At 65.1% G+C, this 44,023-nt stretch carries 43 protein-coding genes and 1 rRNA gene; 27 read left to right on the plus strand and 17 right to left on the minus strand.

Annotation, left to right across the window (positions count from 1 at the left end; genetic code table 11):
- Positions 1 to 109, plus strand: a 5S ribosomal RNA gene (gene rrf, locus PQU95_RS17760); the annotation flags it as partial.
- A 187-nt stretch (positions 110 to 296) separates the two neighbouring features.
- On the opposite strand, the gene PQU95_RS17765 is transcribed toward rrf, so the two are convergent.
- The gene (locus PQU95_RS17765) at positions 297 to 899 is read right to left on the minus strand and encodes a DJ-1/PfpI family protein (RefSeq protein ID WP_272753240.1); all 603 of its coding nucleotides are present in this window, start codon (positions 897 to 899) and stop codon (positions 297 to 299) included.
- Between the two features lie 90 nt (positions 900 to 989).
- Between PQU95_RS17765 and PQU95_RS17770 the strand changes: the two genes are divergently transcribed.
- Positions 990 to 2,324 carry an aminotransferase-like domain-containing protein gene (locus tag PQU95_RS17770; RefSeq protein WP_272753241.1) on the plus strand — a complete coding sequence of 445 codons (1,335 nt, stop codon included), beginning with the start codon at positions 990 to 992 and terminating at the stop codon, positions 2,322 to 2,324.
- Positions 2,325 to 2,537: 213 nt separating this feature from the next.
- Here PQU95_RS17770 and PQU95_RS17775 read toward each other — a convergent pair whose 3' ends face one another.
- Positions 2,538 to 3,707, minus strand: a complete 1,170-nt coding sequence (locus tag PQU95_RS17775) for a cyanate transporter (RefSeq protein WP_272753242.1) — start codon at positions 3,705 to 3,707, stop codon at positions 2,538 to 2,540.
- Between the two features lie 64 nt (positions 3,708 to 3,771).
- On the minus strand, positions 3,772 to 4,278 hold the full coding sequence (locus PQU95_RS17780; RefSeq protein ID WP_272753243.1) for a MarR family winged helix-turn-helix transcriptional regulator: 507 nt from the start codon (positions 4,276 to 4,278) through the stop codon (positions 3,772 to 3,774).
- Between the two features lie 165 nt (positions 4,279 to 4,443).
- Between PQU95_RS17780 and PQU95_RS17785 the strand changes: the two genes are divergently transcribed.
- From PQU95_RS17785 to PQU95_RS17820, 8 genes are all read left to right on the plus strand, one after another.
- Positions 4,444 to 5,139, plus strand: a complete 696-nt coding sequence (locus PQU95_RS17785) for an ABC transporter ATP-binding protein (RefSeq protein ID WP_272753244.1) — start codon at positions 4,444 to 4,446, stop codon at positions 5,137 to 5,139.
- Entirely contained in the window at positions 5,136 to 6,512 is a 1,377-nt protein-coding gene (locus PQU95_RS17790; protein WP_272753245.1) for an ABC transporter permease, read from the plus strand. Before PQU95_RS17785 ends, PQU95_RS17790 begins: the two co-directional genes overlap by 4 nt.
- Positions 6,505 to 7,266, plus strand: coding sequence for an outer membrane lipoprotein-sorting protein (locus tag PQU95_RS17795; protein WP_272753246.1), 762 nt, complete (start codon positions 6,505 to 6,507; stop codon positions 7,264 to 7,266). Before PQU95_RS17790 ends, PQU95_RS17795 begins: the two co-directional genes overlap by 8 nt.
- A gap of 3 nt (positions 7,267 to 7,269) precedes the next feature.
- On the plus strand, positions 7,270 to 8,463 hold the full coding sequence (locus PQU95_RS17800) for a hypothetical protein (RefSeq protein ID WP_272753247.1): 1,194 nt from the start codon (positions 7,270 to 7,272) through the stop codon (positions 8,461 to 8,463).
- A gap of 10 nt (positions 8,464 to 8,473) precedes the next feature.
- Positions 8,474 to 9,529: a sensor histidine kinase gene (locus PQU95_RS17805; RefSeq protein WP_272753248.1), complete on the plus strand. Its 1,056-nt coding sequence runs from the start codon at positions 8,474 to 8,476 to the stop codon at positions 9,527 to 9,529.
- Positions 9,526 to 10,257, plus strand: coding sequence for a LytR/AlgR family response regulator transcription factor (locus PQU95_RS17810; protein WP_272753249.1), 732 nt, complete (start codon positions 9,526 to 9,528; stop codon positions 10,255 to 10,257). Before PQU95_RS17805 ends, PQU95_RS17810 begins: the two co-directional genes overlap by 4 nt.
- Before the next feature lie 102 nt (positions 10,258 to 10,359).
- The gene (locus PQU95_RS17815; RefSeq protein ID WP_272753250.1) at positions 10,360 to 11,157 is read left to right on the plus strand and encodes a glycoside hydrolase family 19 protein; all 798 of its coding nucleotides are present in this window, start codon (positions 10,360 to 10,362) and stop codon (positions 11,155 to 11,157) included.
- A 193-nt stretch (positions 11,158 to 11,350) separates the two neighbouring features.
- A complete protein-coding gene (locus PQU95_RS17820) occupies positions 11,351 to 12,115 on the plus strand; it encodes a MipA/OmpV family protein (RefSeq protein ID WP_272753251.1) in 765 nt (254 codons plus the stop codon).
- A gap of 77 nt (positions 12,116 to 12,192) precedes the next feature.
- On the opposite strand, the gene PQU95_RS17825 is transcribed toward PQU95_RS17820, so the two are convergent.
- On the minus strand, positions 12,193 to 12,939 hold the full coding sequence (locus PQU95_RS17825; RefSeq protein WP_272753252.1) for a pseudouridine synthase: 747 nt from the start codon (positions 12,937 to 12,939) through the stop codon (positions 12,193 to 12,195).
- Between the two features lie 223 nt (positions 12,940 to 13,162).
- On the opposite strand from PQU95_RS17825, the gene PQU95_RS17830 reads away from it, so the two are divergent.
- Positions 13,163 to 14,980, plus strand: coding sequence for a gamma-glutamyltransferase family protein (locus PQU95_RS17830; protein ID WP_272753253.1), 1,818 nt, complete (start codon positions 13,163 to 13,165; stop codon positions 14,978 to 14,980).
- 80 nt (positions 14,981 to 15,060) lie between these two features.
- Here PQU95_RS17830 and PQU95_RS17835 read toward each other — a convergent pair whose 3' ends face one another.
- The 3 genes from PQU95_RS17835 to PQU95_RS17845 form a co-directional block, all read right to left on the minus strand.
- Positions 15,061 to 16,644, minus strand: coding sequence for an ABC transporter substrate-binding protein (locus PQU95_RS17835; RefSeq protein WP_272753254.1), 1,584 nt, complete (start codon positions 16,642 to 16,644; stop codon positions 15,061 to 15,063).
- A 178-nt stretch (positions 16,645 to 16,822) separates the two neighbouring features.
- Positions 16,823 to 17,923 carry a GNAT family N-acetyltransferase gene (locus tag PQU95_RS17840; RefSeq protein WP_272753255.1) on the minus strand — a complete coding sequence of 367 codons (1,101 nt, stop codon included), beginning with the start codon at positions 17,921 to 17,923 and terminating at the stop codon, positions 16,823 to 16,825.
- On the minus strand, positions 17,920 to 19,137 hold the full coding sequence (locus PQU95_RS17845) for a BtaA family protein (protein ID WP_272753256.1): 1,218 nt from the start codon (positions 19,135 to 19,137) through the stop codon (positions 17,920 to 17,922). The genes PQU95_RS17840 and PQU95_RS17845 overlap by 4 nt, the downstream gene beginning before the upstream one ends.
- A 148-nt stretch (positions 19,138 to 19,285) precedes the next feature.
- Between PQU95_RS17845 and zigA the strand changes: the two genes are divergently transcribed.
- The 7 genes from zigA to PQU95_RS17880 all read left to right on the plus strand — a co-directional run bounded on the left by zigA (position 19,286) and on the right by PQU95_RS17880 (position 25,838).
- A complete protein-coding gene (zigA, locus tag PQU95_RS17850) occupies positions 19,286 to 20,521 on the plus strand; it encodes a zinc metallochaperone GTPase ZigA (RefSeq protein WP_272753257.1) in 1,236 nt (411 codons plus the stop codon).
- Positions 20,518 to 21,858, plus strand: a complete 1,341-nt coding sequence (locus tag PQU95_RS17855) for a dihydroorotase (RefSeq protein WP_272753258.1) — start codon at positions 20,518 to 20,520, stop codon at positions 21,856 to 21,858. Before zigA ends, PQU95_RS17855 begins: the two co-directional genes overlap by 4 nt.
- Positions 21,855 to 22,490 carry a DUF1826 domain-containing protein gene (locus PQU95_RS17860; RefSeq protein WP_272753259.1) on the plus strand — a complete coding sequence of 212 codons (636 nt, stop codon included), beginning with the start codon at positions 21,855 to 21,857 and terminating at the stop codon, positions 22,488 to 22,490. Before PQU95_RS17855 ends, PQU95_RS17860 begins: the two co-directional genes overlap by 4 nt.
- A 162-nt stretch (positions 22,491 to 22,652) precedes the next feature.
- A complete protein-coding gene (locus tag PQU95_RS17865; RefSeq protein WP_026107973.1) occupies positions 22,653 to 22,922 on the plus strand; it encodes a FeoA family protein in 270 nt (89 codons plus the stop codon).
- Positions 22,923 to 22,929: 7 nt separating this feature from the next.
- Complete coding sequence (gene feoB, locus PQU95_RS17870; RefSeq protein WP_272753260.1) at positions 22,930 to 24,774, plus strand: ferrous iron transporter B; 1,845 nt, start codon at positions 22,930 to 22,932, stop codon at positions 24,772 to 24,774.
- 13 nt (positions 24,775 to 24,787) lie between these two features.
- On the plus strand, positions 24,788 to 24,955 hold the full coding sequence (locus tag PQU95_RS17875; protein WP_227303236.1) for a FeoB-associated Cys-rich membrane protein: 168 nt from the start codon (positions 24,788 to 24,790) through the stop codon (positions 24,953 to 24,955).
- Between the two features lie 145 nt (positions 24,956 to 25,100).
- On the plus strand, positions 25,101 to 25,838 hold the full coding sequence (locus PQU95_RS17880; protein ID WP_272753261.1) for a substrate-binding periplasmic protein: 738 nt from the start codon (positions 25,101 to 25,103) through the stop codon (positions 25,836 to 25,838).
- Here the strand turns inward: PQU95_RS17880 and PQU95_RS17885 are convergent.
- Positions 25,826 to 26,728: a LysR family transcriptional regulator gene (locus tag PQU95_RS17885; RefSeq protein WP_272753262.1), complete on the minus strand. Its 903-nt coding sequence runs from the start codon at positions 26,726 to 26,728 to the stop codon at positions 25,826 to 25,828. The two genes, PQU95_RS17880 and PQU95_RS17885, sit on opposite strands and share 13 nt — an antisense overlap.
- Before the next feature lie 130 nt (positions 26,729 to 26,858).
- Here PQU95_RS17885 and PQU95_RS17890 point away from each other — a divergent pair, with 130 nt between their 5' ends.
- Both PQU95_RS17890 and PQU95_RS17895 read left to right on the plus strand, forming a co-directional pair.
- Positions 26,859 to 27,722 (plus strand): MBL fold metallo-hydrolase, encoded by an 864-nt coding sequence (locus PQU95_RS17890; protein WP_272753263.1) that lies wholly within the window; start codon positions 26,859 to 26,861, stop codon positions 27,720 to 27,722.
- Positions 27,716 to 28,411: a DsbA family protein gene (locus PQU95_RS17895; RefSeq protein WP_272753264.1), complete on the plus strand. Its 696-nt coding sequence runs from the start codon at positions 27,716 to 27,718 to the stop codon at positions 28,409 to 28,411. Before PQU95_RS17890 ends, PQU95_RS17895 begins: the two co-directional genes overlap by 7 nt.
- A gap of 535 nt (positions 28,412 to 28,946) precedes the next feature.
- Here PQU95_RS17895 and PQU95_RS17900 read toward each other — a convergent pair.
- From PQU95_RS17900 to PQU95_RS17915, 4 genes are all read right to left on the minus strand, one after another.
- Positions 28,947 to 29,372: an organic hydroperoxide resistance protein gene (locus tag PQU95_RS17900; protein WP_373321420.1), complete on the minus strand. Its 426-nt coding sequence runs from the start codon at positions 29,370 to 29,372 to the stop codon at positions 28,947 to 28,949.
- Between the two features lie 115 nt (positions 29,373 to 29,487).
- A complete protein-coding gene (locus PQU95_RS17905; RefSeq protein WP_272753265.1) occupies positions 29,488 to 29,943 on the minus strand; it encodes a MarR family winged helix-turn-helix transcriptional regulator in 456 nt (151 codons plus the stop codon).
- 107 nt (positions 29,944 to 30,050) lie between these two features.
- Positions 30,051 to 30,806 (minus strand): CsgG/HfaB family protein, encoded by a 756-nt coding sequence (locus tag PQU95_RS17910; RefSeq protein ID WP_272753266.1) that lies wholly within the window; start codon positions 30,804 to 30,806, stop codon positions 30,051 to 30,053.
- A gap of 244 nt (positions 30,807 to 31,050) precedes the next feature.
- The gene (locus tag PQU95_RS17915) at positions 31,051 to 31,677 is read right to left on the minus strand and encodes a cysteine hydrolase family protein (protein WP_272753267.1); all 627 of its coding nucleotides are present in this window, start codon (positions 31,675 to 31,677) and stop codon (positions 31,051 to 31,053) included.
- A 120-nt stretch (positions 31,678 to 31,797) separates the two neighbouring features.
- Here PQU95_RS17915 and PQU95_RS17920 point away from each other — a divergent pair, with 120 nt between their 5' ends.
- Positions 31,798 to 32,739, plus strand: a complete 942-nt coding sequence (locus tag PQU95_RS17920) for a GlxA family transcriptional regulator (RefSeq protein ID WP_272753268.1) — start codon at positions 31,798 to 31,800, stop codon at positions 32,737 to 32,739.
- A 58-nt stretch (positions 32,740 to 32,797) separates the two neighbouring features.
- Here the strand turns inward: PQU95_RS17920 and PQU95_RS17925 are convergent, their stop codons facing one another.
- Positions 32,798 to 33,379, minus strand: coding sequence for an MliC family protein (locus PQU95_RS17925; RefSeq protein WP_272753269.1), 582 nt, complete (start codon positions 33,377 to 33,379; stop codon positions 32,798 to 32,800).
- A gap of 177 nt (positions 33,380 to 33,556) precedes the next feature.
- Here PQU95_RS17925 and PQU95_RS17930 point away from each other — a divergent pair, with 177 nt between their 5' ends.
- Positions 33,557 to 33,886 carry a hypothetical protein gene (locus PQU95_RS17930; protein ID WP_272753270.1) on the plus strand — a complete coding sequence of 110 codons (330 nt, stop codon included), beginning with the start codon at positions 33,557 to 33,559 and terminating at the stop codon, positions 33,884 to 33,886.
- Here the strand turns inward: PQU95_RS17930 and PQU95_RS17935 are convergent.
- The 3 genes from PQU95_RS17935 to PQU95_RS17945 form a co-directional block, all read right to left on the minus strand.
- The gene (locus tag PQU95_RS17935) at positions 33,874 to 34,635 is read right to left on the minus strand and encodes a substrate-binding periplasmic protein (RefSeq protein WP_272753271.1); all 762 of its coding nucleotides are present in this window, start codon (positions 34,633 to 34,635) and stop codon (positions 33,874 to 33,876) included. The two genes, PQU95_RS17930 and PQU95_RS17935, sit on opposite strands and share 13 nt — an antisense overlap.
- Positions 34,636 to 34,711: 76 nt before the next feature.
- Positions 34,712 to 36,115, minus strand: a complete 1,404-nt coding sequence (locus PQU95_RS17940) for a DHA2 family efflux MFS transporter permease subunit (protein ID WP_272753272.1) — start codon at positions 36,113 to 36,115, stop codon at positions 34,712 to 34,714.
- Between the two features lie 117 nt (positions 36,116 to 36,232).
- Positions 36,233 to 36,988 carry an SDR family NAD(P)-dependent oxidoreductase gene (locus PQU95_RS17945; RefSeq protein ID WP_272753273.1) on the minus strand — a complete coding sequence of 252 codons (756 nt, stop codon included), beginning with the start codon at positions 36,986 to 36,988 and terminating at the stop codon, positions 36,233 to 36,235.
- A 127-nt stretch (positions 36,989 to 37,115) separates the two neighbouring features.
- Between PQU95_RS17945 and PQU95_RS17950 the strand changes: the two genes are divergently transcribed.
- Complete coding sequence (locus tag PQU95_RS17950) at positions 37,116 to 38,036, plus strand: LysR family transcriptional regulator (protein ID WP_272753274.1); 921 nt, start codon at positions 37,116 to 37,118, stop codon at positions 38,034 to 38,036.
- A gap of 63 nt (positions 38,037 to 38,099) precedes the next feature.
- Here PQU95_RS17950 and lysA read toward each other — a convergent pair whose 3' ends face one another.
- A complete protein-coding gene (gene lysA, locus PQU95_RS17955; protein ID WP_272753275.1) occupies positions 38,100 to 39,338 on the minus strand; it encodes a diaminopimelate decarboxylase in 1,239 nt (412 codons plus the stop codon).
- Between the two features lie 119 nt (positions 39,339 to 39,457).
- Here lysA and PQU95_RS17960 point away from each other — a divergent pair, with 119 nt between their 5' ends.
- From PQU95_RS17960 to PQU95_RS17975, 4 genes are all read left to right on the plus strand, one after another.
- Positions 39,458 to 40,369 (plus strand): LysR family transcriptional regulator, encoded by a 912-nt coding sequence (locus PQU95_RS17960; RefSeq protein WP_272753276.1) that lies wholly within the window; start codon positions 39,458 to 39,460, stop codon positions 40,367 to 40,369.
- A gap of 212 nt (positions 40,370 to 40,581) precedes the next feature.
- Positions 40,582 to 41,724, plus strand: a complete 1,143-nt coding sequence (locus tag PQU95_RS17965; protein WP_272753277.1) for a glycerate kinase — start codon at positions 40,582 to 40,584, stop codon at positions 41,722 to 41,724.
- 93 nt (positions 41,725 to 41,817) lie between these two features.
- On the plus strand, positions 41,818 to 43,047 hold the full coding sequence (locus PQU95_RS17970; protein WP_272753278.1) for a hypothetical protein: 1,230 nt from the start codon (positions 41,818 to 41,820) through the stop codon (positions 43,045 to 43,047).
- Between the two features lie 187 nt (positions 43,048 to 43,234).
- Complete coding sequence (locus tag PQU95_RS17975; RefSeq protein ID WP_272753279.1) at positions 43,235 to 43,528, plus strand: hypothetical protein; 294 nt, start codon at positions 43,235 to 43,237, stop codon at positions 43,526 to 43,528.
- Positions 43,529 to 44,023 lie beyond the last annotated feature (495 nt).

Genomic DNA, 44,023 nt, shown 5'->3' on the forward strand with positions numbered 1-44,023 from the left:
GTGGCCATAGCGAGGTGGTCCCACGCCTTCCCATTCCGAACAGGACCGTGAAACGCCTCAGCGCCGATGATAGTGCAGATACCTGTGTGAAAGTAGGACACCGCCAGACGCCCGATACACAAGCCCAGCTCAGACGAGCTGGGCTTTGTGCTTTGGTGCGGCGAAAATACCGCGCACCACCCCGCAGCCAACGTTGGCCGCAGCCCGCCGACCCCGGCATAAAGCCCGCTATCGCGGGCTTTATGCATTAGCTGTATTATCTTGCCATAAATCTACTCCTGTTTTGGCTGAGGCGGCTATCCGGCAAGAAAGGGGCTGATGCATTGCATGGCGTGCTCGACGTAGCTGTCTTTTTCACCAACAGGGGCCAAGTAGTGCAAGGCGCTTTCCGCAGAAGAAATCCCAACTAGTTTGCAGATAACCCAAGCCGCCAGATAGGGCGAGGCGAGACATCCGCCTGCTGTAGCGATGTTGCCTTTGGCAAAAAATGGCTGATCGAGGATTTGCACACCTGTCTCTTGCACCCATGGTTTGCTGGTGAGGTCTGTACACGCTGGAATGGTTTGCAGCAGGCCAAGTTTGGCGAGAATCAGTGTGCCGGAGCATTGCGCCGCCAATAGTTGCTGGCTTGGGTCTAGCTGCAGCTGGGCCATCAGTTCGGCATCTGCTACCACTTGGCGTGTTTGTACGCCGCTGCCGATGATGACTGCATCAGCTTGGTTTGCTGCGTGTAATGGTATGTGCGACGTTAGTGTCAGTCCGTTCATGGAGCTGACCTGCGGTCTGGGGCTAGCGATGGAGACTTGCCAGCCAGGCTGTTTGATGCGCTTCAGTACGCCGTAGGCGATAAGCGAATCCAGCTCGTTGAAGCCGTCGAACGTAAGGATGGCGATATGCATGTGGCTGTTCCATTTGGGTGATTGGCTTGCGAATGGTCAGCGTAAAGTGAAAAATCAGTACATTCAAAAAATTGTACTGGATACATTGCCATGGGCTTGCCGCGCTATAAGCAGTTGGTGGAAGGGCTGGCTGCGGATATTCGTAGCGGACGCTATCCGCCTGGTACCCGTCTGCCGACGCATCGCGCTTTGGCAGCAAAGGAAGGGCTGGCGCTGGCGACCGCTACGCGTGTTTACGCCGAGCTGGCTGCCATGGGGCTGGTATCTGGCGAATCCGGGCGGGGGACGTTTGTGCGGAACACCGTCCTGCCGGCGGGCTTGGGTATAGACCAGCCGCTGTTAGGTCAGGACATGATCGACCTCAATTTCAACAACCCGAATCTGTCAGGGCAGGGGCACATGCTGCGTGATGCACTGCGTGAGCTGGCCTTGGCCGGTGAGTTGGAGAGCTTGCTGTGCTACCAGCCGCATGGTGGGCGGCTGCGTGAACGCGCGATGGTGGCAGGCTATCTGGCAGATCACGGTTTGCAGGTAGGGGCGGAGCACGTCCTGCTCGTGAATGGTGCACAGCACGGTTTAGCGGTAGCGATGATGGCCACATTGCAGCCGGGTGATGTCGTGGCAGTGGATGCGCTGACGTATCCGGGTTTCAAGGTGCTGGCCGATACCCTGCATCTGACACTGCTAGCGGTGCCACAGATCGCAGGGGGGACTGATCTGGATGCGCTGGCGCAGCTATGCCGCCAACGCAAGGTTCGTGCGCTATTCACTATGCCTACTTTGCATAACCCGCTGGGTTGGGTGATGTCTGCCGCGCAGCGCCAGCAGCTGGTGGCGCTTGCACGTCAGCACGGGTTGCTATTGATCGAGGATGCGGCGTATGCCTTTTTGGTGGATGGTGCGCCACCGCCGTTGGCGGCACTTGCGCCGGAGCTGACTGTTTATGTGTCCGGGTTTTCCAAAAGTGTAGCTACTGGTCTGCGCGTAGGTTATGTAGTGGCACCCCCTGCCTGGCGCGCGGCCATGGAGCGCGTGATTCGCGCTACGGCATGGAATACCCCAGGGGTAATGAGTGCGCTGGTTTGCGGCTGGCTTGCTGATGGTACTGTGGCACGGCTACAGGCGCAGAAGCGGCAGGATGCGGCCCGGCGCCAGGCCGTGGCAGCTGCGGCACTGGCGGGTATTCCTTACGTCAGCCATCCTGCTTCCTACTTTTTATGGCTACCTTTGCCACCGGCAGTACGTGCCGAGCCCCTGGTGGCTGAGCTGCGCCAGCACGGGGTGGCCATGTCTCCTGCCGCACCGTTTGCCTGCACCGTGCATGTGCCGCAAGCAGTGCGTCTGGCGCTGGGTTCTCCTGGGCTGCCTACCTTGCAGCAAGCTTTGCAGCTGGTGCGGCAAGTGCTGGACAAACTGGGTGATTAGGGCCTGTTAACGCTATTTTGCAGCGGCGGCGGTGCGGCAGGCCGATCCCGGCCAGCACGGTTTGACAAAGCAGCACCGCGAAGGGCAGGCCCGATAAGCTTCCCACTACGGCGTTATCGAGCTTGCGCGGGGAAGCACCCGGTTCACCACGCTGTGCCGGGCATGGGAAAACTTACCGGGCCTGCGCCCAGCAAGAAATAGTGTTAGCAGGTTTTAGTGACTCAGTGCGCTTTGGTAGCGTGCCGGGTGAAAGCGCAGCGTCATGATGAGCAGCACCAGCACCGTGCCCGCCAGCATTTGCCACGATAGCGCGTAGCTGGCGGTGAGGTCGCGCAGCCAGCCGGCGGCAAACGGGGCGATGGCGGCCAGCAGGTAACCTACGCCTTGCACGAAGGCAGTCAGGTCGCCAGCGGTTTGGGCATCGTCTGCGTGTTGCAGTGTCAGGATCATGGTGAGCGGGAACAGGCCGCCGATGCCGGCACCCAGCAATGCCACAAAAAGCAGGCTGTGCTGGCCCGGTAACCAGGCCAGGCCTGCCAGGCCGGCAAGGTTGGCCGCCAGGGTAAACAGCAGCCATGGGCGCAGGTCGTGGTAGCGGGCGGCAATGATGGGCAGCAACAAGCCGGTGGCAACTTCGAAGGCGGTCATGTAGCTGAGCATCAGGCCGGATTGCTGTGCGCTATAGCCCAGAAAGACAAAGAATGGTGCCAGCCAGGCCAGCGTGCAGACGTACACGCCGGTGCCAATGCCAAAGTACAGCGCCAGTGACCATGCTCGTGCTTTGCCGAACATGCGGCCGATATGCGATGCGCTGCTGGTGGCGTGGCTGACTTCGGCCGGGGCTTTGCTGTGCCACAGCAAGGCTGCCAGCACGGCAGGGATGGCCCATACCGCCAGTGCCGGGCTCCAGCCGAGTTGGCCTGCCAGCCAGGGCGTGCTGCCGGCGGCGAGGGTGGCGCCGCCCATGATGGAGGTAACGTACAAGCCCATCATCAGCGACACGTGGCTACCGCCGTGCTGTTTGATCAGCGCCGGTACCAGTGCCTGCACGATGGCAATGCCCAGGCCGGCAATGCCGGCAGAGAGCATCAGCGCGCTGGTGGTTTCGCTCAGGCGCAGCAGGCAGGCGGCGGCAATCAGCAACACGCCGGCCAGAATGCCGCCTTTGCTGCCCAGCCAGCGTTTGAATAGCGGCAGGGCGAAGGCGCACAAGCCGATCATGGCCACGGGCAGGGTGGTCAGCAGGGCAGCGCCGCCAAAGCTCAGGCCGGTGGCGGCGCGTATCGGCTCCAGCAGCGGGCCGGTGCCGGCCAGAATCGGGCGCAAATTGAGCCCGCACAGGATGATCAGCAGGGTTAACAGGGTACGTGTGTGTGATGGCATGGTATTCCCCATCGGCAGCACACGGCGTCAGGCCGCGCGCAGCCTGACGGTGTTAGGGGTGGTGTCAGGTGTTTTCCAGCGCGGTCAGCCAGCGTTGCAGCAGTGTGGCCAAGGCTTGCTGGTCGCTGGCAGGCAGATGGGCTAGCAGGTCGAGCTGGGCATCGGTATGCGGGGTCAGCGCGGCGTCCACTTTGGCCAGGCCCGCCGGCGACAGGCGTATCATCACGCCGCGGCGGTCGGCATCATCCGGCAGGCGCTCTACCAGGCCGGCGTTTTCCAGCTTGTCGATGCGCTTGCTGATGCCGCCGCTGGTCAGTAGCAGCGATTGCGATAGTTGTGACGGGCTCAGGGTATAAGGCTCGCCCTGGCGGCGCAGGGTCAGCAGTACATCAAACTCGCCGTACTTCAGCTGATGCTGCGCCAGTACGCCATCGCGTACTTGTTCGAAATAGCCCATCAGGCGCGCAATGCGCCCCAGCACCGCCAGCGGGGTGGTGTCGAGCGAGGGTTGGGTCACTTGCCATTCGGCAATGATGCGGTCGATCTGGTCCATGGGGCGTAGTGTAGACAAAACTTCCCCGGAAGTCACTTCCTTGGAAGTTAAAATTGGCGTGGCTGTCTGGCCATTCATCCTGCCCGGTTACCGTTTGTCGAGGTATTCCACCGCTGGTCGCACGGCTGCACGGGTGGCCACAGCACGGTTTAGTCTGCTGGCATTGATCGAGAGGAGTGAATCATGTCAGCCATCGAAGTGATTGATCTTAGCCGCCATTACCGCCTGGGTAGTGTGGATGTGCCGGCGCTGCGTGGCGTTAGCCTGAGTATTGCGGCCAACGCCTTTACCGTACTCAGCGGTCCGTCGGGCAGCGGCAAGTCCACCTTGCTCAATCTGTTGGGCGGGCTGGACCGCCCCGACAGCGGCCACGTCGTCGTGGCCGGCCAGCGCCTGGATACGCTGGACGACAACCGCCTCAGCGATTTTCGCGCCCGCCACATCGGCTTTGTGTTCCAGCACTTCAACCTGCTGCCGGTGTTGACCGCGCGCGAGAACGTGGAATACCCGCTGCTGCTGGCCGGCGTGGCCGCCAGCGAGCGCCGCCGCCGCGCCGCCGAGCTGCTGGACGCGGTAGGCCTGGCCGACCGTGCGGCCAACCTGCCGGGCCAGCTCTCTGGCGGCCAGCGCCAGCGGGTGGCCATTGCCCGCGCGCTGGCCTTGCGCCCGGCGCTGGTGCTGGCCGACGAGCCCACCGCCAACCTGGACAGCCACACCGGCGCCGCCATCATCGCGCTGATGCGCGACATGCAGCGCCAGTACCAGACCTGCTTTGTGTTCTCGTCGCACGACGCCCAGCTGCTGGCCGCTGCCGACCACGCCGTGCTGCTGCGCGACGGCCAGCTACAGGCGCCCGCCGCCGTGAAGGAGGCCGCATGAACACGCTACAGTTGGCCGCACGCAACCTGGTGCGCAACCGCCGCCGCACGCTCACCACCTTGCTGGCGATGATCGTCGGCGTGGTGGCGGTGCTGATCTTTGGCGGCTACGACCGCAACATCCGCCTGGGCCTGGAAACCGACTTTGTGCGCGGTAGCGGGCATTTGCAGATCCAGCATCGCGATTACTTCCTGTTCGGCAGCGGCAACCCGGCTGCCTACGGCATTCGTGACTACACCCGCCTGATGCAAACCCTGCAGGCCGACCCGCAACTGGCGCCGCTGCTGCAAGTGGTGACCCCGGTGCTGGACCTGGGCGGCATTGCCGGCAACTTTGCCGCCGGCGTGTCGCGCACCGTGTACGGCCGTGGTGTGGACGTGGTCGGGCAAAACCAGCTTAAGCAGTGGAACGACTACCGCATGGTGGGCCTGCCGCAGCGCAGCGTGGCGCTCACCGGCACCGCACCCAACGCCGCGGTAGTGGGTACCGGCGTGGCACGTGTGCTACAGCTGTGTACTCCTTTGCAGGTAAAAGATTGCCCGCAGCCGCTGGCCGCGAATGAGCAGGGCCGCGCCATGCCGGCCGACTTGGCAGCCTTGCCGGTGGCGGCGCCGGCGGCCAACCTTGGCCGTGTGCAGATCGAGCTGCTGGCGGCGCGTGCCAGTGGCGCGCCCAATGTGGCCAGCCTGCAGGTGGTGAAAGCCGAGCAGCAGGGCGTGAAGGCGCTGGACGACATCAGCGTGCAGCTGCACCTGACGCAGGCGCAGCAACTGGTGTACGGCCAGGACACGCCGCAGGTCAGCGCCATCGTGCTGCAGCTGCGCCATAGCAGCGATATGCCGGCGGCGCGTGCCCGCCTGGCGCAGCTGCTGCAAGGCGGCAGCCAGCCGCTGGTGGTGCAGGACTTTGCCACCCTCAACCCGCAGTACGGCCAGATCACCGGCATGTTTGCCGCCATCCTCGGCTTTGTGGCGGTGCTGATCGGCGCCATCGTGCTGTTTACCGTGGGCAACACCATGAGCATGGCGGTGGTGGAGCGCACGGTGGAAATCGGCACCCTGCGCGCGCTGGGCCTGCGTCAGGCCGGCATCCGCCGCCTGTTTGTCAGCGAGGGCTTGCTGCTGGGCTTGGGCGGCGCGCTGCTGGGCAGCTTGCTGGCGCTGGGCCTGGCCTGGCTGATCAACCACAGCGGCCTCACCTGGCTGCCGCCGGGCAATAGCGAGCGCATTCCGCTGCTGGTCCGCGTGGCCGGCGAGTACGGCATGCTGCTGGCCACTGCCGTGGGGCTGATCGTGTTGTCGGTGCTGTCGGCCTGGTGGCCGGCCCGCCGCGCCGCCCGTCTGGATATCGTGGAGGCCCTGCGTCATGCGTAAGCTCCTGTTTACCCTGCTGTTGGCCGCAGGGCTTGCCCAGGCCGCGCCGGACGCGCAGCAACTGCTGGCCGCCAGCGACGCCATCCGCAACCCCGGGCAGTCGTTTTCGCTGGATAACACGCTGATCGAGTACCGCAACGGCCGCGAACAGGGCCAGACCCAGCTGCAGATCTACGCCCGCCCGGCCAGCGACAGCGGCCAGTACCGCAACCTGATCCGCTTTCTGGCGCCGCTACGCGATGCGGGCAAGCTGATGCTGAAAAACGGCAACGAGCTGTGGTTTTACGACCCGGCCAGCAAGGCCAGCGTGCGTATCTCGCCGCAACAGCGCCTGCTGGGGCAGGCCGCCAACGGCGACGTGATGACGGTCAACCTGGCGCGCGACTACCGTGCCCGGCTGGACGGCGAGGAGGCAATCCAGGACGGCGAGCGCCAGAGCCGTGCCAGCTACCGGCTGGCGCTGCAGGCCAGCCATGACGACGTGACCTATCCGCGCATCACGCTGTGGGTGGACGCGGCCAACAGTCGGCCGATCAAGGGCCAGTTCTACAGTGATAGTGGCCGCCTGCTGAAAACCGCCTTTTACCGCCGCTACCAGCTGCAACTGGGCGTGCAGCGCCCGTCGGAGACGGTGATCATCGACGGTCTCGACCCCGGCTGGATTACCGTGATGCGCACTGGCAACCTGCTGGCGCGCGACATCCCGGAAACCTGGCTGCAGCGCGACTATCTACCGCGCTTCCGGGCGGAGTAGACCATGCCACGCTTGCGCTTTTGCCTGCTGTTGGCCGCCATGCCGTTGCCCGTGCTAGCGGATAGTGCAGCCGAACTGGACGCGCTGGCGCTGGCCGACGCCGCCGTCAGCCAGCCGCAAAGCGATAGCCCGCTGCACGGCCAGTTGCAGCTGTCGCACTGGCAGGGCAGCCCCTGGCAGGGCTTTGCCAGCGTGCGGCTGGACAGTGTGCTGCAGCCCGGCTGGCGTGCGGTGCTGGCCGACCGGCTGGACTTCCGGCCGCAGGCCGGCGGGCCGGCGCAGGTGAACTCGCTGCAGGAGGCCTATCTTAGCTGGCAGCCGTCGCCCGAGCAGGCGCTGGACGTTGGCCGCATCAACCCGCGTGGTGGCGTGGCGCTGGGCTTCAACCCGCTGGACGTGTGGCGCGACAGCGGCCTGCGCGCTGCCGCCAGTGCCGACCCGGCCAGCGCCCGCGACAACCGGCTGGGGGTGGTGATGCTGCGCGCCCAGCAGCTGTACGACGGCGGCAGCGTCGGCGTGCTGCTGGCGCCGGCACTGGCTAGTGCGGCCAACCCGGCGCCGTGGTCGCCGGACTGGGGCAGCAGCAACCGCCGCGAGCGCTGGCAGCTGCAAGCCAGCGTGGCCGGCAGCGGCAGCTTGCGCACGCAGTGGCTGCTGGCCGGTGGTGCGGGTGAGGCGCTGCAGCCCGGTGTGGCGGCCAGCCTGCTGCTGGGCGACGCCACCACCGTGTACGGCGAGGCCAGCGCCAGCCGGCGGCACGATCTGGCCGGTGGCGGCGCGCGCCGCTGGCGGGCGCTGGGCGTGCTGGGGCTGGGCTACACCGCTGCCACGCGGCTGACGCTGCACGCCGAATGGCACTACAACGGCCAGGCCTTGGCCGCGGCCGACTGGGCGGCGTTGCGGGGGCAAGCCTATGGCCGTTACCGCCAGGCAGCACAGCAGGCGGCGCTGGCACCTACGCGGCAACAGTGGTTTCTGCATGCAGAATGGCAGGATTTTCTGCGCCCGGGGCTGGTCGCCACCGCCATGCTGCGGCATGATCGCATCGATGACAGCCGGTTTTTTAGCAGCGGCCTGCGCTGGCAGGGCGACCGGCTGGCGCTGGGCGTCAACGCCGAGCGCGGCCTGGGCCGGCTGGGTAGCCATTACGGCGGCCAGCCCTTGCGCTGGCAGCTTTTCAGCAACTTCTATTATTGAGAACCGGGTGATGAGCCGACCCCATGTGCGCGTGGATTTGCGCCGCGAGCTGCCTTTCCTGTTGATGGTTAACGCGGTCATTGCCACGCTGGTGACCTTGCTGGCAGAGGGCGAGCATTTTGGCTTCAACCTGCTGGTATCCAACTGCATCGGCTTCCTGATGTGGGGCAGCACCTCGCTGCTGTGCTATGCGCTGAAAGTGGAGCGGGTGGCGTTCTGGCATGTGCTGGCCTGCATGCCGCTGGCGGTAGTGCTGGGTTTTACGCTGGCCGGCAGCCTGTGGCCAGGCGTGGTGCCAGAGCGTATCGCCGGTAGCGCCGACCTGGCGCTGCAGCTGCGCAAGTTCGCCATGATGGCGCTGGTGACCATCTCGGCAGCCAGCCTGTTTTATTACCGCTACAACCACCAGCGCAACCTCACACTGCTGGCCGACGCCGGCCGTCGCCAGGCCGAGCTGCAGCAGGCCGAAACCGCTGCCCGGCTGGCGCTGTTGCAGGCGCAGATCGAGCCTCATTTTCTGTTCAACACGCTGGCCACGCTGCGCAGCCTGATCGGTAGCGACCCGGCGCGGGCGACGCAGGCGCTGGACCTGCTCAACGACTACCTGCGCGCCAGCCTCAGCCGCACCCGTCGCCGCGAGGTGACGCTGGCCGACGAGCTGGCGCTGGTCACGCCGCTGCTGGCGCTGGCGCAGCTACGCATGGGCGAGGCACGCTTGCAGTACCGCATTGACGTGGCCGAGCGCTGGCTGGGGCTGCCGCTGCCGCCGCTGCTGCTGCAGCCGCTGGTAGAAAATGCGCTGCAGCACGGGCTGGAGCCGGCGGTGGCCGGCGGCAGCCTGCTGATTGAAGCCATCGCGCAACCCGGCTGCCTGTGCCTGCGCGTCAGCGACAGCGGGCTGGGGCTGGCGGACGGCCATGGTGGCGGCAGCGGGGTAGGGCTGGCCAATGTGCGCCAGCGCCTGCAAGCCCTGTACGGCGAGCACGCCACCTTGTCACTGTATGCGCGGCAGCCGCACGGCGTGGTGGCCGAGCTGAGCCTGCCGCTGGAGGAACACCAAGCATGACCCGCATCCTGATTGCCGACGACGAAGCTTTGCAGGCCGCCAGCCTGGCGCAGCGTTTGCAGGCGCTGTGGCCCGACATCACGCTGTTGCCGCCGGTGCACAACGGCATTGACGCCGTGGCGGCGCTGGCGCGCGAGCAGCCCGACATTGCTTTTCTGGATATCCGCATGCCGGGGCTCACCGGCCTGCAGGTGGCTGCGGCGGCAGCGCGCAGCCGTGTGGTGTTCGTTACCGCTTACGACGAGTACGCGCTGGCGGCGTTTGACGCCAGTGCCGTCGATTACCTGCTCAAGCCGGTGAGCGACGCACGGCTGGCACAGTGCGTGACCCGGCTGCAGCGCGACACCCGCCCGGCGCCCGACCTGGCCGCGGTACTGGCGCAGTTGGCCGCACCGGTCACCCGCACCTGGCTGCAATGGCTGCACGCCGGCCTGGGTGATACCACACGGCTGATTGCGGTGGACGAGGTGCTGTATTTCCAGGCCAGCGACAAGTACACCGAGATCGTTACCGCGCACGAGCGGCACCTGATCCGCCTGCCGCTGAAAGAGCTGCTGGCGCAGCTGGACCCGCAGCGCTTTGCGCAGATCCACCGCAGCTATATCGTGAGCCTGCCCCAGGTTGGCCGCATCGAACGCGACCTGCTGGGCCGCCAGCAAGTGATGCTGAAAGACGGCCGCAGCCTGCCCTTGTCGCGCAGCCACGCGGCGCAGTTTCGCCAGATGTGAGGCCGGCCGAGGTGCCGGCGCCAAACAAGGTTTTAAAGAAATGACGGCAGCTTGCCAAGCTGGATGCACATGCACCGTGCATGTCTTGGATAAGGAGCTGTCATGAAGCATTGTTCATATCTTGCCGTGCTGGGCCTGGTATCCGCCATGGCGCAAGCCGCGCAGCACACACCAGTATGCCAGCTGGCCAGCCAGCAGGCCGTGTCCTGGGATGCACTGCAGCCAGCGCTGCAAGCACGCCATTGTTATCCCGGCAAGGTGGAGGCGTGCCAGGCGCGCATGGCTAACCTCAAACAGCTGCAGGGCTATATGGCGGCGGATGCCAAGGTGGACAGCGTGGCACTGGCCGCTTTCATGTTTGCCACCGTGGTGGTGGAAACCGGTATCCGCCAGTTTTCCCCTGCGGCGGTGGAGCGCGGTGAGGGGGCAGGCAAGGCCTACGGGCGGCCAGACCCGCGCACCGGACAGCGCTATTACGGCCGCGGCTGGGTGCAGCTGACGCACGCCCACCAATACCGCAAGGCCGGCGAGTTGTTGGGTTTGCCGCTACTGGAACAGCCTGATCTGGCGCTGGCGCCGGACAACAGCTACCGCATCCTGCTGGCTGCGCTCACCGAAGGTATTCCGGAGGTCTACCGCCAGAACGCCAACGGTGCCAGCAATGGCCAGGGCCCACGGGTAAAGGCGGGTGATTTCATCTCTGCCACACAGGCGGATTACGCGCAGGCGCGGGCGGTGATCAATGCCAACTGTGTTGGCAAGTGCAGCGCCAGCAGCCGCAAGGCTTTTCCCGGCAAAGGCTATCTGCCAACACAGGCTTTTATCGATGTGGCGGGAAAGACCGAGGCAGAGGCCCTGTTTTTCGAGGCGGCGCTTTGCAAGGCCGCCGGTGCTGGCTAAGGCAGGCAGCACCATGCACCATGCACCAGCCCGGCACGGGAAGCCTGCCGGGCTGTTTTTCTGCTTGCTGCTGGCGAAGGCAGGGAACCGTTGGTCGCGCTGGACGGTCTTTGGTCGCATAATGTTTTTGTGTAAACCGATTCATATAGGATTGATAGCGGTTTTCTTGACTATCAACCAGCAAGGAGCAGACATGAAACAGGGGATGGCAGGCGTGGGCCTGCTGCTGGCCGCCATGGCGGTACAGGCCGGTGACTGGCAGGCCGGTATCGGCGCCGGTGTCGGCAGCACTATTTATCGTGGTGACAATGGCCGGGCCATGGCCATACCGCTGCTGGGCTACCAGGGCGACCAGTTTTATGTGCACGGCCCGGAGCTGGGCTGGAAGCAGCCGCTGGGCAGCAATCTGACTGCCACTGCCAAGGCGCAGTGGGAGTTTGACGAGTTCGACCCAAAGGATAACGACATTGCCGCGCTACGCCAGCTGGACAAGCGCAAGCAAGGGGTGCTGGTGGGCGGCGAGCTGGGCTGGGCGCTGGACCCGCGCACCACGCTGTCGCTGCAAGCCATGCACGACGCCGGTAGCCGCCACCAGGCCACGCTGACCACGGTGGCGGTAGAGAACGTGCTGCCGTTCAGCACGCAGCAGGACGCCTTCGTGGTGTCGGCCGGGGCCAGCTACCTGCCCAAGGCTTACCAGCAATACTACACCGGCATCAGTGCCAGCGAGGCGGCCCGCAGCGGCTTGCCGGCCTACCAGGCCGACTCGGCCACCCGCTACCAGCTGGGCGCTAGCTGGCGCCACGCCTTCAACCGCAATCTGGCGGTGCTGACCCGCGTGTCGGTGAGCCACCTGCCTGCGTCGCTGAAGTGGGACGAGGCAGCGCGCACCGGCAGCCCGCTGGTAGAACGCAATGTGACCGTTGCCGGCATGCTGGGCGTGAACTACCGCTTCTGAGCCGGAAAAGGAGAAAGCCCCTGTCTGTGAAAGCAGGCAGGGGCTTTTTGCGTGTGGCGTTTCCTGTTGACGGCTGCTCAGAGCTCGCCCAGCCAGTGGGCGGGCAGTGCACCGGCCCAGCCAAGCTCGCCCAGCAGGCGGGCAAAATCGCCGCTGAGCGGTGCGGTCAGCGTCAGCGGTTGGCCGCTGTGCGGGTGGGTGATCTGCAGTTCGGCGGCGTGCAGCAGCATGCGGCCAACCTGGTATTGCGTCTGGAAGAAGCGGTTGTGCACGCCCTTGCCGTGGGTGGCGTCGCCGATGATGGGGTGGGCAATGTGCTTGAGGTGGCGGCGCAGCTGGTGTCGGCGGCCAGTTTCCGGCTGCAGCTGTACCAGCGCGTAACGGCTTTGCGGGTAGCGGTCCACGGCAAACGGCAGCGTGCAGCGCGCCAGCGTGCGGTAGCGGGTAAACGCCGGCTGCGCGTTGAGCTGGGCATTGTCGTGCACGTATTCGCGCTCGTCCGGCTGGCGGGTAATCGGGTGGTCGATGTCGCCGCTGTCGGCCGGGTGGCCACGCACCACCGCCAGATAGGTTTTGGCCGGGGCGCGGCTGGCAAAGGCGTCGTTCAGCAGGCGCGCGGTGGCGCTATCCAGCGCAAACAGCAGCACGCCGCTGGTGCCACGGTCCAGCCGGTGTACCGGAAACACCTGCTGGCCGATCTGGTCGCGCAGCAGCTGTACCGCAAAGCGTGTTTCGCGGCGGTCGATCTCGCTGCGGTGCACCAGCAAGCCGCTGGGTTTGTCGATGGCAATCAGGTGCGCGTCGCGGTACAGGATGGTCAGCATGAAGGTTGGCCGCAAAAGGGAAGGCGCGCAGTGTAGCAGTGCAGGGTCGCGCTGGCGATGCTACATAGAGGGTGACAGAAAATGCCAAGGTGCCGCCCATTACGGGGCAGGTGTGGCAAATGTCGGCTAGCACCTTGGGCATCCCGCGTGCTGGCCTTTAGCATGACTACACGATGACAACAGGCACCACCGCCTCGTGGCGCCATCACGACGAGGATTACCCATGCTACCGCTGCGTACCATCACCCTGTCCTTGCTGCTGGCTGCCTGCGCCAGTGCACCAAGCCATTTTAACTACAGCCCGCTGCCGCAGCAGCCGGAAGCCGCCAGCGGCTACCAGGAAAAAACCGGCTGGGCCACGCGCCAGTACGCGGTGGCTGCGGCCAACCCCTTGGCTACCGACGCCGGCCGCCAGGTGCTGGCTGCCGGTGGTAGTGCCATCGACGCCGCGGTGGCGGTGCAGATGGTGCTGGGGCTGGTAGAGCCGCAAAGCAGCGGCATCGGCGGCGGTGCTTTCCTGCTGTACTTCGACGGCAAGGCGGTGAGCGCCTACGACGGCCGTGAAACCGCGCCGGCGGCGGTGGACGACAAGCTGTTCATCGGCGCCGACGGCAAGCCGATGGCGTTCAACGACGCCGTGGTCGGCGGCCGCTCTGTGGGCGTACCCGGTGCGGTGGCGATGCTGGAAATGGCGCACCGCGAGCAGGGCAAGCTGCCGTGGGGCGAGCTGTTCGCGCCGGCTATCCGCCTGGCGGAGCAAGGCTTTGCCGTCAGCCCGCGGCTGTACACGCTGTTGAAATCCGACCCGTTCCTGAAGCAGGACCCGGTGGCCGCCGCGTACTTTTACCAGCCGGATGGCCAGCCGTGGCCGGTGGGGCACATCCTGAAAAACCAGCCCTACGCCGAGGTGCTGAAAGCCATTGCCCGCCAGGGTAACCGTGCCTTGCAGCAAGGCAGCATCGCACAAGCCATCGTGGCCAAGGTGCAGGGCCATGCGGCCAACCCCGGCAAGCTGACGCTGGCCGACCTGGCGGCCTACCAGCCCCAAAAGCGCGACGCGCTGTGCAGCGACTACCGCGCCGCCAGCCGCGACTACCGCCTGTGCGGCTTTCCGCCGCCCAGCAGCGGCATGATCGCGGTGGGGCAGATTCTGGGTATCCTGGCCAACACCCCGGCGGCCAGCCTGCCGCTGGATCAGGGCGCGGACGGCAAGCCGTTGCCGTCGCCGCAATGGCTGCACCTGTACACCGAAGCCTCGCGCCTGGCCTTTGCCGACCGCGCCAAGTACGTGGGTGACCCCGATTTCGTGCAGCCACCGGGCGGCAGCTGGCACAGCATGCTGGCCCCGGCCTACCTGACCAGCCGCGCCAAACTGATTACCGACAACAGCATGAAAACCGCGCAGCCTGGCCAGCCCGGCGTGCTGACCACCGCGCTGGGCGTGGCGGCGGCGCAGCCGGAGTACGGCACCAGCCATATCAGCATCATCGACCGAAACGGCCACGCTCTGAGCATGACCACCACCATCGAGGCGCAGTTTGGCGCGCGCCAGATGGTGAACCCTAGCGGCAAGGGTACGGGTGGCTTTTTGCTGAACAATGAGTTAACCGACTTCAACTTTGCCCCCAACGACAGCAGTGGCCTGCCCACCGCCAACCGCGTGGAGCCGGGCAAGCGCCCGCGCAGCTCGATGAGCCCGACGCTGGTGTTCGACAAGGCCAGCGGCCAGGTGCTGATCAGCGGCGGCAGCCCCGGCGGCGCGCTGATCATCCACTACACCGCCAAAACGCTGTACGGCATGCTCAACTGGGGCATGAACGCGCAACAGGCGATCAATCTGCCCAATTTCGGCGCCACCGGCGCGCCCACCATGCTGGAAGAAAAGCGCTTTCCGGCCAGTACCGTGGACTGGCTGAAAGCCCATCAGCACGAGGTGCGTGAAACCGACATGACCAGCGGCCTGCAGGCTATTGGCCGTACGGCTGACGGCTTTTTCGGTGGCGCCGACCCGCGCCGCGAGGGCGTGGTGATGGGCGAGTAAGCCTTTACCCGCGTGCTAAAACAAAAGCGGCCAAGCTGTTACCAGCTTGGCCGCTTCGCTTTGCTGCGCGTGTGTGAGGCTTATTTCACCACGGTCTTGCCAAAATCCACGCGGCCGAACGGGCTGACGTTGTAGCCGCTGACGTTGGCGCTGGTGAGCGCTGCAGCGGTGGGATGGGCCAGCGGCACCCACAGTGCCTGCTCCTTGATGATCTGCTGGGCGCGGGCATAGTTGGCCGCACGCAGTTTCGGGCTGGCGTCGCGACGGGCGTCGGTAATCAGCTTGTCCAGCGTGGGGTCGCAGAAGCGGGCGAAGTTGGTGCCGCTCTGTACCGCCGCGCAGCTGAATTGCGGGGTGAGGAAGTTGTCGGCGTCGCCGTTGTCGCCGGCCCAGCCCATGAACAGCACGTCGTGCTCGCCGGCCTTGGCGCGCTTGATCAGTTCGCCCCATTCGATGACCTTGATCTCGGCCTTGACGCCGATCTTGGCCAGGTCGGCCTGCAGTACTTCGGCGCCGGCTTTCGGGTTGGGGTTCAGCGTGCTGCCGGTGGGGCGAATCCAGATGGTGGTGTCAAAACCGTTGGGCAGGCCGGCGTCGGCCAGTAGCTTCTTGGCGCGGGCCAGGTCGAGGTTGTAGTCCTTGATGGCCTTGTTGTAGCCAAAGGTGGACGGCGGGAACGGGTTGACGGCTGCGGTGGCGCTGCCGGCAAACACCACTTTCAGGTAGTTGGCCTTGTCGAAGGCCAGGTTCACCGCCTGGCGCACGCGTTTGTCGTCAAACGGCTTGTGCTGGCTGTTCAGCGCGATGAAGGCGGTGGAGAACATCGGCACGGTCAGTACCTTGATGCGGGCGTCGCCAGCGGCATCGCTGATGTCCTGCGGCTTGGGGCTCAGCGCGATATTGCATTCGCCGGCTTTTACCTTTTGCGCGCGTACCGCGCTATCCGGCGTGATGGCGTAGATCAGGCGCTCGGCAGCGGGCTTGCCGCCAAAGTAGGCCGGGTTGGCCGCGTAGCGCACCGCGCTGTCTTTGGCCGAGCTCTGGAATACGAACGGGCCGGTGCCTACCGGCTGCGCGTTCAGCTGCTCGAAGTTGCCGGCCTTGGCCAGCTGGTCGGCGTACTCGGCCGAGTAGATGCTGGCAAAGCCCATGGTCAACAGCGGGACCAGCGTGGCGTCGGGCTGGTTCAGGTCAAAGCGCACGGTGCGGGCATCGACTTTCACTACCGCCTTGATCAGCTTGTCCAGCTGGAACGACTTGGCGTGCGGGTAGCCGTTGGGCGCGCTTTTGTACCACGGGTGGGCAGGGTCGGTCATGCGCTGGAAGCTGAACACCACGTCGTCGGCATTCAGCGGCCGGCTGGGGCTGAACCAGGCGGTTTTGTGGAAGGCTACCTTGTCACGCAGGGTAAAGGTCACCGACAGGCCATCCGGCGCCACTTTCCAGGCGCTGGCCAGGCTGGGCACTACCTTGCCCTGGTGGGCGTCGTAATCGACCAGGCGGTTGAACAGCACATCGGCGCTGGCGTTGGTGGTGGTCAGCGAGTTGTAGCGCACCACGTCAAAGCCTTCCGGGCTGGCTTCGGTGCAGACGGTCAGCGGTTTGGCCAGCGCGGGTAGCGACAGGGCCAGCAGGGCGGCAAGGGCGGTAAGGCGTGCGGTCATGGCGTGTCCTTCAGGTCTGCGGCGGTGCAACAGTGCCCGCCGGGCAATAATGGGCCACAGCATACCGCCAGCATGTGCCATCGTGCCAAGCATTATTTGCGATAAGCATTTTCCGTATTGATGCAAGCTGTCGCAGGTGGGCCACGCGCGGGGCGGCGGCCAACCCTGGGTCGAATGGCTAGCCGTAGCGTTGCAGCAATGGTGTGGCGGTGCGCTGCAGCAGGCTGGCCAGCGTGGAGAGCGCCAGGCGGTGGCGGCCGTGCAGGTGGTGGGCAAACACAGCGGTGTATTCCAGATGGGGCACGCCGCCACGGTGGCGTTTGAATTCACCGGCACCGCTGCTGTAGTGCAGCGCCAATTGGCGTTCGCGCGCCTTGGCCAGTAGCAGGGCCATCAGCTGGCGATACAGGCCCAGCTCGGCCGGCAGGCTGGTGTCGTAGCCCAGCAGCGGGGTAGTAAGCCAGCCGTAGCGCTGGTACAGGCCGATGCAGCCGACGATCTGGCCATCCAGCGCCAGCGCGTGCAGCGCCAGAAAGCGCTGCTGCAGGCACAGGCGGAAAAACGCCGGGGTGAAGTCCGGGTTCAGCGCCGAGTGCTTGTCGATAAACAGCTGGCGGAAGCAGCGTTGCAGCGCCGGGATGTCGGCTTCGCCAAGCTGATCCGGGCCCAGCAGGGTGAGCGGGCTGGCCTGCAGCAGTTTCTGGTCGCGTTTGACATTGGGGCTGCGCCATACCGCAGGGTCGGCTGGCTGGCACAGGTAGACCTGGCGGGCGGGCAGCAGCAGCCAGCCCTGCGCTTGCAGCATGGCGGGCAGGCCGGGGTTGGCCGCATCGCATACATTGCGCAGCAGCAGCGGGGCGTCCGGCTGGCGCGCCAGCAGGGTGTCGGTGAGCAGGGTCAGCTCGTCTTCGCTCCATTGCGGGTGCAGGTTGGTGGACAGCAGCCAGTTATTGATGTGCCAGGCGCTGTCCAGCCGGGCGGCGCTGATGAGCCCGGCCAGTGGCCCGCTGGCCGCGGCGGCCAGCAGGCGGGTGGTGCGCCCGTGGCGGGCGGCTTCGGCCTGCGGGTAGTGCAGCCAGGCAGCGCGCGGGCTGGCAACGTAGCTGTCGCCACTGGCCTGGCGGGTGAGCCGGGTGACCGGTATCGCGGGCGTGCCGGCGTCGCTGCAACAAACCTGGGTAGGGGCGTTGGCCACCCAGTGCTGGCCACCCAGCTGGCGTGCCTGGCTTAGCCAGTGGGCGTGGCCATCCAGCAGTAGCGGGTTTTCCAGGCGGCTCATGTGCGCTTGGTGTACACGTGCACGCCACCGTAGATGGCGGCGCGGTCGCGCAGGTGCAGCTGGCGGTTATACGCCGGGTCGGTTTCCCAGCAGGCCAGCAGCTGCGGTGCCAGGCGGCGCTCCAGTGGCGAGCTGCTGCCGCCGGTGCGGAACACTACGCGGGCGCCGGGGGCGGCGGTGCGGGTAACCTGGCGCCACAGGGCATTGAGCTGGGTGTCGTCCATCCAGTCTTGCGCGTCCAGGAAAACATAGGCGTCCAGGCTTTGCGGGGCGCGCTCGTCCAGAAAGTCGGTCAGCGCGTGGTGGTGCAGCTGCAGCTTGCCCAGCTGCTGGCGGATGGTGTGGTAATGCGCTTGCTGCAGGTAGAGCGGCAGGCTGCGCTGGTTGTCGGTGTCGTAGCGGCGGGCAAACGCTTGCTGGGCGTAGGGGTTTTCGGCGAGCGGGAAGTCACAGGCCAAGCGGCGCATGCGGCTTTCAAACAGCGCAGGCAGGTTGCCGCCGGCATCGGCACGCAGCTCGGCAAACTGTGCAGGCGGGATGCCCATGCTGTACAGCAGGCTTTCGCGGTGGCACAGAAAACGCAGCAGCGGGTGGCGGAAAACCGGTGCCAGGTGGCGTTCGAACAGCGCTTCTTGTTCTTCCAGGCTGGTGGCTTTGGCCAACTGGCCCAGGTTGCCGCCCATCAGCCTGGCCAGTACGTGACCCAGGCCGATGAAGCGCCCCAGCAGGCCGTGGCGGTAGGCGTGACGGGTAAACAGCGCATAGCGCGGCGTGCCCCAGATATTGTTGTGTTCCCAGTACTGGCGGGCGCTTACCGGCAGCGCGGCGGCAATGTAGCGGCGGTAGCGCTGGGCGTTCTGGCGCTGGCTGGCATCGCCCAGAAAGTCCAGCAGGGTGCTGTAATCCGGCAGCTCGGCAAAGGCGGCTTTCTTTAGTGCCAGCATGGCCAGGTGGGTGTCGTTCAGGTCTACCGCGTGTACCTCGGCCGGCTGGCGGCTCAGGTAGGCCAGGGCGTTGCAGCCGCCGGACGAGATAGTGAGCAGGCGCATGCCAGGGCGCAGCTGCAGCGCTTCGATGTCTACTTCCGGGTCCTCCCAGATTTGCGCGTACACCAGGCGGCTGAACCAGCTGGCAAACAGTCGGTCGCCAATGGCTTTTAGGCCGGTGGTGGTGGAGTTGCTCACTGCCTGGCTAACTAGCTTGTGCGTGCTCATACGGCCTCCCGATGATGTTTCATCGAATAGTGCGGGTCTGGCATGGCAACTTGATGACAGACTGGTTGCGTAGCGATGACGCAGGGGGCTTGACAGGCGTGTTACAACATAACATGTTTACTGTTACGTTATAACGCTGGAGAAAGCCATGTCTGCCAAACAAGATCCCCGCCTGCCCGTTACCGTGTTGTCCGGTTTTCTGGGCGCCGGCAAAACCACCTTGCTGAACCATATCCTGAATAACCGCGAGGGCCGCCGCGTGGCGGTGATCGTGAACGATATGTCCGAGGTGAATATCGACGCCCAGCTGGTACGCGAAGGGGGTGCCGCGCTAAGCCGCGCCGAAGAGAAGCTGGTGGAGATGAGCAATGGCTGCATCTGCTGCACGCTGCGCGAAGACTTGCTGGTAGAAATACGGCAGTTGGCCGCAGCCGGGCGCTTTGATTACCTGCTGATCGAGTCCACCGGCATCGCCGAGCCGCTGCCGGTGGCGGAAACCTTCACCTTCCGCGACGACGACGGCCACAGCCTGTCCGATATCGCGCGGCTGGACACCATGGTCACCGTGGTGGATGGCTTCAATTTCCTGCGCGACTACGGCTCGCAAGACTTTCTGCACCAGCGCGGCGAGGCGGCCGGCGACGAAGACGAGCGCACGGTGGTGGATCTGCTGGTCGAGCAGGTGGAGTTCTGCGACGTGATTGTGCTGAACAAGACCGACCTGATGTCGGCCGACGACATCCTGCGGCTGGAAGCCATCCTGGCCACGCTCAACCCGCGCGCGCGCATTGTCAAAAGCCACTTTGGCCGCGTGCCGCTGGCTAGCGTGCTGGACACCGGCCTGTTCGATTTCGATGCCGCCGCCGACGCACCGGGCTGGCTGCAGGAACTGCGCGGCGAGCACGTACCGGAAACCGAAGAGTACGGCATTACCAGCTTTGTCTACCGCGCGCGCCAGCCTTTCCACCCGCAGCGCTTTTACCAGTGGGTACAGCAGGAATGGCCGGGCGTGGTGCGTTCCAAGGGCTATTTCTGGCTGGCTACCCGGCCGATGCTGGTGGGCAGCTGGTCGCAGGCTGGTGCCATGTCGTGCCACGGCCTGGGTGGCTTGTGGTGGGACGCGGTTGACCGCGCAGACTGGCCGCAGGACGACGAAAGCCGCGCCATCATCACCAGCCGCTGGGCCGAGCCCTGGGGCGACCGCCAGCAAGAGCTGGTGATCATCGGCATGGGCATGGACCAAGCCGCGTTGACAGCGGCGTTTGATGCCTGCCTGCTCACCGAGGCCGAGTTGGCTGCCGGCCCGGCCGCCTGGGCCAGCTTGCCGGACCCGTTCCCGCAGTGGGGCGAGCTGGCCGAAGAGGGCGAGGTGTTGCCGGCATGAAGGGCGATATCCTGATCCGTAATGCGCGGCTGGTGAACGAAGGCCGCATCAGCGAGGGTGACCTGCTGGTGCGCGGCGGGCGCATCGCGCGTATTGCGGCCAGCATCGACGCCGCAGCCCGGCACGAGATCGACGCGGCAGGCGGCTGGCTGCTGCCAGGCATGATCGACGACCAGGTGCATTTTCGCGAGCCAGGGCTCACGCACAAAGGCTGCATCGCCACCGAGTCGCGCGCGGCGCTGGCGGGCGGCATTACCAGCTTCATGGACATGCCGAACACCACGCCCAGCACCACCACGCTGGACGCGCTGGCGCACAAGGAATGGTTGGCCGCACAGCACAGCGCGGCCAACTACGGCTTTCATTTTGGTGCCGCCAGCGACAACCTGGACCTGGTGGCCGCGCTGCCTCCTGGTCGCGTGGCGGGGGTCAAGGTGTTCATGGGTGCCAGTACCGGCAATATGCTGCTGGACGAGCCGGTGTTGCTGGAACGCCTGTTCGCCAGCGTGCCCACCGTATTGCTGGCGCATTGCGAACACACCCCCACGGTTGAGGCCGACAGTGCGCGCCTGCGGGCGCAATACGGCGACGCGGCCACCGCGGCGCTACACCCGCAGGTGCGCAGCGCCGAGGCCTGCTGGCGCAGCAGCAGCCTGGCGGTAAGCCTGGCGCGGCAGTTTGATACCCGCTTGCACGTGCTGCACCTTACCACCGCCCGCGAGCTGGCGCTGTTCGACGCCGGGCCACTGGCCGGCAAGCGCATCACCGCCGAAGCCTGTGTGCACCACCTGCTGTTTGACGACGCCGATTACGCCACGCTGGGCAACCGCCTGAAGTGCAACCCGTCGGTAAAAACCGCCGCCGACCGTGCCGCCTTGCTGCAGGGCTTGCAGGATGGCCGTCTGGACGTGATCGGCACCGACCACGCGCCGCACACCACCGAAGAAAAGGCCCGCCCGTACTGGCAGGCGCCCAGCGGGCTGCCGCTGGTGCAGCACGCGCTGCCCGCGCTGATGGGGCTGGTGGACGACGGCGTGCTGACGCTGCCGCAGCTGGTACAGAAAACCAGCCACAACGTGGCCGACTTGTTTGCCATCCGCGAGCGCGGCTATCTGTCCGAGGGCTATTGGGCCGACCTGGCCTTGCTGGCGCCGGGTGCCGGGCCGGTGCTGCCGGTGATGTCGCGTTGCGGCTGGTCGCCGTTCGAGCAGCGCCCCTTGCGCTATCACGTGCGCGCCACCGTGGTATCCGGCCAGCTGGGCTGGTACCAGGGGCGTTTGCTGCCCGGTGTGCAGGGCAGGGCCTTGCAGTATCAGCGTAGCGGGGGCGGCCGATGAGCGATGTGGTGGTGTGTGACGATCTGGCCGGCCTGCCGGCCATCTTGCAGCCGCAGGTACAGCTGCTGTATTGGCAGCGTGGCTTGTCACCGGCCATTGGCAGCTATCTGGCCGGGTTGGCCGCAGCCGGCCAGCTAGGCCTGGGCATGCGCGGCCAACTGCCGCCGGGCGGGCAGCCGCACCTGGCCAGCTGGCCGCCCGCTGCGGGGCGTGATGCGGCAGCCGGCGATCTGGCGCTGCTGGCCGACCTGTTTGGCACGCTGCTGGGCTGCCCGCAGGTGGGTTGGCGTATCGAGGTGCTGCAGCAGGCGATGTGTCCGCGCTTTCATGTCGACCGCACCGGCATGCGCCTGGTGTGCACCTGGCAGGGCGCCGGCACCGAGTGGCTGGCCGAGGCCGACGCCGACCGCCACTATCTGGGCACCGCCAGCGGCGGGCTGCCCGATGCCGACAGCGGCCTGATGCGCGGTGGCAGGGTTGGCCGCAGCGCGGCAGGGGACGTGTTGTTGCTAAAGGGCAGCCTGTGGCAGGGCAACGCGGGGCGCGGGGCGATTCACCGCTCGCCAGCGGTGGCCTGTGGCTTGCCGCGCGTGATGCTGGCACTGGATGCCTTGTGGGGTGAGGTGAATTGATAACGGGGGTGATTGCATTTGCCTATGGCATATCGCTACAGATGGTTACCTAATGCTTGATCTGGATCAGCCCTGGTGGGTGTACATGGGCAAAGCTTATTGCTACGATAAAAAGAATTAATCTCATTTGATGTTCTTCGCATCGATAGCAAGGAGCGCGTTTTGTCCCACACTGCCACCCCGCTGCACCTGCTGCCCAAGGGCGCCCGTGCCACCATTGTCGATATTGCCAGCCATAGCCATTTCGGCGAGCTGGACGCGCAGGTGACGCTGCGCCTGAAAGAGCTGGGTTTCCTGCCCGGCGCCGTGCTGCAGGTCATCGGTTTTGGCCTGTTCGGCGCCGACCCCGTGGCCGTGCGCATTAACGGCACCAAGTTCGGCCTGCGCCGCAGCGAAGCGGCCAAGATCATTACCACTGTTCACCCTGCCTGATCCCGTCATGTCCCAATCCCTTTTGCGTTTTGCCCTGGTGGGTAACCCCAACTGCGGCAAGACCGCGCTATTCAATAGCCTGACCGGTGCCCGTGCCAAAGTAGCCAACTACGCCGGTGTTACCGTGGAAAAACGCCTGGGTAGCCTGTCTGGCCTGGGCCGCCCTGCCGAGCTGATCGACCTGCCTGGCACCTACAGCCTGTACGTGGCCTCACCCGACGAACAGGTGGCGCGCCGCGTCATCCTGGGCGAAATGGCGGGTGAGGCCGCGCCGGACGTGCTGGTGGCGGTGGTGGATGCCACCAATATCAAGCTCGGCCTGCGTCTGGTGCTGGAGCTGCAGGCACTGGGCCTGCCGATGATTCTGGCGCTCAATCTGGCTGATGCGGCGCGCAGCCGTGGCATTACCATCGACACCGCCATGCTGTCGCAACAGTTGGGCATGCCGGTGGTGGAAACCGTGGCCGTGCGCAAAAACGGTGTGGCGGACCTGCAATCAGCCATGGCCGAATGTGCGGCCAACGCTGCTAGCCGCAGCGGCCAGCTGGCGCTGCCGGAACGTGCCGAAGCGGTAGAGGCGCTGTACGCCCGTATCGACCAACTGTTGGCCACCAGTGTATCGGCACCGTCGCAGGCCCCGGCCTGGCAAGACCGGCTGGACGCGCTGGTGATGCACCCGGTACTGGGCCTGGCGCTGCTGGCTACCATCCTGCTGCTGATGTTCCAGGCGGTGTTTGCCTGGGCGGCGCCGGTGATGGACGGCATCGATGCGGTCATGGCTTGGCTGGGGGAGAGCGCCGGCGCACTGCTGCCAGACGGCATCCTGCATGACTTTGTAGTGGATGGCCTGATTGCCGGTGTCGGCGGCGTGCTGGTGTTCCTGCCGCAGATCATCATTCTGTTTGCCTTTATCCTGGCGCTGGAAGACTCCGGCTACCTGCCGCGCGCGGCCTTCCTGCTGGACCGCCTGATGCGCGGCGTGGGGTTGTCCGGGCGCTCGTTCATCCCCATGCTGTCCAGCTTTGCCTGCGCCGTGCCTGGCATCATGTCCACGCGCAGCATTGCCGACCCGAAAGAGCGGCTGGTCACCATCCTGACCGCGCCGCTGATGACCTGCTCGGCGCGGCTGCCGGTGTACGCAGTGGTGATCGGCGCTTTTGTGCCGCAGCAAAGCGTGTGGGGCGTGTTCAACTTGCAGGGCCTGACACTGTTTGCCTTGTACATTGCCGGTATCGCCAGCGCCGCGCTGGTGGCCTGGGTGATGCGCCGCCGCGAGGCGGCCAGCCAGGGTTTCCCGCTGTTGCTGGAGCTGCCAAATTACCGCTGGCCGAACGCCTACCACTTTGTACTGGGGCTGAAGGAGCGGGCGTCGATTTTCCTGCGCCGCGTGGGCACCATCATCCTGGCGCTGTCCATCGTGCTGTGGTTCCTGGCCACCTTCCCGCATGCACCGGCCGATGCCACGCTGCCGGCTATCGAGTACAGCTTTGCCGGCATGCTGGGCAAGCTGATGCAGCCTTTGTTTGCGCCGCTGGGTTTTAACTGGCAGATGTGCATTGCGCTGATTCCGGCCATGGCAGCGCGCGAGGTAGCGGTGAGCGCGCTGGCTACCGTCTATGCGGTTGGCGGCGAAGCAGCGCTGGGCGGCGCATTGTTGCGCGACTGGAGCCTGCCGGTAGCACTGGCTTACCTGGCGTGGTTTGTGTACGCGCCGCAGTGCTTGTCCACCATTGCTGTGGTACGCCGCGAGACCAACTCGCTACGGGCTACGGTCATTTTTACCGGCTACCTGTTTGCGCTGGCTTACTTTGCCGCGCTACTGGTGCGCCAGATGGCGGCCCTGTGGGCTTGATGAGGAGAACAAGATGAGTGAAGGCATGCAAGGGGCCATCGTCGGCCTGATCGTTGCGGCAGCGGCGCTGTACCTGCTGCGCAAATACCTGCCGCGTAGCCGCAAGCCGGTGCCAGGCGCCGAGCCCAAGTCGGGCGGCTGCGGTAGCTGCGGCAGCTGCAAAGGCGGTAGCTGCCACTAGCCTGGCGGTCTGCCTGCTTGTCCCACCCCCTGCTCGCGATGGCCAGCAGGGGGTGTTTTTTCACCGGTTTGCCAATAGGTGGCGTACTTGTGCGGGCTGCCAGCCTGTCCTAGGCTAAAACCTATCGAAATTAATAGATAAAATAATGAAGACCACCCTGTTGGCCGCCTGTGTCACGGTTTTGATACTGCCTGCTACGGCCATGGCGGCCAGCATCAAAGCGTATACCGAGGCTTTGCCACCGCTGAATTACGAGGAAAACGGCAAGGTAGGCGGCTTTGCCAGCGAGTTGCTACGCCAGATGGCGGGCGAGGCCGGCCATAGCGTGCAGCTGGAGGTGATGCCGTGGATGCGGGCCTACCGTACGGTGAAGAAGCAGCCGGGCAGTGCGCTGTACAGCATCGTGCGTAACCCCGAGCGCGAGGCGCTGTTCAAGTGGGTGGGGCCGATCGCGCCGCGCCGCATGATGGTGTACGCGTTGGCGAGCCGCCCCGATGTCAAGGTGCGCCGCCAGCAAGACCTGCTGCGCTACCGGCTGGGGGTGCTGGCCGAATCCAGCGCGGCTAGCCAGCTGGTGCAGCTGGGCTTGCCTGAAACCCGGCTGGAGTATGGCCAGAGTGACGAGGTTAACCTCAAGAAACTGTTGCTTGGCCGCGCAGACAGCGTGGTGATGCTGGACTGGGCCATGCGCTGGCAGCAGAAACTGCAGCAGGTGGATGCGGCGCGCATCCGCCCGGTGTGGACGCTGGACCAGCGCTACCAGTACTGGTTCGCCTTTAATAAAGACACCGACCCCGCCATGCTGCGCAGCCTGCAGCACGCGCTGGACCAGCTACGCGCCGACGGCCGCCTGGCTGCGCTCAAGCGCCGTTACGGCGCCTGATCCCACGGTGCGCCGGCAAAGCGCGCCAGCAGAAAGTCCAGCAGCGCCCGCACCGCCGGTGACAAATGCCGGCGCGACGCGTACAGCGCGTAGATGGTCATCTGCGGCACTGCCCATTCCCCCAGTACTTGCTGTAGTTGGCCGCTGGCCAGTAGCGGCGCGGCCAGATAAGTGGGTTGCAGCGCAATGCCGCCGCCGGCCAGCGCCGCGTGCAGCAATACGGTGGCTTCGTTGGCGGTAAAGCGGGTAGGCACGCTCACGCTTTGCCATTCGCCACTGCGGCCAAAGCGCCAGGTGCTGCGGCCAAAGTTGGCGTAGCCCAGGCAGCGGTGGCGGGCGAGGTCGGCCGGCTGTTGCGGCCAACCTTGCGCCGCCAGGTAAGCCGGGCTGGCCACCAGTACCGATTCGCAGCTGGCCAGCGGGCGGGCAATCAGCGCCGGGTCTGGCTCGCTGCTGATGCGGATGGCCAGGTCGATGCGCGCCTCCACCAGGTTTAGCGCTGCGTCGCCCACGTTCAGATCGATCTTCAGCTGCGGGTGCAGGGCCAGAAAGTCGCTGATGGCCGCCGCCAGATGCGCATGACCAAACGACATGCTGCTGGTGAGCCGTAGTTGGCCGCGCAGCGTGCCGTCCGGCGGCGCCACCTCGTCTTCGGTTTCTTCGGCCAGCGCCAGCATCTGCAGGCAGCGGCGCAGCGCCTGCTCGCCGGCGTCGGTCAGCGTGACACGGCGGGTGGTGCGCTGTAGCAGGCGGGCGCCCAGCCATTGCTCCATCTCGGCCACGTAGCGCGTCACCATGGCGCGCGACATGCCCAGCCGCTCGGCACTGGCGGTAAAGCTGCCGCTGGCGGCCACGTCGGCAAACACCTGCATGGCGGTAAGTCTGTCCATGATCTGCTCGATTTGTGCAACAAATATGCGCAGATTAACGCGTTTATCTGCGCGCCTGGTGAAATTATAGTGACGTCCATACCAGATGCACCACGCGGCAGTGTTTGCCGCCTCACTGAAAGGACTGACCATGATTCGCCAAACCCTGCTCGCTGCCTCTTTTGCCCTGGCCTTCGGCGCCGCCCACGCTGCCGAGCCGCTGAACCTGAAGGTGTACAACGCTGACGGTAACAGCTTCCACGCCAACGCCGTGGTAGTGAGCGGCAAGAGCGAAGCGGTGGTGATCGACACCGGCTTTACCCGCGCCGACGCCTACCGCATTGCGGCCAACGTGCTGGACAGCGGCAAAACGCTGAAAACCATCTTCATCAGCAACGCCGACCCGGACTACTACTTTGGCGCCGAAGTGCTGAAGCAGATCTTCCCGCAGGCCGAGGTGGTAACCACCGCTGCCGTGCGCGAGAAAATCAGCGCCAAGCTGGCTGGCAAAGTAGCGTTCTGGGGCCCGAAAATGGGCGCCAACGCCCCGCTAAAACCCATCCTGCCGGCAGCGCTGACCGCTGACAAACTGACCGTAGACGGCGAAAGCATCGACATCCGCGGCACCAGCGGCGTACTGGCGCATCGCCCCTACGTGTGGATTCCGTCCATCCGCGCCATCGCCGGTAACGTAGCCGTATTCGGCAAGCTGCACGTTTGGACTGCCGACACCCAGCAAGCGGGCGAACGCCAGGCCTGGCTTGCCCAGCTGGACGAAATGAAAGCGCTGAAACCGGCGCTGGTGGTGCCAGGCCACATGTTGCCGGGTACCGCGCTGGATGCGTCGGCTATCGATTACACTCGCCAATATCTGCTGCGCTTTGACAGTGAAGCGGCCAAGGCCAAGACCGGCGCCGAGCTGATCGACGCCATGAAGCGTGCCTACCCGGAAGCGGGCCTGGGCATTGCGCTGGATATCGGCGCCAAAGTAAACAAAGGTGAAATGAAATGGTAAGTGCCACTCTGCATTACTACTACGACCCGCTGTGCGGCTGGTGCTACGGCGCCGCACCGCTCACCGCCGCGGCGGCCGCCATCCCAGGTATGCGCGTGGTGCTGCACGCCGGGGCGATGATGAGCGGCGCTAATCGCCAGCCGGTAACCCCGCAGCTGCGCAACTACGTGATGCCGCACGACCAGCGCATCCACGCGCTGACCGGTCAGCCGTTCGGTGATGCCTACTTCAACGGCCTGCTGCTGGATACCAGCGCCGTGTTCGACAGCACGCCGCCGACGCTGGCGATTCTGGCCGCCGAAGCACTGGCGGGGCGTGGCCTGGCCATGCTGCACCGTATCCAGCAGGCGCATTACGCCGAAGGCCGCCGCATTGCCGACGCCGACGTGTTGCAGGCACTGGCCGCCGAGCTGGGGCTGGATGGCGTGGCCTTTGCAGCCGAATACCAGCGCCAGGCTGGCGAGTTCGACGCCCACGTTGGCCGCAGCCATCGTGACATGGCGGCCAACGGCTTGCGCGGTTTCCCGTCGCTGCTGCTGGAGCTGAATGGCAAGCTGCAAAAGCTGGACATCTCGCCGTGGCTGGGCCAGCCCACCGCCTTTGCCGGCCACTTGCAGGCCTTGCTATCCGGAGCCACCGCCGGTGAGCTTGCCGACGGCGCGTTCTGCACACCACAGGGCTGCCAGTAGCCCTGTCGCCATCGCAGCTGTCTGTGATGGCGACGCATGCAAACACCCCCTGCATGCCAGGCATGCAGGGTAATGCCAGTCAGTTAGGCGAATATGATTGGTTTTCAAGTAGTAGGACGTGAGTGAAGCGTCCCATCCCGTTGGCGCGAGCCGGGCAAAATGGTGCGCCCCAGGTTTTAAGACGCCGATTTGTTCGAGCTCCGAGCCGTTAGCGATCTGCGTGCAAATCTTTGATTTGCTCAGCGATGCGAGTTCGGCGGCGCCTGGGGCGTACCATTTTGTACGGGGTTTCGAGCAGCCCCGGGTTGCGGGGGAATGAAAAGGGGGCGGCAATCCGCCCCCTTTCCCGTCTGCCGGGCGGAACCGGCATCTAATTATCGTCCGCATCGCGGACACAAAAGCACTCCTGAACGCAGCAACCCCTTAGTCAAAAAACGCTAGTCAGCGTTAACTGACTGGTATTAGGCACGCAGGGGGTGTTTGCATGGGGTGCGCTGCCCGTGCTGCTTACCAGCTGGCGGGCTGCCCGTGCACGTCAGTCCACGATTTCCAGGTGCACGTCGATATTGCCGCGGGTGGCGTTGGAGTAGGGGCATACCTGGTGGGCGTCGTGTACCAGCTGGGTCAGTACGGCCTTGTCCATGCCCGGCGCGCTGATGCGCAGCGTGGCTTCAATGCCGAAACCGGCCGGGATCGGGCCGATGCCGACGCTGGCGTCAATGCTCAGGCTGGCCGGCAGTGCGATCTTCTGGCGTGCGGCCACAAACTTCATCGCGCCGATAAAGCACGCCGAGTAGCCAGCGGCAAACAGCTGTTCCGGGTTGGTACCGGTGCCGCCAGCGCCACCCAGCGCCTTGGGCGTGCTCAGCGCCAAGTCGAGCGCGCCGTCATCGCTCTGGCTGCGGCCGTCGCGGCCGCCAGTGGTGTGGGCGTGGGCAGTGTACAGAATGGTTTCCAGCATGATTTTTCCTTTAACTTGCTATTAAATAGCGTGCTATGTATTTGCCGGCAAAAAAGGCAGCCAATACTGCCTGTGGTGCCGTGCCAGCTTGCCGGTAGCGGCTGGCACGCTGAACTCAGAGATCGCCTGTGGCTTGCGACAGTTGGCCGCGCAGCGCTTCCAGGCTGGCTTTCAGCTGCTTCAGCTCGTCCAGGCTGCAGCCGGCGGCGCAAAACACCGCCGGCGGTATCGCCTCGGCTTGCTGGCGCAGGCTGCGGCCGGCGTCGGTCAGGCGGATGATCACCTGGCGTTCGTCGCTGGCGCTGCGCTGGCGGCTGACCAGCTCGCCGGCTTCCAGCCGCTTCAGCAGCGGTGTCAGCGTGGCAGAATCCAGAAACAGCCGCTGGCCGATGTCGGACACGGTCAGCTCGTCGCCTTCCCATAGCACCATCATCACCAGGTACTGCGGGTAGGTCAGGCCCAGCGGCGTGAGTACGCTGCGGTACAGTTTGTTCATGGCCAGGCTGGTGGAGTACAGCGCAAAACAGAGCTGTTGATCCAGCAGCAGCGGTGACGGGGTAGTGGTATCCATATGCGGCATAATAAATAGCACACTATTTATTTGCAAGCTATTTTGTACGCGATGCAAAAATAAAGCCCGACTTCGGTCGGGCTGGGGTGCGTGCAGGCAGGGCAGGTTCAGTTGGCCGGTGCCGGGGCCGGGCGGCTGGTGATGTTGCCGGCTGCGTAGGTCTCGGCCAGATAGTTGGCCGACGACACGATGATGTCACGCGCAACCATGTCCAGCGCCAGGCTTTTGGAGATCGACCAGCCACCGCCTACGCCACCACCAATGGCAGCGAAGCCCCAGCTGGATTTGTCACTGTTGGCCGCAAACGAGCGCGCTTCGTGGATTTCCAGAGTCTGCGGGTTCATCGAGGTCAGGTCCAGCTGCATGGACGCTTTTTCGGTGTTCTTGGAGATCAGCCCCAGTAGCGGGATGAAGCCGCCACCCAAGGCACCGCCTTCTTTGGAAAGCTCCAGCGCGGTGATCTGGCCGGCAATCATCAGGTCGATTTTAGGCGGGGCTACGGTCTGGCCGGTAGCGGCCAGCATCTCGCGCATTTTCTTGAACTGTTCCAGGTCCACCAGCTTGAAGCAGCCGGTTTCGCGAATGGCGTTGGTCAGCATGGAGCGCATGCCGTTGCCGATGCCCTGCACACCGCCGTTACCAGCGATCAAACCAGCCAGTGCAGCCATGCCACCGCCGGGGCCGCCCTGGGCCTGGCAGCTGGCGGCGGTACATTCCAGCGTATTGATGGCAATGGTTTTGCCGGTGGAGGCCTGGCATTTCACCACCGGGATGGCCATTTGTTCTACTTTGGTGTCAGCCAGAGCGGCGCTGCTGGCGATGGCAAGGGCTGCAATGGAGAGAGAGCGAGTGATTTTATGCATTTGCTAGCATTCATTGGGGTTTATTCCTATCGATTTTAAAATAAATACCATTGATATGTCATTTATTAATGATGTTTGCTTGCAAGTGCCCGCCGTAAGTTGCCATTAGTGCGACAACGCAGTGTTGCGTGTATCGCTAGGGTAAGGGCCGGCCGCAGGACAGGGCTGGCATGGCAAAAGCGGCGACAGCACCGCTTTGCGCGTGAGTGACCGCGTGGAGCCAGCCGCCAGAAGCTGGTCAGACTCAATCCAGTTTGCCGCTCGCCCGCAGGTGCGAGGTGTAGACATTGTCTGCCGCCAGCGCGCTGCCGCTGGCCAGGGCGGCCAGCCAGTCGTCGGTGCTGGCTACGGCGGCGAAGCCGGTGTGCATCACCGTGCAGTAGACGCGGTGGATTTCCTCGGCGCTGGCGCTGCCGGCGGTGTTGCGGTAGGGCAGCGAGCCGCTGGCGTCGTGCAGCAGCTCTACCCGGTAGCCGTCGTGGCTGGCGTGGATGATGGTGCTGGCGTCGCAGTTGTGCGTCATGTAGCCGCATATGGTCAGCGTGTCGATGCCGCGTTCGCACAGCCAGGCGCCCAGCCCGGTGCCGGTAAAGCAGCTGGCGTACTGTTTATCCAGCAGCAGCTGGTGCGGGCGGGCGGACACCTCGGGGTGCAGGGCCGCGCCGTGGCTGCCGGTGGCAAAAATCGGGCTGCCGGCCGGGGCAAGGTGGCGTACCACCACTACCGGCACGCCGGCCAGCTTGGCTGCATCCATGGCCTGCAGGATGCGCGGCAGCGTTTGTTCGCGCGGCGGGTAGCTGATGGGCAGCTGGCCGTCGAAGTATTCGTTCTGTACGTCGATCACGATCAGGGCGCGGTGCGGGGTGCTCATGGCGGTTTCCTTGTGGGGTTGGTGTGGCACACAGTGTGCCGCGCTGGTGTTGCCAGCGTGAGTGGCCCGAATGCCAATATGCGTTAAGATCAGGCCAATCAAGACTCAGGCGAGCGTGCTATGCGACAGGTGGCGGTGGTGGCATTTGACGGGATCAGCCCGTTTCATCTGGCGGTGCCGTGCGCGGTGTTTGGCGAACGCCACGGCGCGGCGCTGGGTTACCGTTTGCAGGTGTGCAGCTGGGAGGCCGGGCCGCTGGCCAGCAGTGCCGGCTTCCAGTTACAGGGGCTGGCCGGCCTGGCCGAGCTGGCGGGTGCCGACGTGGTGATTGTGCCCAGCTGGCGCAACGTGGACGAGTTGGCCGCACCGGCGCTATTGCAGGCGCTGCGCGACGCCCACGCCCGCGGTGCGGTGGTGATGGGCTTGTGCCTGGGCGCCTACGTGCTGGCGCAGGCCGGTTTGCTGGATGGCATGGCGGCTACCACGCACTGGGCGTTTGCCGACGATTTTGCCGCGCGCTTTCCCGCGGTAACTGTCCTGCCCGACAGCTTGTACCTGGACGACGGCCAGGTGCTGACCTCGGCCGGCACCGCGGCGGCACTGGATTGCTGCCTGCATCTGCTGCGCTGTCAGTGCGGCGCAGCGGCGGCGGGGCAGGTGGCGCGTTATCTGGTGACGCCACCGCACCGCCAGGGTGGCCAGGCGCAGTACATTGCACAACCCTTGCCGGCCAACACCCGTGACGATCGCCTAAGCGGCCTGCTGGATGAGGTGCGCGCCAGCCTGGCGCAGCCGCATACGCTGGATAGCCTGGCGGCGCGGGTACTGATGAGCCGGCGCACCTTTACCCGCCATTTTCGCCAGCTAACCGGCAGTACCGTGCAGCAATGGCTGCTGGCCGAGCGCCTGGCGCGGGCGCAGCAGCTGCTGGAGACCACAGCGCTGCCGGTAGAGACCATTGCGCAGCAGGCCGGTTTTGGCAGTGCGCCGTCGTTGCGGCTGCACTTCCGGCGCCGCTTCGGCGTGTCGCCCGGTGACTGGCGGCGCAGCTTTGCCGGCTAGGCGGGCTGCATTGCTGCCGGTTGCGATCCGGGTTGGCCGCATTCGCGGCCGTGCAGGCTTATGGCTGTGCCTGGCACACCTCTTCCTGACCTTGCCATTCCCACACCACGGTAGCAGCGCCGTGGTGTTCCCATAGCCAGCTGTTGCGCCCTGCGTAGCGGGCACCACTGGCGGCCGGCTGCTGGTACATCAGCTCGCTGCGGTCGCCGCGCTCGGCTATCAGCGTGGCAGGTTCGGTGGCGTAGAAGCGCACCTGCATCTCGTTGGCCGCAGTGGCGCCGCATTGGTAGCGCACCTGGGCTTGCGCCGGTAGCAGCTGGTAACGCGCCTGTAGCTCGGCAATGCGCAGCGTGTAGCCATCGCGTACACAGGCCGCCAAGTCGGCAGCTTTCCAGCAGTCGTCACGCCCTTTTACCCAGCCGCGTTGTTCGGCTTTCAGGGTGGCGCGTTGCGGCTGGCCGGTTTTGGCGAGTGCGCTGCGGTAGGCGCTGGCCAGCTGGCGGTCCAGCTTGGCAAGTGGCGGGGTGTGGCATACCAGGCGTTCGGCGCTGCTGGCGGCCTGGCGGCAGGGGAAGGACGGGCTGTGCGCTGCAGCCAGTGCTGGCAGCAAGATTAACGTTGTGGTGAGCAGCTTTTTCATGTTCAGTCCGGCCGGTGGGTGATTTATGGTTTGTTTATGCAAAAGGTTGGCGTTTTATTATCGAAAAGATATTTAACTTTTTGGCATGGCTGTGGTCTTATAGAAATTGACCATTTTATGGCGTGTCATCGTGTCTGCTTCGGGTTGCAGCAGGGTGCGCCGGGCAAGGAAACGAGCATGAACGCAGCCAAGCGTATCAAGAAAAGAATGGATGAGGGTGGGCAGTGCAAGCAGCTGGCGGTATTGAAGCAGCTGGCCTTGGCGCTGGAATTGAAGCTGCCGTTTGATGTGGCAGGGTTGGCCGCGCTGGATGCCGCCCATTTTGAGCTGGCGCAGCACCTGCTGGCCGATTGGCACGGCGAGCTGCATATCGATGCCCGTGGCCGGCTGATCGAGCGCCTGCTGGCAGAAAACCCGGCGCTGATGCGCCCGGCGAGCGGGCGCCGCCCGGGCAGCCGCAGCCAGGCAGCGGTGGCGGCATCCGCCACGGTGACTCAGTCCAGGTAGTCGTGCATGCGCTGCTGGTACAGCTTGTCACGCAGGGTGCCGACCTGGCGCCAAAGGCAGCTGGCTAGCGCCGGATTGCGCGCGGCATAGCTGCGCGAAAAGATCAGATAATATGGTTTGGCGACCACCGGTGGCTGCAGCTTTACCAGCTTCAGGCCATCGTGGTGGGACAGATAGCTGTCACCTAGCAGCTCATGGGTGGCGTAGGCATCGATGCGGCCAGCCTGCAGCTTCATGAAATTCTGCGCTACGCTGCTCACCGGTTCGGCGGGTATGCCCAGCCGCTCCAGATCGAGATTGATCGACCAGCCCAGATTGGTACCCACCCTGCGAGTCAGCCCTTGCAGCGTGGCGCCGTCCCATTGCAGGGTGTGCCCGGCGCGGGCGTACAGTACATAGCTCAGGGTGGCCAGCCGCTGCGCCTCGTTTGGCTTGCCGTTTTGTAGCGGGTAGGCGGCGTAGGCTGCCCGCTCGGTGGTGTACGACAGCAGGCCGGCGGCGTCCAGATCGCCATTCTCCAGTTCTTTCAGCATGCGTGTGCCCGGCAGCAGCTTGATGCGCATCGATACGTCACAGTTGGCCGCGGCACGCTGCAATAGCTCCACCGCGACACCAGGCTGGTTGGCGGGTAGCGTGGCGTCGCCCAGCTTGTACGGCGGCGTTGCCTGATCGCCCAGGCCCAGTAGCAGGCTGCCAGCGGCAAGGCTGCTGGCACTGGCTAGGCACATCAGGGATAGCAGGGCTCTCAAGGTTTGCCTCCGATAAAGCGTTTTAATATAAGACAGTTATGTTGCAGCCACGTGGCAATGGCAAGCCGCGGGCTGTTCAGCTGTCCGCTTTAGCCGTGGCCAAGTTGTCGCCAGCCCCTGGTGGCAGACGGCGGAACTGTAGCGTGGAGAGCATGGCCAGTGTGCCCATGATGGCAAACGACCACGAAAAGTCGCTCAGCTGCAGCGTGGCGTGGCCTTGCAGTGCCGATACGCCCTGCAGCGCAAAAGCCGCCAGCGTCACCCCCATGCCGGAAGCCAGCTGCTGGCCCACGCTGGATAGTGTGGAGGCGTGGCTCATGTCCTGCTGGCGGATGTCGGCAAACGCCAGCGCATTCAGGCTGGTGAATTGCAGCGAACGCAGGCAGCCGCCCAGCAGGAAGGTAGCCAGCATCAGCCAGTGCGGGCTGCTGGCGTCAAACAGGCCGTAGGCGGCAAACGACACGCCGCACAGCAGGCTGTTGACGATGACGATGCGGCGAAAGCCGAACCGCTGCAACACGCGTGGCATCAGTGTTTTCATGAAGATGGCGCCAATGGCGGTGCTGCAGGTCAGCAGGCCGGACTCGAACGGTGTCATGCCCAGCCCCAGCTGCAGCATCAGCGGCAGCAGGAACGGGGTAGAGCCCATGCCGGCGCGGAACAGGAAACCGCCCAGTACACTGGCGTGGAAAGTTGGGGTGCGCAGCAGGCTCAGGCGCAGCAGCGGGTGCGGGTGGTGCCGTTCGTGGCGCGGGTACAGCGCCAGCAATAGCAGCCCGCTAAGCGCCAGGCTGCTGGACCACGCCACCGACAGCATGTGTTTACCTTCGGTAGCCAGCCCCAGCATGGCCAGCGACAGCCCCAGGCCGGTGAGCAGAAAGCCGGTTTTATCCAGCGGCGGGTTGGCCGCATCGCGCAGGTTGGCAATGTGCCGCCCGGCCAGCACCAGCCCCAGCGCGGCAATCGGCAGATTGATCAGGAAAATCCAGCGCCAGTGAAAGTAGGTGCTGATGAAGCCGCCCAGCAATGGCCCCAGTACCGGCCCCAGCAGCGCCGGGATGGTGACGTAGCCCATGGCGCGCACCAGGTCTTGCTTGGGCGTGCCGCGCAGGATCACCAGCCGGCCCACCGGCACCATCATCGCCCCGCCCATGCCCTGCACGAAGCGGGCCGCCACAAACCCTGTCAGGCTGCTGCTGAACGCGCACAGCAGCGAGCCCAGTGCAAACACCGCGATGGCGGTGCGGAACACGCGGCGGGTGCCGTAGCGGTCGGCCATCCAGCCGCTAATGGGGATGAACACCGCCAGGCTCACCAGGTAAGACGTCAGCGCCAGCTTCAGCGCAATCGGGTCCACGCCCAGGTCTTGCGCGATGGCGGGCAGCGAGGTGGAAATCACCGTGGCGTCCAGGTTTTCCATGAACAGCGCGGTGGCAATAATCAGCGGGGTGATCAGGTGGCGCGGCAGGGCGGGCAGCATGGCAGTGGCAAGAGGCGGGAGTAGACCGGCACTGTAGCAGATTGTGCCGGCCCGTGCGGCGGGCAGGGGCGGAACATTCTGTTCCTGCGGCCAACCCTGCCATGCGCATTGCTACATTTACAGCATCATGCCGCCGGACACCTCGATGCGCTGCGCATTCACCCAGCGGCTGCCGTCGGACAGCAAGGCGGCAATCGCCCCGCCGATATCGTCGGCCTCGCCGACGCGGCCCAGCGCAGTCTGGCTGGCCACAAACCGGTTCAGCTCCGGGTTGTCGCGTACGCTGCCGTTGCCAAAATCGGTGGCAATGGCGCCGGGGGCCACGGTGTTGACGGCAATGCCGCGTGCGCCCAGTTCTTTGGCCAGGTAGCGCGTCATCACCTCAATGCCGCCCTTCATCATGGCGTAAGCGGCAAAGCCCGGCAGGGCAAAGCGGGCCAGCCCGCTGGACAGGTTGACGATGCGCCCGCCGTCGGCCAATAGGGGTAGCAGCGCCTGGGTCAGGAAAAACGGCCCTTTCAGATGAATCTGCATCAGCTGGTCAAACTGCGCTTCGCTGGTGTCGGCAAAAGCGGCATGGATGCCGATGCCGGCATTGTTCACCAGAAAATCAAACTGTGTGCGGCCGAACTGCTGTGGCAGCACCTCGGCCACGCGGGTGGCAAAGGCGGCAAAGTCCTGGCTGCGGCCAACGTCCAGCGGCAGCGCCACGGCCTGCGCACCGCTGGCGCGTACCGCTGCTAGGACTTCGTCGGCGGCGGCGCGGTTTTGCTGGTAGGTCAGGATGAGGTCGCAACCCTGGGCGGCCAGCGCCAGGGCGGTGTGTTTGCCTAGGCCACGGCTGCCGCCGGTGATGAGGGCAATCTTGCGCATGTGAAGCTCCATGTGTGGGTGGGACAGCGCGGTGCTGTCATGCGCTGCAGTCTATTGGTGCTGCGCTTTCAGATAAATACAGCTTTATCGATTAGACTATCCGTGAATATCGGATAGTGGGGTGGCTATGGAGCAACTGGATTGCATGCGGGTGTTTTTACGGGTGGCCGAGCTGGGCAGCTTTGTGCGCGCGGCCGAGAGCCTGGGCCTGCCGCGTACCACGGTGTCGGAGGCGGTGCAGCGGCTGGAGGCCCGGCTGGGCACGCGCTTGCTGCAGCGGACCACGCGCCGGGTGCAGCTCACCCAGGATGGCGTGCTGTACAGCGAACGCTGTCGTGACCTGCTGGCCGATTTCGACGAACTGGGCAGCCTGTTCCAGGGCAGCGAGGCGGCGCTGGCCGGCCGGCTGCGGGTGGATATGTCCAGCGGCATCGCCCGCCACATGGTGCTGCCGCAGCTGCCGGCGTTTCTGGCGGCGCACCCCGGCATTGTGCTGGAACTGTCCAGCACCGACCGGCGGGTGGATGTGGTGCGCGAGGGGTTCGACTGCGTGGTGCGCGTTGGCACCGTGGGGGATGACAGCCTGGTGTGCCGGCCACTGGGCTGCCTGCCACAGGTTAATTGCGCCAGCCCGGCTTACCTGCAGCAGTATGGTTGGCCGCTGCAGCTTGCCGATCTGGCCAGCCATCGGCTGGTGCATTACGTAGCGCAGCTGGGTAGCCGGCCGGCGGGTTTCGAGTATCGCAGTGCCGACGGCCAGCGTTGCTGGCAGCCGGTAGCGGGGCAGCTGCACGTAAACAGTGCCGATGCCTATCTGGCGGCGTGCCTGGCCGGTATCGGCATCATCCAGCTGCCGCGCCAGGCAGTCAGCAGCCTGCTGGCCGACGGCAGCCTGTGCGAGGTGCTGCCGCAATGGCCGGCGCCGCCGATGGCGGTGAACCTGCTGTACCCCACGCGCCGCCATCAGCCGCCGCGCGTGCAGCGCTTCATGCAGTGGCTGGATAGCGTCATCCGGCCGCAGCTGTTGGCGCTAGACGCCGGCAACTGAGTCGGCCAGACGCAACAACGCCCTGCGGGCAGCGGCCGGCAGGGCGTGGCGGGGTGGCCGCGCTTACAGCGCTTCCAGCGCCAGCAGCTCTTCCACCGTCTGGCGGCGGCGGATCAGGCGGTCGCTATCGCCGTCTACCAGCACTTCGGCGATCAGCGGGCGGCTGTTGTAGTTGCTGGACATCGATGCGCCGTAGGCGCCGGTATCGTGGAAGACCAGCAGGTCGCCTACATTGGCCGCCGGCAGGTTGCGCGGCAGTACCACGCCGCCGTCGCCCTGGGTGAACACGTCGCCCGATTCGCACAGCGGGCCGGCTACCACGCTGGGTTTCTCGTCACGCAGCACGCCGTCTTGCGGCACCACGGTAATGTGGTGGTAGCTGCCGTACATCGACGGGCGCATCAGCTCGTTGAAGCCGGCGTCCACCAGTACAAAGTGGTTGCGGCCAACGTCTTTGGTGGCGCGTACTTCGGCCAGCAGGTTGCCGGATTCGGCCACCAGGTAGCGGCCCGGCTCGATTTCCAGCGCCAGCGGGTGGCCCAGCAGCGCGGCGGCCTGGTGACGGGCGGTGTCCCACAGGCCAAAGTAATGCGCGGTATCCACGCTGGCGTCGCCGTCGCGGTAGGGGATGGACAGGCCGCCGCCGGCAGAAATGGCGTGCAGGTCGTGGCCGGCGTCTTTCACCAGGCGTACCAGGTTCACCATGGCGCCGCACACTTCTTGCAGGTGGCCGTAATCCACACCGGAGCCAATGTGCATGTGCAGGCCCACCAGCTGCAGGCCGTGCTGGCGGATGACGGCCAGCGCCGCCGGCAGGTCGCTATGCCAGATGCCGTGCTTGCTGTGCTCGCCGCCGGTGTTGGTCTTGTTGCTGTGGCCGTGGCCAAAGCCGGGGTTGATGCGCAGCCACACGCGGTGGCCGGGGTGGGCAGCGCCCAGCTGGTGCAGCATGTCGATGGAGCCGGCGTTCACCGGAATATTGTGCTCTACCACCAGCGCCAGCGTGTCGCGGTCCAGCAGGTCGGCGGTAAACACAATGCCGGACGGCTCGCCCTGGGCGTCGTAGCCGGCGGCCAGCGCACGCAGGATTTCACCACGCGACACCGCGTCCACCTTCACGCCCTGTTCGCGCATCAGGCGCAGGATGTGGGTGTTGCTGCAGGCCTTCTGCGCAAAACGGATGGTGTCGAAGGCGGCCAGCTCGGCAATGCGCTGGCGAATGGTGGCGGCGTCGTACGTCCACAGCGGGGTGCCGTAGCGGGCGGCCAGGCCGGCCAGGCGGGAAGTGTCGGGTGTTTGCATCGCTTTGTCCTGTTATATGTGCCGTCGTGCGGCGTGTTGCCCTGCATCATGCCCGCTGCCGTCTATTCGGTAAAATGCTATTATTTTTGCAATCCATTCAATTTTGATATGAGGTGAGTGTGGAGATCAGTCACCGCCACATCGAAGTCTTTCGCGCCATCATGCTCAGCGGCAGCGTCACCGGTGCTGCCGCGCTGCTGCGCACCTCGCAGCCCACCGTCAGCCGCGAGCTGGCACGGCTGGAGCAGCTGCTGGGCTACGCGCTGTTCCAGCGTGACAAGGGGCGCCTGCAGGCCACGGCGCGGGCGCTGGCGCTGTACGACGAGGTGCAGCGCGCCTACGTCGGCCTGCAGCGGGTAAGCGACGCCGCGGCCAACCTGGCGCGGCTGGACCAGGCACAGCTGGCGCTGGTGTGCCTGCCGGCGTTTGCCCACGCCTTGCTGCCGGCGGTGTGTCGCCGTTTGCACGCGGTGGCCGGCCAGGCGCGGGTGGCGATTACACCGCAGGAGTCGCCGCTGCTGGAAGAGTGGCTCAGCGCACAGCGCTTCGACCTGGGTCTGACCGAGCACAGCGAGGCGCCGCCCGGCACTCGCTTGCAAGCGGTGCTGGAGGCCGACGAGCTGTGCGTGCTGCCCGAGGGTCACCCCTTATTGGCGCATAGCGTGCTGACGCCGCAGCATTTTGCCGGCCAGCCCTTTGTCAGCCTGTCGCCGGACGACCGCTACCGCCGCCTGCTGGACGCGGTGTTCGAGCAGGCCGGCGTCAGCCGCCAGCTGCTGTGGGAAACGCACAGCGCGGTGTCGGTGTGCGCGCTGGTGCGTGAAGGGCTGGGCGTGGCCATCGTCAACCCGCTTACCGCGCTGGCGATGGCCGGCCACGGCTTGCAGCTGCGCCGTTTTGCGGTGTCGGTGCCGTACCGCGTCAGCCTGGTGCAGCCGCTTTATCGCCCGGCGTCGCCGCTCAGCGCCACATTTATCGATATGCTGCAGCAGGAAGCCACCAGCCTGCAGCAAAGCTTGGCCGCGCTGTAGCGGCCACGCCAGGCTGGCGGGCAAAGTGCGGGTGTTGCTGTGCCCGGTCAATCAGGGTTGTGTTGCATAAACTTCTGAATTGGCAGTGTTTATTCGCGAAAGACAAGCGCCGTTTGGGCTGTAAGCAGGCTTTGTCATCCATCTCATATCGGCCGCACTGCCGCGGCCAATCCTTACCATGCGGCGGCGCTGTGCCGCCAGCGGGAGACCCCATGCGCAAGATCGTCATTGCCCCCGATTCGTTCAAGGAAACCCTCAGCGCCCGTCAGGTAGCCGACATCATCGCTGCCGCGCTGGCGCCGCATCTGCCGCATACCGAGCTGCACACCGTGCCGGTGGCCGACGGCGGCGAAGGCACGCTGGACGCGCTGTTGGCCGCCACCGCCGGCCAATATCACTATCTGGACGTACGCGGCCCGCTGGGCGCGCCGGTGCGGGCGGCGTGGGGCATGCTGGGCGACGGCGAAACGGCAGTGGTGGAGATGGCCGCCGCCAGCGGCATTGCGCTGGTGCCGCGTGAACAGCGCGACCCGCTGCGCGCCTGCAGCTACGGCACCGGCCAGCTTGTCCGCGCCGCGCTGGACCACGGCGCGCGGCGGCTGATTCTGGCCATCGGCGGCTCCGCCACCAACGACGGCGGCGCCGGCATGTTGGCCGCACTGGGGGCGCAGCTGCTGGATGCCGCCGGCCAGCCGCTGCCGCCAGGCGGTGCGGCGCTGGCGAAGCTGGCCACGCTGGATCTGGCCGGGCTGGACGCGCGGCTGGCGCAGTGCCGTATCGACATTGCCTGCGACGTGCGCAACCCGCTGCTGGGCGAGCACGGCGCCAGCGCGGTATTCGGCCCGCAAAAGGGCGCCACGCCGGCCATGGTGGCGCAGCTGGACGCCGCGCTGGCGCATTACGCTGCCGTGTTGCACGCCGCTACTGGCTGCGATGCGGCCAACTTGCCGGGTAGCGGTGCCGCCGGCGGCATGGGCGCGGCCGCGCTGGCGGTGCTGGGCGGGCGCATGCAGGCCGGCATCGAACTGGTGCTGGACGCGGCAGGGTTGGCCGCCGCCATACAGGGCGCCGACCTGGTGATTACCGGCGAAGGCCGGCTGGACGGGCAGAGCGCCTTTGGCAAGACGCCAGTGGGCGTAGCCACGCTGGCGGCGCGCTACGGCGTGCCCACCATCGCCATTGGCGGCGCGTTGGGCGACGGCGTAGAAACGCTGCAGCAGCACCATATCCGTGCTGTATTTGCCTGCGTGGACCGCATCTCCACGCTGGAGGCGGCGCTGGGTAACGCTGCGGCCAACCTGTCACGCGTGGCCGGCAATGTGGGCGCGCTGCTGGCGCTGCGGGGCAAGCCCTAGCCACTGGCCGGGCGGGCAGGGTGTTGCTGATGGCATTGCGGCGGGCGCTGGCAATTGTCATAGTAATGTATCGAAACACTACGGATGCCCGCCATGTTCCGCCCCCTGCAAAAGCAAGCCATGACCCTGCTGGGCAAGCTAAAGTACTTCAGCAAGCCGCCCATCATCGTGTACGACCCCAGCAGCTACAAGGTAAAAGGCGCCGACGTGCGCGAGCTGCTGGGCGTGCTGCAGCCCGGTGACATCCTGCTGCGAGCCTACGATGGCTACCTCGACAGCTGGTTCATCCGCAGCAGCCGCCCGCTGGGCAAGGGCGCCCGCCGCCGTGGCGTGTTTACCCACGCCGCGCTGTACGTTGGCCGCCTGGGCCCGGAGCACCGCGCCCGTGCTGCCGCCGATATCAGCGGCTACGCTTGGGATAAAGACCGGCGCATCCCGCCCGAGCAGCTGCCGCAGCACCGCAAAGCCATGCGCGAGCACTTTTTCGATGGTGTGCTGAAGCCCGACCAGGCCGGAAACTGGCCCGATAACGCCATGGTGATCCACGCCATGGCCGAAGGCGTGCAGATGGAAGACATCCTCAGCTTCTGCCGTTGCGACTACCTGCAGGTACTGCGCCTGCCAGCGCAGTTTCAGGGCGTGCCGCACGCCGAGCTGCCGCCGGTGTTCCGCCTGCAAGCCGATAGCGAAGAGGCCCGGCTGGCCGGCAGCCTGCTGGCCGACCAGTGCCTGCAGCGCGAAGACGCCACCCGGCTGGCCTGCGCCGCCGCGCTGGGCAAGCTGGGCGCCGAGTACGACTTTGCCTGCAACGACGTCAAGGCGTTCCAGAGCTTTAGCTGCGCCGAGCTGGTGTTTTATTGCTATCGGGCGGTAGGGCAGTGGCTGGACATGCGCCCGCGCCTGCACGGCTTTCTGGGCCTGTGGCCGCGCCGGCTAACGGTGACGCCGGACGACTTTACCGAGACGCGGCTGGAAACCGTGTGGCAAAGCCGGTCGCTGCGCGCCCAGGCTTGCCTGTCAGAAGAGCTTGTTCGCCAGCACTCGCTACGGCATCTGGCCGAGGTGTTTGGTGTACCCGAGACATCGCTGTCGCTGGCTGTCCGCTTCGATGAGTTGGCGGCGGATCCGGTTTCGGACTTCAAGCGAAACCAATTCGACATCGTTGACGACGACATCAGGGATGTCGCAGATAAGCGGATTCTCAAAGAGATGGCGCAGGGGAAGCTGGTTATCCAGACTGTCGGCGACTATTGCGATCACATGGTCCGTTGCAGCCGCATTCATCCCGAAGAAGTCTCCTTCGTTCTTCGGCTACCCCGGTAGGTTGAACAATATGAGGTAGCAAGCAGCGTGGGCCAAGGCGGGCAAGTCGTGCCCACTGCCTTGTCGGGATGACTGGGTGAACATGCTGCGCTTTGCCCGGCCAATGTGTTAACAGTGCTCCGCCAAACACAGCCGCAGCCAAGCTGTGAAAGCGGTATGCATAGGTAACATTCAACTTAGGAGAGATATGGAAAAGGTCAATTGTATTGTTCACGGCTGGCAAGAGGAGTCCTTTGTTTGCCAGCACATTGCAGCTTCTCTAAGTACCGGCAAGCCAGTTGGTTTTCATTGGTCGGTCGAGTCAACATCGCGCCATCCTGACGCCTGGTGTTCTGAATGCGAGGACGCACGAGTTGAGGCTGGAGGCGAATGGACACCCGAAGTGGAAGAACAGCTGGATATTCAGCTACTGTGCGGTACATGCTACGACCATGCAAAAGCAATCTGGGTCAATGGGCGCAAGCACGGTAAAGTGGGCTGAATGCCATGGAGCTGAACGTTTGCCGTATTTTCAAGGCGGTCGGCATGGTTTGTCGCGAGCCTGCCCGGTAATCGTTGGGCTTCGCTGCGCTCAACCCAACCTACGGGCTGTATTATTTTGTGTTCGAATCAATCTAATACACGCCTGCCAAGGTGGATATTTCACGTTAGGCAAATTGCACACATATGAAGCCTCGAGATATTTTGCTAAAAAATTTAGAGCCTAGGGTTATTCCATTTTTCAATAGCCGTGGTTTCCGGTTTTCGAGAGGAAAGCTTGAGTTCAATCGAACCGTAGGGTCCATCAAGCAGACCGTTACAATTGCTTTGAGCAAGTGGAATAAGGAAGATGATTGCACTTTCTGGACTATGTGGGGTAGTTGTCGCATCCCTGACGATCATATAAGCAATCGGCTACTCAAACTGAACACAGCACGAGAAGTCATGGGTATCCTGCTACAACTCTCCCGAGCACCCAATCCATGATCGTCAAACT

It is taken from the genome of Vogesella aquatica, from assembly GCF_028548455.1.
Classification (GTDB): Bacteria; Pseudomonadota; Gammaproteobacteria; order Burkholderiales; family Chromobacteriaceae; genus Vogesella; species Vogesella aquatica.

Coding starts and splice junctions, on each gene's coding strand:
- PQU95_RS17765 (WP_272753240.1), bottom strand. CDS start 899: ATGCATATCGCCATCCTTACGTTCGACGGCTTCAACGAGCTGGATTCG.
- PQU95_RS17770 (WP_272753241.1), top strand. CDS start 990: ATGGGCTTGCCGCGCTATAAGCAGTTGGTGGAAGGGCTGGCTGCGGAT.
- PQU95_RS17775 (WP_272753242.1), bottom strand. CDS start 3,707: ATGCCATCACACACACGTACCCTGTTAACCCTGCTGATCATCCTGTGC.
- PQU95_RS17785 (WP_272753244.1), top strand. CDS start 4,444: ATGTCAGCCATCGAAGTGATTGATCTTAGCCGCCATTACCGCCTGGGT.
- PQU95_RS17790 (WP_272753245.1), top strand. CDS start 5,136: ATGAACACGCTACAGTTGGCCGCACGCAACCTGGTGCGCAACCGCCGC.
- PQU95_RS17795 (WP_272753246.1), top strand. CDS start 6,505: ATGCGTAAGCTCCTGTTTACCCTGCTGTTGGCCGCAGGGCTTGCCCAG.
- PQU95_RS17800 (WP_272753247.1), top strand. CDS start 7,270: ATGCCACGCTTGCGCTTTTGCCTGCTGTTGGCCGCCATGCCGTTGCCC.
- PQU95_RS17805 (WP_272753248.1), top strand. CDS start 8,474: ATGAGCCGACCCCATGTGCGCGTGGATTTGCGCCGCGAGCTGCCTTTC.
- PQU95_RS17810 (WP_272753249.1), top strand. CDS start 9,526: ATGACCCGCATCCTGATTGCCGACGACGAAGCTTTGCAGGCCGCCAGC.
- PQU95_RS17815 (WP_272753250.1), top strand. CDS start 10,360: ATGAAGCATTGTTCATATCTTGCCGTGCTGGGCCTGGTATCCGCCATG.
- PQU95_RS17820 (WP_272753251.1), top strand. CDS start 11,351: ATGAAACAGGGGATGGCAGGCGTGGGCCTGCTGCTGGCCGCCATGGCG.
- PQU95_RS17825 (WP_272753252.1), bottom strand. CDS start 12,939: ATGCTGACCATCCTGTACCGCGACGCGCACCTGATTGCCATCGACAAA.
- PQU95_RS17830 (WP_272753253.1), top strand. CDS start 13,163: ATGCTACCGCTGCGTACCATCACCCTGTCCTTGCTGCTGGCTGCCTGC.
- PQU95_RS17835 (WP_272753254.1), bottom strand. CDS start 16,644: ATGACCGCACGCCTTACCGCCCTTGCCGCCCTGCTGGCCCTGTCGCTA.
- PQU95_RS17840 (WP_272753255.1), bottom strand. CDS start 17,923: ATGAGCCGCCTGGAAAACCCGCTACTGCTGGATGGCCACGCCCACTGG.
- PQU95_RS17845 (WP_272753256.1), bottom strand. CDS start 19,137: ATGAGCACGCACAAGCTAGTTAGCCAGGCAGTGAGCAACTCCACCACC.
- zigA (WP_272753257.1), top strand. CDS start 19,286: ATGTCTGCCAAACAAGATCCCCGCCTGCCCGTTACCGTGTTGTCCGGT.
- PQU95_RS17855 (WP_272753258.1), top strand. CDS start 20,518: ATGAAGGGCGATATCCTGATCCGTAATGCGCGGCTGGTGAACGAAGGC.
- PQU95_RS17860 (WP_272753259.1), top strand. CDS start 21,855: ATGAGCGATGTGGTGGTGTGTGACGATCTGGCCGGCCTGCCGGCCATC.
- feoB (WP_272753260.1), top strand. CDS start 22,930: ATGTCCCAATCCCTTTTGCGTTTTGCCCTGGTGGGTAACCCCAACTGC.
- PQU95_RS17875 (WP_227303236.1), top strand. CDS start 24,788: ATGAGTGAAGGCATGCAAGGGGCCATCGTCGGCCTGATCGTTGCGGCA.
- PQU95_RS17880 (WP_272753261.1), top strand. CDS start 25,101: ATGAAGACCACCCTGTTGGCCGCCTGTGTCACGGTTTTGATACTGCCT.
- PQU95_RS17885 (WP_272753262.1), bottom strand. CDS start 26,728: ATGGACAGACTTACCGCCATGCAGGTGTTTGCCGACGTGGCCGCCAGC.
- PQU95_RS17890 (WP_272753263.1), top strand. CDS start 26,859: ATGATTCGCCAAACCCTGCTCGCTGCCTCTTTTGCCCTGGCCTTCGGC.
- PQU95_RS17895 (WP_272753264.1), top strand. CDS start 27,716: ATGGTAAGTGCCACTCTGCATTACTACTACGACCCGCTGTGCGGCTGG.
- PQU95_RS17900 (WP_373321420.1), bottom strand. CDS start 29,372: ATGCTGGAAACCATTCTGTACACTGCCCACGCCCACACCACTGGCGGC.
- PQU95_RS17905 (WP_272753265.1), bottom strand. CDS start 29,943: ATGGATACCACTACCCCGTCACCGCTGCTGCTGGATCAACAGCTCTGT.
- PQU95_RS17910 (WP_272753266.1), bottom strand. CDS start 30,806: ATGCATAAAATCACTCGCTCTCTCTCCATTGCAGCCCTTGCCATCGCC.
- PQU95_RS17915 (WP_272753267.1), bottom strand. CDS start 31,677: ATGAGCACCCCGCACCGCGCCCTGATCGTGATCGACGTACAGAACGAA.
- PQU95_RS17920 (WP_272753268.1), top strand. CDS start 31,798: ATGCGACAGGTGGCGGTGGTGGCATTTGACGGGATCAGCCCGTTTCAT.
- PQU95_RS17925 (WP_272753269.1), bottom strand. CDS start 33,379: ATGAAAAAGCTGCTCACCACAACGTTAATCTTGCTGCCAGCACTGGCT.
- PQU95_RS17930 (WP_272753270.1), top strand. CDS start 33,557: ATGAACGCAGCCAAGCGTATCAAGAAAAGAATGGATGAGGGTGGGCAG.
- PQU95_RS17940 (WP_272753272.1), bottom strand. CDS start 36,115: ATGCTGCCCGCCCTGCCGCGCCACCTGATCACCCCGCTGATTATTGCC.
- PQU95_RS17945 (WP_272753273.1), bottom strand. CDS start 36,988: ATGCGCAAGATTGCCCTCATCACCGGCGGCAGCCGTGGCCTAGGCAAA.
- PQU95_RS17950 (WP_272753274.1), top strand. CDS start 37,116: ATGGAGCAACTGGATTGCATGCGGGTGTTTTTACGGGTGGCCGAGCTG.
- lysA (WP_272753275.1), bottom strand. CDS start 39,338: ATGCAAACACCCGACACTTCCCGCCTGGCCGGCCTGGCCGCCCGCTAC.
- PQU95_RS17965 (WP_272753277.1), top strand. CDS start 40,582: ATGCGCAAGATCGTCATTGCCCCCGATTCGTTCAAGGAAACCCTCAGC.
- PQU95_RS17970 (WP_272753278.1), top strand. CDS start 41,818: ATGTTCCGCCCCCTGCAAAAGCAAGCCATGACCCTGCTGGGCAAGCTA.
- PQU95_RS17975 (WP_272753279.1), top strand. CDS start 43,235: ATGGAAAAGGTCAATTGTATTGTTCACGGCTGGCAAGAGGAGTCCTTT.